Here is a 57,226-nt window from a genome sequence, read left to right as displayed (position 1 = left end):
CCGGGCTGGACAGGAGCATCATCTGGTCGCGGTAGGGCATCCCCCCGAGAATGGCGCCGCAGCGCACCCGCATGAACTTGCCGTAGGTCCTGACGGCGTCAACTACCTGCATGGCCAGTTCGCGGGTCGGCGTCAGCACCAGGATGCGCGGCCCCTTGCTGCGCACCGGGGACGGCACCAGCAGGCGCTCCAGCGCGGGGAGCACGAACGACGCGGTCTTGCCGGTGCCGGTCTGGGCGCTGCCGATCAGGTCGCGACCGGAAAGGGCCAGCGGGATCGACTCGGCCTGGATCGGGGTCGGCTCGGTGTAGCCGCAGGCGTTGATTGCTTTCATGATGGGGGCGGAGAGGTTCAGGGTTTCAAAAGACATGTGTTTCCTTTTCTCCCTTGGGCAAAATAAGGCCACGCTCGCGTCCCGGACATCCCCAGGGGACGGACGCGGCTCTTTGCTTAAGGGTGCTAAAATGTGGGGCGTGCCAAACCCGCCGCGACAACGATTGTCGCAGGCTTAGCTGAAATAAAACTCGGCAACACGCCATATGACCGGCAAACCATACATCGTCGCCAACCAATTAGCTGCTGCCGCATTTCTCGTGGGGATAAACCTGAATGCGAGGGGTTGGATCGATGGGAGGGGCGTTGGCCCCGGTGCAACTGATGTCAGTCAGGGGAACAGCTTTACTACATGCGCCCCACAAAGGCAAGTTTTTCTTTTTTTGTATACGTTTACAAGAAAAAACCCCGCTTTGGGGGCGGGGTTCTCTTGCGTGCCGGAGACGTAGCAACAGTCGTGGAGGGGCACGTCGCTGGCTGGTCCAAGACTACTTCTTCTTGGTTGCGATGGCGTCCTTCAGGGCCTTACCCGGGCGGAACTTGGGCACCTTGGCTTCGGCGATCTTGATCTCCTTGCCGGTCTGCGGGTTCCTGCCGGTACGAGCCTGACGGCTGGCAACTTCGAAGCTACCGAAGCCCACCAGGGTTACCCTGTCGCCCTTCTTCAGCGCACCGCTCACGGTGGAGATGAATGCACCGACGGCCTTCTCGGCTGCGGCCTTGGGGATGTTTGCGGACTTCGCCACTGCTTCGACCAGTTCTGCTTTAGTCATGTGAGACCCTCCTTGGCTGGATTAAATTAACGCCACTATAATCATATATTCGTAATTTGCAAGGGTTTTTTTGTGACCCGTCCCTTTTTATCCGCGACAGGAGCGGATCTAGCCCGGTTTTGACGCGTCGATCCGCTCCTGGCAAGGCTTTACGGCGCATCGTTTCAGCGGCCGAAACAAGCAGAGCCGCAGCAAAAAACATTTGTGATAACGGATAATTACGGCGCGGAAACCGCCTCGGCCGCAGGCTCCGGGCTGTAGCTTGTGGGCTCCGTCCCCGATACGAAGCACTCCTGGACTGCTCCAGGGGTTCCTTCCTTGGCCAGTCGCCCGTTGCGCGGGTCGATCAGGGCGAAGGTGATGTTACCCGGGGTCGGGAACGACTTCACCGGCATCCCTGCCACCGCGCGTTGCATGAACTCGGTCCAGATCGGGGCCGCAGCCTGCCCACCCGAACCGCCGGCACCGAGACTTCGTTCCTGGTCGTAGCCGACCCAGACCCCCGCCACCAGTTGCGGCACGTATCCCACGAACCAGGCGTCCTTCATGTCGTTGGTGGTGCCGGTCTTGCCTGCTACGGGGCGCCCCAGGGCGCGCGCCCGGCCGCCGGTACCGCTGGTCACGACGCTTTCCATCAGGTTGGTCATGATGAAGGCGGTCTCGGGGGGGATGACCGGGATCACGCCACCGGTCGCCTCGGTGAGTACCGGCTGCCCCGGTTGGGGCACGGCTGGCGGGACCTTGGCGTCCTCGCTCTCCCCTTCCGCCGCAGTATCCGCCTGCACGCTGGACATATGGCGGAATACCGGCACCTTCGGCTCCTGCACCTCTTCCAGCACGTTGCCGTCGCGGTCGAGGACCTTGGTGACGAAGTAGGGGGTGGTGCGGTAACCGCCGGAGGCGAACACGGAGTAGGCACTGGTGAGCTCCATCGGCGTGACGCTGGACGAACCAAGAGCCAGGGTGAGGTTGCTGGCCAGGGGCGAGGTGATGCCGAGTTTCTTAGCGTAGTCGATGGCGGTGCCCACTCCGATCTGCTCCAGGATCTTGACGCTGACCACGTTGATGGAGTTGGTGAGGGCCTCGCGCATCGTCACCGGGCCGCGGTAAACGTTGTCGTAGTTCTTGGGTTTCCAGGCCTTGTCGCCCCCGCTTTCGTACTCAACCTGGGAGTCGTCGATGATGCTGGCCGGGGTCATGCCGTGCTCGAGGGCTGCGGCGTAGATAATGGGCTTGAAGGCGGAACCGGGGTTCCTCTTGGCCTGCATGGCGCGGTTGAACTGGCTCTTCTTGTAGTCGTAGCCTCCGACCATGGCGCGCACCCCCCCGGTCATGGGGTCGATGGCAATCAGCGCCGCCTGCGCCTCGGGGCTCTGGTCGAGGGCGAACACGGCGCCGACGCGGTTCTTGTCCGGTTCCTTGACCTGCAGGTCGAGGACCGCGCCGAGGCCAATGGCCCGCTTCGCCTGGGGCTTACCGTAGCTGTTGACCAGTTCCACCTTGCCGGCCCAGTCCATGTTCTTCTTGGAGAGGGTGCCGGTGCGGTCGCCGACGCGGACGGTAAGCTCGCGCTTCGCCGGGTCGACCCCGGTCACGACGCCCTGGTAGACCGCCCCCTGCTTCAGGGATAGTTCGTCGATGTCATCCTCGACCTTCTTGCAGAAGGGCTCCACCTCCGCCTCGGTGAGGTACCTGGCAGCGCCGCGGAAGCCCTGGCGTTTGTCCACCGCTTTCAGGCCGTTGACCACCGAGTCATAGGCCGCCCGCTGCATCTCAGCGTTCATGGTGGTGTAGATCTTGAGGCCGTCTTTGTAGAGGCGCTCCTCGCCGTACTTCTCCACCAGTTGCTGTCTGACCTGCTCCAGGAAGTAGGCCGACTGCTCGGCGTTCACCTTCTTGAGGGGCTGGATAACGATGGGGGTCGCCTTGGCATAATCCGCCTCGGCCTGGGTGATATACCCTTCCTTCACCATCCGCTCCAGGACGTACCCCTGGCGCTCCTTGGCCCGCTCCAGATGCTTGATCGGGGAGTAGCTGTTGGGGGCCTTGGGGAGCCCGGCCAGCATCGCCATCTCGGCCAGGTTCAACTTGTCGACTTCCTTGCCGAAGTAGGTCTCGGACGCCAGCTGCACGCCATAGGCGCCGGCACCCAGGTAGATCTGGTTCAGGTAGATGTAGAGGATCTCGTCCTTGGTGAGCCGCTCCTCCATACGCTTGGCGAGGATGGCCTCCTTGAGCTTCCTGGAGAACTTCTTCTCCGGGGTGAGCAGCATGGACTTGGCCACCTGCTGGGTGATGGTGGAAGCCCCTTCCTTTTTGCGCATGGAAATGAGATTCTTCACCGCGGCCCGCACGACACCTACGTAGTCGATCCCCTTGTGCTGGTAGAAGTTGGAGTCCTCGGCGGCGACGAAAGCCTGGATCAGCCGTTTGGGCATCTTGTCCACCGGCACCACGGTGCGCCGCTCCAGGTAGAACTCGCCCACCAGCGTGCCGTCCTGGCCGTAGACCTGGGACAGGATGGGGGGACGGTAGTCGGCCAGGCGGTCGACCTTGGGGAGCGCCCCCAGGAGGTAGAAGAAATAACCGAGAAAGGCCAGCAGCATGATGGTGGAGCCGACGGCGGCACCCCAGAGCAGGTACTTGAGGGTCGGTGCGGGTGCTTTTTTCAACCTGCGCTGCGGCTGTCGCGGCTGCGCCTTGTAAATTTCCATTGCGAGAGGGTCTCCAATCAGGTCGATGCGTGCGCTGGATCATGGCCTGGCGTCACCCGGTAGGCCATGGTCGGGGAGGCGGGAAGCTCCTTGGGCCCCTGCGGCAAGGGTAGAGCTGGACGGGAATCTGCGGGTGCATCGTGGTTTCGCCGCGCCCGGAAGCCGGGCGCCAGAACGAAGAGTATCCCAGAATGCAATAGTAATTCAAGGTTATTATGCTTATCTCCGCACGGTGCCTGCCCGCCGCGGGACTGCTCCCGGCCGCTCCCGGGGCGTTGTGCACGTCCGGCGCCAAAGTCTGACCGAACGCCTTATCCCTTTATAATGTATACACATTCTCATCCACGGCAAAATAATGTTATGATGCTTGCACGTTACTCTGACCGGACCACGGAGCCAGCCCCCAAGACATGACCAGCTATCTCCCCAGACTCGCCAAAGATCTCGTGCGCGGCGCCTTCATGGAGCTCTACCTGACCCCGAAACCGGGGCTCGTCGACCTCTGCGACTGCGGTGCCCACCCCGATCTCTCCGTGCCCCGCATGGAAGAGTCGCTTAAGATCGTGTCCCTGTACCTCATGGACATGTGCGACGCGGTCCTCTCCGGAGAGGACCTGGCAGCCCGGGTGCGCCTGGGGGTCGCAGCAGAGTGTGCGGTGCAGCGGACGGTCGGAAGCAGCTGCCACAAGGGGTACATCTTCCTGGGGGGCCTGGTCCTTTGCGCCAGCGCATGCGCCCCCGGTCGCGACGAGGGGAGCCTGCGATCCTCCATCGCCGGCCTGGCGGAAGGCTTCTTTGAGCACGGTGAACCGGGGTCGGCACACCGGGTACGCAACCGCTTCCAGGGCGGGGGCATCCGGGAGGAGGCCCTGGCCGGCCTCCCCAGCCTTTTCGACGAGGCCCTCCCCGTGTACCGGCGCGAAATATTCAACGGCGGCAACCGCGGCAGCGCCGTCTTCGCCATGATGGGGAGGCTGATGCAGACGGTTGAGGATAGCACCACCCTGCGCAGCGGCGGCCGCAGCGGCTTGAAGACGGTGCGCGAGGACGGCCGGCTCTTGGAACGGATGGTTGGGCAACGTGACGATTTCATAGACTTTCTTGCCCAGCGTAACGCCCACTACGTAAGTCGCAGCCTCACGATGGGAGGCGTCGCCGGCCTGCTCGCCCTCGCCCTCGCCTGGCTCAGCCACACCGGCGAACTCGAGGCCGCCTAGCCCCCGCCGCGCTTTCTGCCTTTTCTCCAGCAATTCCGGTTTACTTACCCCCAACCGCATGCTAGAATCTCCCCCGCTTGACCCGCTCCACTTCACCCACCACAGGCAGACAAGGGTACCGGCATGTCCTTTGAAGGCGATTTAGAGCACCTCCCCTTAGTGGATGTCATCCAACTGCTGCACCAAACCGGCAAGACCGGCACCCTCACGCTGAAAGGCGCCAAGGGGGAGAGCCAGCTCGTCTTTCGGGACGGCTTCATCGTCAGCGCAAACCACGTCAACAATTCGATCCGTATCGGCCAGGTCATGCTGGACATGGGACTCTTGACCCGTGAGGCACTGGAAAAGGCCCTGATCGAACAGCGTGACGCCGGCGAGGCCCGCAAGCCGATCATCCAGATGCTGATCGAGGACGGCACCGTCCCCACCCAAGCGGCCTACCAGGGGCTGGAAGCCCTCATAGAGATGACCATCGTCGAGGTGCTCACCTGGACCCGGGGCACCTTCTGCCTCGAGGTGGACAAGGTCGTGGTCTCCGACGAGTACCGCTACTTCCCCGAGCAGATCAACATGAACACGCAGAGCATCCTCATGGACGCCCTGCGCATCTACGACGAACGCAAGCGCGACGGCACCCTCACGCCGGAATCTATCTTCGGCAACATCGCCGCTCCCGAGGCGCAGCGCGCCTCCGCTCAATCCTCCGCCGCCGAGCTCTCCGCCGCTGACCTTGGGCTGGAGGAGCTCGAGGTACTGGAACGGCACATCCCGACGTTTTTCTCCGCGCTCCAGGAAGAGGTCCCCGACACCCCCGCGACCCGTTTGCAGGGTGAACTGACCGGGATTCCGGCCAGCGAGCAACAGGAACTGTTCCACTACCTGGAGCAGCTTCCCGGCCGCGCTTCGCAATTGGACAGCGATCTGGGCGTGATCGTTTTGACCAGCGCCAAGCTGATGCGGGAATGCTGCGCCGCGGTCTGCGGCCCCCGCTTCATCTGCGCCACCGACGACCCCGACCAACTCGATCCTGTCATCGACCAGGCCCTTTCCCGCGAGAAACTGCCGCTCCTTTTGCTGGACGCGGGGGACCCGGGCTCCAGGAACGGCCGCGACCTTGCCGCCCTGGTCAGACACAAGCGGGAGCGTTTTCCGGACCTCACTATCGCGCTTATGGCCACACCGGGGGACTACGCGCTCTGCGCCGCCGCCCAGGAAAGCGGCGTCACCGCGCTGCTGCCCCGCCCCTGCCGCGAACAGCGTCCCGACACCTTCATCTCCGACACCATCGACAGCTGCCGCACGCTGGCCGCCTACTTGGACCGCGACCACGGCAAACCTGCACAGGACCAGTCCGCGCAATTCCGCAACCAGCTCCTCGCCCTCGCCGAACAGCGCGACCCCCCCGAGGTGACCTTTGCGCTACTGCAGGCGGCCTGTGCCGTCTTCCGCCGCGGCGTCACCCTGGTGGTGGTACGTTCGGAACTGATCGCCGAGCGGGCCATCGGCGTGGACGCGGCCGGCGCCGTGACCTCGGTGAAGCTGCGCATCACCGCGCCGGCCGGGTCGCTGTACCAGCGCGCCCTCGACGGCGAGATCTGCTACGGTGACGTGGACCAGCCGCTGCGGGACACCATGTATGCCGCTATCGGCACGCCCATGACCGGCAAGGCCCTGCTCCTCCCCGTGAAGAGTTTCGGGCGGGTCATCGCGGTCATCTACGCCGACTTCGGGCCGGGGACCGGGACCAACCCGCAGCTGCCGCTCCTTGAGATCCTGTCTCAGCACGCCGGCCTGGTGATCGACAACATCCTTTACCGCAAGCGCTGCGCCCAGAAGTAGCTGGCGGCTCAAGCCTGCCGCTCGGCGCGCCGAAAAGAAGATCCGTCTGTCATTCATTTCAATCTGCTGAGCAAGAGAGGGACACCATGGATGCCAAGATTTTCGTCCAGATTCTGGAGATAGCCTTCAGCAAGAAGGTTTCCGACGTGCATTTCGAGGTGGATAACCCTCCCTTCTTCCGTGGCAAAGGCCAGATCATCCGTTCCAAACTCCCGGCCCTCACCGCCGAGGACACCGAGTTCATCGCCGCGCAGATCCTGACCCACCACGGCCGGCGCTGGGAACCGGAACAGAAGGAGTTCGACACCTCCTTCTCCCTCCCCAGCGGAGCGCGCTTCCGCGTCAGCATCTTCAAGCAGCGCGGCCACTTCGGTATCATCATGAGGGTGATCCCTGCCCACATCGGCACCTTCGACGAACTGCGCCTGCCGCCGGTACTGGGCGAGATCGTGAAGGCCCCCAACGGCCTGATCCTGGTCACCGGCCCGACCGGCAACGGTAAGTCGACCACGCTCGCCTCAATGCTGCGCTACATCAATGAAACCTTCAGCTATAACTGCATCACCATCGAAGATCCCATCGAGTTCCTGTTCCAGTCCGAGAAAAGCTGCATCATCCAGCGCGAGGTCGGCATCGACACCGACAGTTTCAGCTCGGCGCTCAAGGCCGCGCTGCGCATGGACCCGGACCTGATCATGGTAGGCGAGATGCGCGACACCGACACCATCGAATCCTGCCTGATGGCAGCGGAGACCGGGCACCTGGTCATGTCGACCCTGCACACCCAAGGGGCGGTCTCCACCATCAACAGGATCGTCGGCCACTTCCCCCCCGACGCGCAGGAGATCGTCAGGCAGAGGCTGGCCGACATCCTGGTGGCCACCATCTCGATCCGACTGGTGATGAACAAGACCGGGGAGGCCATAATCCCCGTGCTGGAGATCATGCGCGCCACCACGACCATCCAGAGTTGCATCCGCGAGGGACGCCTGGACGAGATCGAGGCGCACATGGAGAACGGCCGCAGTCAGTACCAGATGCAGACCCTCGACCAGCACCTGATCCAACTGCATGAGCAGGAGCAGATCACCATGGAGGAAGCCAAGCGCCTGTCCCACTCCATGGACCTGGAGCGCAAGCTCATGTTCACCAACTAGCCCCCCCTGTACCGCACAAGAGGGAAGGGACCACGGCCCGTTCCGTGGTCTCTTTAATTTGCCCGCCTGCACCCTGCCTATTGTGTACTCAACAAGATTAAACAGAGTACAAAAAGTAGTTTCCCACCCCGCCGCTGACTAATTTATCAGCAGCAAACGCCCATCCCCTGCAGTCGTTTTCGCCAACGAATCCAGCACCATTCCATGTTTTGCACAATTTATACACAGACATGCCTAAAAATGGTTCACGACATGCATATAGTTGCCCCATATTTCAGCACGCCGACACCCCAACCCCGGCGCGACTGATGAAAGAGTGGGCAAACCGCTCCTACAATGCTCAAAGGAGGACGTATGTCGCCGCAGATTGACGAGAAAGTAGAGCCGATTTTCCAGGAAGTACTGAAGAGAAACCCGGGCGAGGTTGAATTTCACCAGGCGGTCCGCGAGGTGCTGGAATCGCTGGGACCGGTGCTGGTAAAGCACCCGGAATTCGCCGAGCGCAAGATCATCGAGAGGATCTGCGAGCCGGAGCGCCAGATCATTTTCCGCGTGCCCTGGCAGGACGATGCCGGCAATGTGCACATCAACCGCGGTTTCCGCGTCGAATTCAACAGCTCCCTCGGCCCCTACAAGGGTGGCCTGCGCTTCCATCCCTCGGTCTACCTCGGCATCATCAAGTTCCTGGGCTTTGAGCAGATCTTCAAAAACTCCCTCACTGGCCTCCCCATCGGCGGCGGCAAGGGCGGTTCCGACTTCGATCCCAAAGGGAAGTCCGATAACGAGATCATGCGTTTCTGCCAGAGCTTCATGACCGAACTGTACCGCCACCTGGGCGAGCACACCGACGTCCCCGCAGGCGACATCGGCGTGGGCGGCCGCGAGATCGGCTACATGTTCGGCCAGTACAAGCGCATCACCAACCGCTACGAGCCCGGCGTTCTGACCGGCAAGGGCCTTGATTGGGGCGGTTCTCTGGTACGCACCGAGGCTACCGGCTACGGCGCCACCTTCTTCGTCGACGCGATGCTCAAGGTCCGCAAGGACTCCTTCGACGGGAAAGTCTGCTCTGTTTCCGGCTCCGGCAACGTGGCGATCTACACCATCGAGAAGATCCATCAGCTGGGCGGCAAGTGCATCACCTGCTCCGACTCCAACGGGGTCATCTTCCACGAGAAGGGGATCGACCTCGACCTCGTCAAGCAGCTGAAAGAAGTGGAACGTCGCCGCATCGAGGACTACGCCAAGTACCACAAGGACGCCAAGTACATCGCCAACGGCAACATCTGGGATATCCCGTGCCAGGTGGCCATGCCTTCCGCGACCCAGAACGAGATCAACGGCAAGGATGCCGCCACCTTGGTCAAGAACGGCTGCATCGCCGTCGGCGAAGGTGCCAACATGCCGACCACTCCGGAAGGGGTCAAGGTGTTCCTTGAGGCGGGCATCGCCTACGGCCCGGGCAAAGCGGCCAATGCCGGGGGTGTCGCCACCTCCGCGCTGGAGATGCAGCAGAACGCCTGCCGCGACGCCTGGACCTTCGAGTACACCGAGCAGCGCCTGGCGCAGATCATGAAGAACATCCATGACACCTGCTACGAGACCGCCGCCGAGTACGGCACCCCTGGCAACTACGTGAACGGCGCCAACATCGCCGGCTTCATCAAAGTCGCCAAGGCGATGGTCGCCCATGGCCTGATCTAGTAAGACTCGCCACAGGATCTGCAAAAACGAAGAAGGCTCGACCAGATGGTCGAGCCTTCTTTTTTGTTTGTGAGGTGTGCAGGGATGCAGGGCTACGGACTTCAATGTTGCCGCCAAGCGCTACACGAGCCCTAGCGCCCCCCCCCAGGGGGACAGGGGGATTTGCCTTTGTCTGACGCGCCTCCCGTTCAGGAGAAGGCCGCCAGCAGTTCCTCCACCTCCCGGCGCAGGTCCGCGACGTCCTGGCGCAAGCCCCCCACCTCCTGTTCCAGTTGCTCCAGCCGCTCGTTGCCCGCCCGTGCTCTCGGTGCCGAAGGCGCCAACTCCCGCTCCGGCTCCTCCTCCGGTAACTCCGGCATCCCAGCGAAAACCTGGGCGTAGCGCGGCTCCTTGCGGCCTGCCTGCCGCGGTAGCCGCACCACCAGAGGAGGGCCGTGTTGCTGCAGCTTGAGCAAAATATCCTCCACCGCCGCCAGGTCGCCCACCTGGGCCATGCGTTCGCTGCGGCTGCGCAACTCCGCCGCGGTCTGCGGCCCGCGCAGCATCAACTCCGCGAGCACTGCGCGCGCCGGGACATCCAAGCCGAGCTTGTCCCCCATGGAGTGCACGTACTTATCGACGCGCCCGCCGGTCGTGGTGAGACGTGCCAGCCCGCGCGCACCCAGCGCCTCAAGCCCCCGCTGCAAATCGGACTCGGCCAGCGACAGCACCGGATCCCGGTTCGACTTCTGGTTGCAGGCTGCCGCGAGCGCGTTCAGCGTGAGGGGATAATACTCCGGCGTGGTCAGTTCCTTCTCCATCAGGCACCCAAGGATCCTGATCTCCAGCTCGGTCAGATTCATTCTCATCGGCTACTCCTTTGCGGCGGAAATGGCTACAGGCGCAACGGCGGTCATAGGCACCCGGGACGGCAACGGTACTTTAGCAGATGACATGCCCATTCGGAAAATGTATTATATACCGGAATTACGCTCCGGCCGGCAGTCGTACCCGCCGGCATCCGCCCATGCCAACCTCACCCCGGCGGCGGATGACCTCACACCCCCGATGAGGAACCCGTGATGGGTAAAGTCAAACTGCTCTACGCGGCCGCGGGACTAATGCTCGCAGCGGTAACCAACGCTTCCGCGTTTTGCTTCGAAGAAGCCGGCGAAGAATACGGAATCAACCCGCAAATTCTGCGGGCCATCGCCAAAGTAGAATCCAACTTCAATCCCGCCGCCGTCAATCACAACAGCAACGGCACCTACGATTTCGGGCTGATGCAGATCAATTCGAGCTGGGCTCCCACCATCGGCAAGCAGCGCTGGAGTTCACTTGGCGATCCTTGCAACAGCGTAAAAACCGGGGCTTGGATACTTTCCATGTGCATGGAGAAGTACGGCTACACCTGGAAGGCGATCGGCTGCTACAACAGCCAGACCCCGGACAAGCGTGACCGCTACTCCAAGAAGGTCTTCGACCAGCTGCAGCGCGTTAAGCCGCTGCGTCAGGAAGCGGAGTACCGTCCTCTCAAGGACAATCTGGAGGCCTTGGTGCGTCAGAGGGTGGACGGCTGGGTGGACGAGGCGGCGAAAGGGAAGGCTGACGAGTTCAAAGAGAAGGTGAAGGGAGGCGTGCCTGCCCCCAAGGAAGTGCTGCAACAGAAAGCCGCCCCTGCCGAAACCACAGCAAAGAGCGCACTCCCGCAGGCAGCTACCCCGCAGAGCAACGCCATATCCCAGGAAAATATCGGCTACTACACCGAGGATGGAGAGCACTCGGCGATCCCCATCCCCTAGACATCCCTACCTGGCGCCGCATCCCGCCGGCATGACCCACTTGTGCCCTGCGGGAGGCGCCGTATCCGTGATCAACACCCGCCTCCCGGCCGCGTCGTCCTGCTGGACCAGAAACCCGGTCGCATGTTTCCCCTCCTGCAACGCGTGCGGCCCGAAATCCGGCGCGACCCCGACCAGCTTAAACAACCGCTCCGTTACCGCTTTGAACTCTTCCTTCCCGGTCAACATCAACACCCGGTACCCCGCAGTCTCCAGGATCCTGATCAGCGTGTAGTTGTACGGGTCGTTCTCGCCAATGCTCACGATGTAACGGTTCCCCTTGTACTCGAAGTAGCGGTCGACCCTGATGCTGAAGGGTGTGGCCGCGCCAGCGGCGGACTGGATGATCTTGTTGCGGCTCCAGGTGACGGAGATGGCGTTCAACACAGAATCGACCACGCTGGCGGCGTCGTGTCGACCGACCGAGCAGACCCAGGTCGGGGCCTGGGGGATGGCAGGCGCAGCGGGCGGCGCGGCAACCGGTGCCGCAACCTTGGGCGGTGCGGCAGCCGGAGCCGGTGCCGGTTTAGGTGCCGGTTTAGGTGCCGGTTTAGGTGCCGGTTTAGGTGCCGGTTTAGGGGCCGGCGCAGGTGCGGGTATAGGCGCAGCTTTTTGGGCCGGCACCGGTGTGGGTACCGGAGCTGGCTTTTCGGCCGGAGCGGGCACGGGTTTGGGCACCGGAACCGGCTCCACTTTGGGGGTCGGGGCCGGCGGCTGGACTGGGGCTGGCTTGGCGCCCGGAGCCGGAACAGGTTGTGGTACTGCCGGGGCCGGAGCTTTTTGCACCGGGGTCGGGGCTGGCGCAGTTTTGGGCGCGAGGACCGGTGCCGGCGTGGGTGCGGCGGGTTCGGGTGCCCTCGGTGCCTTGGGAGCCGTTTCGGGTGCCCGGGGAGTCTCCTGGGCGGGCTCGGGGGCCCTGGGCGCCGGCACCGGTACCGGTTTGGGCTCTTTGGGCGTCTCGCCTCCCTTTGCCTTCTGGGACGGCGCTTCCGGCCGTGCGTGCCCCTTTTCCTTCCTGGCCGGCTTCGCCTCTGCTCCATGGAGGGCCGCGGCCGGAAGCAGCAGGGTCCGTCCCACCTCGAGGGTCTTGATGTTCTTGATGTCGTTCAGTTCGATGATCTCCGGGGCCAGGCGTTCTGCCGCCTCGTTGGACATACCGAAATGCCCGACCAGGATCTTGAAGATGTGGTCCCCGGGCTTGACGGTGTAGCGGACGTACTCCCCGCTGGGAGCCGGGTGCTCCTTTTTCGTCTCATGCTGCGCCTTCGCCTCCGACTCCTTCTTCTTGGGAGCCTGCTTGTGCTGCTTGGGCGCCGGCTTTTGGACGGACTTGGGCGCCGCCGGCTTTTGCCGGTCTAACTCCTTGATGTCGATCTGGAATTCCGGGGGAGCGGCGTAGAGCCGGGCGGGGATCAACAGGAGAGCCAGGAGCAGTTTCGCCTTGTCGGCAGGAGTCATCGGGTCGCCTCTCTCAGGGGTAGTAGACCACCAGGGCCTTCACTTTTTTGTTGGTCTTGTTGCGGTAGATGGTGACCGCCGCGGCGCCCGAGGTCGCGCACTGCTCGACGAGGTACTCGCCTTTGGCTGCCGTCGACTCCACGCGGTAGCTGTCCGCGCCGCCGAACTGGCGCAGCACCCGTTGCAACAGGTCGTCGGAAATGGTGCCGCCGGGGACGGGAATGACCTGGATGGCCCGGTAGACATTGTTCTCCTGGAACAGCTTGTATTCGGCACGGATGCCCAGGTACCTGACCCAGCCCGGATGCTTCTTGCCGTACTCGGGATCCGGCTTGGTCCCTTCCAGCATGGCGGGGAGACGTTCCACGCCGCGTGGCACGACCGTCTTGGCCTGGCCGGGCTTGGCGCCGGCAGGCGTCTGCGGCTTCGCCGACGGGGTCGGTGCGGCAGCGGGGGCCTTGGGCGCGGGCACGGCGGCGGACGGCACGCCCTGGGACGGGGCCGGGGTTGCGCCCGGCGCACGCTGCGGGGTCGGCGCGGACGACTGCGAGACGGCGGGCACGGACCCAGCGGGAACTGCCGGAGATGCCGGAGCTACCTGCGCGGGCGCAGCCGAAGGGGCCTGCTTCACCGCCTGCTTTGCCGTCGGCTTGGCGACCGGTATGGCGCCCTGCTCAGGAGCGGAACTCTTGCCGGCGAGATAGGCCACCAGCGGAATAGCTACCACGATCAGGACCGGCACGATGTACAGTAACAGCCGCCGCGGTTTCTTCTGCTCGGCGCGGCGCAAGGCTTCGGCCACCGTCTCACCGGTGTAATAACCGCCGCCTCCCTTGGCCGCTTCGTCAAGGGCGGGCGGAGCCGGCAAGGTCTCCTCTACCAGTTCCCTCCTCGGCGTTCCCGTTCTCACCTCCACGCGGTCTTCTACCTCCGGGAGTGCCTCCTCCACTGGTACTGTCCGCGCCTCGGCCTGCTGCATCACGTCTTCGAAAGCAGAGATGGCGCTCTTGGCGCCCTGCTTAGGGGGAGGGTACCCACCTGCCGCCGGCGCTTCCTGCGGCAGTGGCTGAAAGGGGACGGAAGCTACCGGCGCGGGCTCGGCAGTCGGTCGTTCAGGTTGTGCGGATTGCTCAAACTGTGCGGAGTGTTCGAGTTGCGCCGGCGGGGCGGCTGCGCCTTTTCTCGCTTTGGGCGGCGCGGCCTTGGCAGGTTGCTCCTCCTCGGCAATCGGTGCAGCAGGCAGCGGTTCCCCCGCCAGCAGCGCCGCCACGGACTGCCCCAGGAGCGCATCGTCCATGGTGAGGTCGAGCGAGATCCTGCCGTGCCTTCTGGCCTGGGCGGCGTCCTCGCTGTCCCCGGCCAAGAGTACCAGTCGCCCTTGAGCGGGGAGCAGCTTGTCCAGATGACGCAGCAGGATATCGCCGGAAAACCCGGAGATGCGGCTTTGCACGAAGGTAACATCGGGGGAAAAGGAGGAAAGTTCAAATTCGCCCAGGGCGAGTGTTGACGCTGTCTGCAGGTGCAGCAGTCCCTGCTCTGACATCTGGTGGAAGATACGTTGCACCCGCTGGGTGTCTGCTATGAGGAGGACGCGCGTCATGGGTTCCCTTGGTTTTTAGTGGCACATTTTAGGTTAGGGAAAAGGAATAATCAATATTATTCGGCTCATGTGAGCTCATTAGAGGTAAAACAATATATGCATGTGGTTGCGTTACGCTCTTTAATTATGTTAGATTGTGGGCCGGGCCGGCATCGGCTGACCCACCGCGAGGAGTGGTAATGCAAGGTTTGCCTAGGAAACTATTTTTTGTACTTGTGGCGCTCATGCTCAGTGGCTGTGCCACTACCTACATTCCTATCAGTTGGGGCCAGGGCGACGCGTAACGCTTGAGAAGCGCGGAAAGGAAAAGGTCTTCTCTGGAGAGCTTTTTGACTCAAGATCATCACCCCGGAGGAACGGGACAAGATCATGAAGGAGAAGTACCCGGGCAGTCAGCAACATCCCAAGGGGCTGCCACTGATCGACACGACCGAAGCTTCCCGTCCCGTCGATGACGACGACGTTGATACCCCCCTGGCCACTTCGCCGAGGAACACTCAGGAAAAGAAGGACCGGTGCAAGCAGTATGAAATTTATTGACCGCCTGGATAGAAAGATCGGCCGCTACGCGATCCCAAACCTGACGATCTACCTGATCGCAGGGCAGTCGTTCTTCTACCTGATGTACATGACGGGGAAGCTGGACCGGATGGCGACCTACTTCTCCGCCGGGCTGTTCCTGTCGGGTGAGTGGTGGCGCATCTTCACAATCCCCTTCGATCCCCCCCAGTCCAGCCTCATCTTCACCCTTATTGCCTGGTACTTCTTCTACATGCTCGGCTCCACCCTGGAGGAGCATTGGGGCGCCTTTCGCTACAACGCGTACCTAGTGCTCGGCTGCCTGATCACCTTTGCGGCCTCGTTCCTGGTTCCGGCCTACCCGGTCAGCAACGCGTTCCTCGCCGGCTCGGTATTTCTCGCCTTCGCCACCCTGTTCCCGGAATTCCAGATCCTGCTCTTCTTTGTGATCCCGGTGCGCATCAAGTGGCTGGCCCTCCTGACCTGGCTCGGCTACGCCTACCAGATCGTCGTCGGCGGCTGGCCCTCCCGCATCATGGTGCTGGCCGCCATCGCGAACTATCTGATCTTCTTTGCCAACGACATCTATATCAACCTGCGCCACGGTAAAAGGCAGATTTCCAAAAAGGTTGGCGGGCTCCAGTTCCGTGAGAAGGAACTGGTGCACAAGTGCACCACCTGCGGCATCACCGAGAAAACCCATCCCGACATGGACTTCCGCTACTGCCCGAAATGCAACGGCCAGTACGGCTACTGCAGGGACCACATCTTCAGCCATGAACACAAGAAGTGAATCACGCCGCACGCGGGGCGCGCTCCGTTGCGCTACAGGAGAAGCAGATGCTGAACAAACTGGCCGGCATACAGGGGAAATTGAACAACCTCGGCGATGAGGTCTACCAGACCTGGAGTTACGAGCAGCGCCACGATGAGATCGCCAAGCTGGTGCAGGGATTCAGAAACGGCCTGCCGGTCCAAATCCTCTGCCAGCTCTCCACCTCGATAGCGGGGGGAACCGCGGAGGCCGCCGAGCACCTAGCCATCCTCATTTCGCGCCGAGAAAGAAAAAGCATCGTGAACCGGGAATCCGGCTCCGACAAGGCACTGCGCGACCTCTTGCAGGCCACCCTGCTCCCCGTCAGGAACTAACCGCCCCCTACTCCTTGTCCAGCACCGGCGCCGGTCCGTTGATGATCCTCCCCGGCGCCGCGTCGACCGGCGCCAGTTCAAAGTCGATGCCGGATACCATATCCCCACCCGGTGGCACTGTCACGCCGCGCGGGGGCAACTCGCTCGCCTTCAACCGCCGCACCTCGTCGGCCGGTATGCGGACCTGGTACCTCCCCGGCCGGACCGTCTTGAACAGGTAGTAGCCGCTCTCCTCCGACAGCGTCATCGCCTGCGGTTTGTCCTGCCGCTCTTCCGCCCCGATCAGTTCGACCCGTACCCCCTTGATAGGGACTGCTCCCCCGCGCGCCAAGCGCACCGTCACGGTGCCGTCGACCTCGCCACCGGTGGTCAGGGTGAACGCGCACCTTGCGACCACCCCGGCTCTTGGCACGATGCGACACCCCTCCTCCGCCGGGACCATGAAGGGATCCTCGATCGACGTCATGTCCACTGTCACATCGACCGGTATGTCCGGTTGCAGGAAGGCGATGACCTGGTCGCCGGCGCCGTCTGGTATGGCCCGGGCCCGGCTGCCGTTCAACAGGAAATCTACCCGCGGCAGCGCCGTCCTTCTCCCGTCCGGTTCGGCCACCATGGCGGAAACGGCGATCATCCCGTACGGGGCCAACGGTTCGGCGGAAGCCAGCAGCCTGCCGGCGGGGACGTCCGCGACCGAAGAGCGCACGCCCACATCGAACCCGTAGTCCCCGTCGGTGCTACCGTGCGCAGCGACCGAGTACCCCACCCGTCCCAAACGCTTCGACACCCCAAGCCGCAACCCGATGAACCGGTCCGCCGGTGCATGGGATAGCACCGAGTTCAGTTGCAGCCCCGGCGCTATCTCGATGTCCGCGCTCAAGTTGACGCTGCCAGGCTTGGCGACCGGCAGGAAGGAGTACCCCGCCTCTCCCCTCACACTGATCTCGCTCAGCCTGGTACTCACCTGCACCTGTCCGGTCGCGTAGTTCTGTCCCTGCAGCCGGGACAGGTCCGCCTGCAGCGTCGTGTTCCAACCTTTCCAGCCGCCGGAAACGCGCCACTGCGACGTCGTTTCTGTCTCCCCTGAATTCCTGGTGCCGAAGCCGATCTCGACCGAGTACGGCACGCGGATGTCCTCCAACAGGGTAAAGGACGAGTTCCCCTTCACGGTGGTCAGGGTGCGCAGGGGATCGTCCCGATAGTAGAACTGCGGCGAGTAGTAGTTGTGGAAAAAGCGCTGTCCCAGTTCCAGGTTCAACCCGTACAGGTTGCGGCTGCTTGACTTAATGCTCATCAGCTGCCCCTCCAGCCCCCTTCCCGGCGCCAGCATCTGGATCACCTCCAGGGACAGCAGGGTCGAACGCAGTGCTGTGCGCACGCCGGCACCTACATACTCCACGGCCGGGTCGCGACGCTCCTCATGCCTTACCACCAGCAGCGACCCAGTCAGGTTCCTAGTCAGGCCGAAATCCGCGGTGAAGGTGAGGTTGGACTCGGCACCCCCGTCCTGCGGTCCTTCATGCTGCGTCAGCCCCGTCTGCCACCCCGCCGAAAGCGTGTACAGCAGCTCCCCGGTCGGCGTGGTCGCGTCTGAGACGAATACCTCTTCCGACTCCTGCCTCTCTCCGAACGGGCCGTGCAGTACCACCTTGAAGCTGTTGACGCCATAAAAGACTCGCAGGTTGACGAAATGGTACATCCCTTCGGCGGTGGGGGGCTGGTAGCGGATCTGGGTTCCGTTGTGGAACAGTTCAGCGTCCCAGCCGGGGGGGAGTTGGCCCTGAATGTCATGGGTGAGGAAATGCCCGCCGCCTAGCAGGGGGCGGTTGGAGAGATAGACGCCGTACATCGGCCGGGCCGATGTTCCAATCCCGTCCACGTACGGCGCCTGGTTCGAGCCTAGGGCCACCTGGTTGAACCACAAAGGACCCACGCGCCAACCGGCGGCGCTGCGCCGGGACAGGGTGAGGTCGAGACGCTTGAGATCCTCGTTCTCGGTGAGGAGATGAGCCTCCCCCGTCATGTGGAAGAGGTCGCCGGAGAGGTTTATTGAGTTCAGCATCCTGCTGCGGCTACCCTTGTTGCCGTCGGACGACTGCGAGAACTCCGCTGCGAGGTCCGCTGTCGGGACAGCCACCGCACGCCTGGGGGGGGTCGTATCCGGGTATTGCCGGGCTTGGTCGGCGACTTTCGGCGTCACGAAAGATCCGCGTTTTTTTGCCGCCTGCAGCGGCAGCAACTCGCGCGCCCGTACCTCCAGCGCCGAGCTTTCGCGGCGCAGGTGGAAATCCACCGGCAGCCACCGCGATAGCGCGCCCGAGTTGACTAGGATCTCCTCCTTTTGCACGAATGCCTCGCCATTGATTGAAAAGGATTCCCTGCCATGGACGGTGTAGCCTGCCTCGAGGTCAATGACGAAAGGTTGCGCTTGGTTCAGGGCAAAACCGAAGGCCCTGTCCTTGTCACAACTGATCGCCAGCGCGAGGGCATCGGCGAGGGCGCAGACCGGGATGTAGATCTCGCCCTTTCGTTCGACCAGTAGAAAGCTGTCGGTCAACGTTTCCTTGTCGAGTTCCAGCGCGACCACCAGCTCCTGGTCGGGGGCTGGCGGTCCCGGAGCGGCGGGCGCGGCAAGACTGTGTGCGCACGGTGAAAGGAGATGGACGAGCAGCAGAAGGCCCACACAGGCACACACACGTGGGGTATGGGCGCCTGCGCGGGGCACCATGGGCTAGGGAAGAACGACGGCAGATTCAGCCAGGGGCTTTTTTTCGTCACGCTCGGTGAAGACCAGGCGTACGGCTTCGCCGCTACTGAGCCGCGAGTGCTCCGGTACGACGAGGGAAACTTTGCGCACCGTGTTCGGGGTGTAGATCGCGAAGCCTTTGCCCTCCGCCACCTTTTCTTGTCCCCGGTAGACGGCCACGTCGCCGTAGACTGACTTGGTGCCGGACCTGTGCATGGTGAAGGAGAGCACCTGCTGTTTTTCGCCGGACAGAGCAACGGACCCGGCATCGATCGATGCGCCGGCCTGCAGGTCGCCGTGCCGGGCGATGACGGGTATCGATATCCCCACGTTCGCCACGATGTTCATCTTGATAACCCCGGGCTCGTCGTCACCTTTCTCAGGCAGCCTGGCGATGGCGGGGGCGGACCTGGTGAACAGCAGGTGAGACCGGTACTCGCCGGTCTCGAGGTCCGGGGGGACTTTGAACAGGATCCGTATCGTCTGCCCCCCTCCCGGCAGCAGGGTCACCTGGCGGGGGGAGTATTTCGCCACCTCGTCCGCGAACTTTTCTCCCGGTTCCGGAGTGCCGACGTCCTGGAACTCTCCCGTCTCCGTCATCCGTTTGCGCACCATGGTGACCCTGTAGGTCGCCTGCGACTCGCCGGCGTTGATGATGTCGACCTGCGCGGCACGTTGCCTGTCCGTCATGACCACCCGCGTCGGGTACACCATGAGGTCTGCAGCGACCACCGTCACGGTCGGGGTACCGATGATTACGTTGGCGGCGGTTATCACCATTGCCGCCCACTTGGCGAAGAGTAGCTTCACGACTCCCCCTTATTTAACCGAAATGTTCATGCTGCCGCTGTACGGTGCGTTCCGCTGTGCTGCCCCGACGTTAAGCGTCCCCCCCACCGAAAAGCTGACCGCGCCGCCGGCTGGGATGATCCCAGTCAGGGGTATCGAAGAGGTGATCGCGGTGACCGTCATCTGGTCGGCACCGGCATTCATGTTGACGTTTGCCGGCAGGGTCAAGGTATAGGCTTTCCCCACGTTCCCGGTGATGGTGAAGCGGGCTGCGGTGAAGGTGGTGCCCAAGGGGAGAACGTTGCCTGAATAGGTTCTGCTTCCGGCCGGGGTGACGGTAATCGTGCCGGAGCGCCCCGCACCTCCCACCACCCTGCCGAAATCGAAGTCCTGGTTCTTGGTCACGGAGGTTGGCGCGGCAAAAGCTGTAGCTGCGGTCATGCATCCAAGTGCCAGGATTGCCGAGCCGAGCGTGGCACGTAAGCCGTGTGCTCGCATCATCTCTCCCATCCCATTCGGGGCCTGCAATAGACAAGGGGGGCGAGTTCCGCCCCCCTTGGTGAAGGTTCACGTGGACGGCTAGTTGTAATTGACCGCCACGTCCACGGTCCCGCTGTAGGCGCCGGAGGCCTGGCTCGCGCCGACGGTGAGGGTGGCGCCGACGGAGAGGGTCTCGGGCGCCGCGCCGAAGGTGTTCAGCGTGCCGCTACTGTCCATGGTGAAGGTGCCGATGATCATCGAGGTGCCGGGGCCAGTCAGGGGCGTCTGGGCCGGAAAGGTGACGGCGTAGGTGCTGGTCGGCTCACCCGATATCGTGAACGTCGCGGCAGTGGCGGTGCCACCCAAGGCCGCAGTGGTGGTCACGCCACCGGTCACAGACTGCGCCCCGGCCGTGTCGACCACTACGGACCCGCCTGTGCCGCCGGACATGAAACGGCCAAAGTTAAGATCCGTGACCTTGGTGATGGTGACCGGCAACACGACGGTCGCGTAGGTGCCGGCCGTGGTCGTGGCCGCCTGGCTGATGCCAGTGCCTGCGGCCCACGCTAGGGCGGTGCATCCTGCCATTACTACAACCTTTGATAACGTTTTCATGGGGGTATCTCCTTTAACGCATGACGCATTTTTGGGATAGCGCGGTTGGCATCTGCAGTCGATTTCCCGGCGGTGGCCTGCCGCGCCCATGATGCAGTTGAACGCTGCCCCAACAGACCTTTCGACTGTCGTTATTACTACTACGGTCCCATAGTTGCCTTTCCATGTGGTCCTCACAGCGGATCGGCCGGCGGTTCTGTGCCGGCGTCTGCTCGCCAAACGAGGTGCCCTTCTGGCAGGTATAGGTGCCTGTTGCGTTGCGTCAGCGCCTCGCCTAAGCGTCGCAAGCACGCGGGATTTTTTACGACGATTAAATATATCTAACCTAAAAAAGTTTTCTACATATTTAATGGTGTCATGTTCCACGACGCGCTCGAACTGGTAAGATGTTGTAGTCGCATTGGACACGGGCACCGCGAAGGGAAGCAAAATGAACAGGTTGACACTGATAGGGATGCCCGGTTCGGGCAAGAGTGCCATAGGAAGGGTCATCGCCACCCGCCTGGGGTGGCGCTTTATCGACACTGACCATTACATCGAAAAGCGCTTCGGCAAGAAACTTCAGGCGGTGGTGGATCAGGTGGGGGTCGAGGAATTCGCCCGGATCGAGGAGGAAACCGTGCTGGCCCTGCCGGCGGAAGGTTCCCTGGTCATTTCCACCGGCGGCAGCGTGGTCTACTCCGACACCGCCATGCGCCGCCTCGCTGCCATCTCTACCGTCGTCTTTCTTGACGTGCCCATACAGAGGCTACACGGGCGTATCGCCCGGGCGGCACCGCGCGGCATCGTCGGCATGGGTGAAGGTGGGTTGGAAGAACTGTACCAGAGACGCTTCGAGTTGTATCATAAGTACGCCCACAGCATAGTGCTACTCCACGGTGAGAACCTGCAGGAAGCAGCCACTAGGGTCATGTTTCAATGCGGCGTGTCATGATGTAGCAGCGCCAACCGCGTTGACTTTAACGACACACTCCCCTAATATCTACCTCATGCCTGAAGCCATCGAGACAAAAAAGTCTTCGAGAGTAAGCCTGTCGGGTCTCTCCCTGATACAGAAGATAAGTGCGGGTTACGCGGCTATGGCCTTATTCACTGCGGCTGCGCTCGTCTTCTCGTCCTACAATATCTACCGCAGCACCAACATCACCCGTAACATCGCCAACAACGAACTCCCGGTAATCAGCGCCCTAATCGAGTTGCGGACCTCGCTTTTGAGCCAGGAGAGCTTTGCCGGCAAGTACGCTATCCTCAGGGACCCCGCCTTCATCGACCTGTTTCACCAGCGCCAGGCGGAGGCCCTGGCCAGCCTGGACCTGCTCGGCAAGGGAAAGGCGACCGCCGACCTGAAGCAGCTGAACGGGCTATACCTCGCCTATCAGAAGGCCGCAGAGGACCTCTTCGCCGGCAAAACAGGTAGCACCGGCCCGATGCGCTCCTCGGCGCTCAAGCTGCTCAACGCGGTTGACGCCTCCTACCTCAAGCGCAAGGACATGCTGAAGCGGGTGCTCTCCCGTGCGGACGAGCAGCAAAAACAGACCATCTGGTGGACCGTCGCTATCTCCTGCACCGGCTTCCTGCTCGCCATCGGCGTCGCACCCTTCGTCACCTACCGCACTTTCGGTGCTATCCGCGAGTTGCAAAGCGCCACCCATCGCATTGCCGCCGGTGACTTCGACTACAACCCCAACGTTCCCTCCGGGGATGAGATCAGCGAGCTGGCCCGGGATTTCACCAAGATGGCGGCGCGGCTCAAGGTGCTCGAGCAGATGAGCCTGGACGCGAGCCCGCTGACCCGGCTCCCCGGCAACTTCGCCATCGAGCGGGTACTCGAGGAACGGCTACAAAGCGGCGACACCTTCGCCTTCTGCTACGCCGACCTGGACAACTTCAAGCCCTACGGCGACCATTACGGCTACGCCAAGGGGAGCGAGCTGCTCCGTCTGACCGGCGACCTGATCCAGCGTGCGGTGAAGGCGCATGCCGGCAAGGACGGCTTTGTCGGGCACGTAGGGGGCGACGACTTCGTCATGGTCATTCCGGCCGAGCGCGTCTCCGCGGTCTGCGAGGCGGTCATCGACAGCTTCAGCGCCGAGGTGGTCAAACACTACTCGCCGGAGGATCTTAAAGTTGGGGGTATCGAGGGGTGCGACCGTTACGGGGTGCAGCGCTTCTTCCCACTGATCACCATTTCCATCGCGGTCATCATTTGCGGCAGGGACCAGTACTCCTCCGCCGTCGAGATCGCTCGGGCCGCGGCCAAGGTGAAGGACAGCGCCAAGGAGAAACCGGGGAGCAAGTACCTGATCGGTGCCCCCGGAAGGGTGACTGTATGAAGATGACAATGCTCATTATCTGCTTGGCGGCGCTCGTTAGCGCCGGGTGCGCCACCACCGGCTCACGAGAGGGAAACTTCCTGGAGCGCTACAACAGTTCGAGGCAGCTGTCCCAGGCGGAAACGATGCTGAAAGAGGGGGATACCCACGGCGCCATCAACGCGCTGGACGCCATCTGCAATGGCCCCGCCGTCACAGGGGTGACCGACGAGGCGCTCTTCCGGCTGGCGCTGCTGACCTTGAAAGTGAAACCGGGCTCGGCGCAGGCGCTTCACCTTTTGAAGCGGTTGAAAAAGGAGTATCCGGCGAGCCAATGGACCGCGCTGGCCGCTCCGGTAAGCGAACAGGTCAATGCCCTTGAAGAGCAGCGGCGCCAGAACAAGGTGCTTAAGGGGAGCAACCAGGCCCTGAGCCGGGAGATCACCGAGCTAAACCAGCGCCTGGAGCAGTTGAAAAACCTGGACCAGGAGTTGGAAAAGAAGGCGCGCTAGCATTCCAACAGACATTGCCATAGCGAAATGAAAAGAGGCGGCCGGATATCCGGCCGCCTCTTTTCATTTTCGTCGTGGCTCGCTACAGCAATACCAGTGGCGGCTCTTCGAGCGCCGCGAGCTGCTCGCGCAATTGCAGGATGTGCTCACCCCAGTAGCGGACGGTGTTGAACCAGGGAAATGCGGTGGGAAAGGCGGGATCGTCCCAGCGGCGTGCGAGCCACGCGCTGTAATGCAGCATGCGCAGCGAGCGCAACGCCTCCACCAGGCGCAGCTCCGCGGGGTCAAAGTCGCAGAACTCCTCGTACCCCTTGATCAACTGGGCGAGTTGGGCCAGCTGGCGCGGGCGGTCGCCCGAAAGCATCATCCAGAGGTCCTGCACCGCAGGGGCCATGCGCGCGTCGTCGAAGTCGACGAAGTGGGGGGCGTCGTCGCGCCAGAGGATGTTCCCAGCATGGCAGTCGCCGTGCGCGCGGATGTAGCGCACCTGCGGCACCGAGGCGAAGGCCTCGTCCACCACCTGTAGGAGCTGACCAGTGACCGCCTGGTAACTCTCCCGGTACTCCTGCGGGATGAAGCGCTCGCGGATCAGGGCGACACTGTCGTGACCGAACTCGCGGCTGTCCAGGGCGGGGCGGTGCTCGAAGGGGCGTACCGCACCGATGTTGTGGATGCGCCCCAGCATGCGCCCCAGGATAAGGAGGTTCTCGTCGTTGTCGAATTCGGGGGCGTGTCCCCCCTGGCGCGGGTAGAGTGCGAAGCGGAAACCGTGGTAGTGGAAAAGCGACACCCCGGAAGGGTTGACGATTGGCGGCACCACGGAGAGCTCGTGCTCGGCCAGTTCCAGGCAAAAGCGGTGCTCCTCCACGATCTGTTCATCGCTCCAGCGTCCGGGACGGTAGAACTTGGCGATGAGCGGCTTCTCTTCCTCTATGCCCACCTGGTAGACGCGGTTCTCGTAGCTGTTCAAGGCCGAGGTGCGGCAGTCACAGCGGTACCCCTGGCTCTCCACGGCGTCCATGATGAAGTTGGGGGTCAGGGTATGGAACGGATGCTGAGCATCGTGCATAAGGTGGATCCTCTCCGGCGTTATGTTTGCTCCTGCACAATAGCATCAATTGTCCCTGGAACCAAGGGGCGTGACAGGCCAACGCCCCTTTCCTTTGCGACAAAAAAAGGCCTGCTGCGCAACAGCGCAACAGGCCAAGGGAACCGCCCTGGCTCACTATCTAGAAGAGAACCTTGGTAAACATATCTGCCGGCGCCTGGAACGGTCCCAGCGGGTTGACTTGGTCGTTCATCTGGTCGATCTTGGGCTCGCCACTGGAGAGCTTGTAGGCGACGTGATGGTTCACAAAAACCACCAGGGCCTTGAAGCGCCACCCCGTCTCGTGGGTTTTGCGTTTGAAATTGAAGATATCGAGCCAGAAGTTGCCGACCCGCTTGGTGTAACTTCTTTTGGGCTCGAAGACGTAGGCGCGGCAGTCGGAGCGCGCCCGCAGGCAGGCCTGCAGCCCCGGGTCGAGATCCTTGGAGGGCATCCCCTGCAGCATGGCGGCGATGTCGAGGTAGTTGAGGATCTTGATGTTCGGGGAGGACTTGATGTCAAAGCCGAGTTTCTGCAGGTCCTCTACCGTCGTCTTCCCGATGATGATGTTGTCATAGGATGCCTTGGCCGCCTCATACTCCTCCCACGGGGATTCCGTGATCGCCTTGCCGCGCGGCAGCAGGTTGGCGCAGCCGAATTGCGTCACCAGAAGCAGCAACAGGATTATTTTATGGATTGAATTCGAGCACATGGGACATTCCTTTTTCTACGCCCCCCGGACCACAACGAGCAGATTATAGCGCAGTTCGGCAGCAAGTCCCGTCCTTCAATCTTTCTTTTTCTGCGCCTTCAACCCGCAGTAGGGACAGCGCTTCTCAGGGACCGACCGCTGGCATACCTCGCACCAGTAGCGGAAGATAGCCTCCCGGCGGCAGGCCACGCACCCCGTCTGCCCGCCATCGTCGTGACAGCACTTTCCCTTACCCGACATGGCCCTTGTCTCCCGTGCGCTACAACAGCATCTTGTTCAGATACTGTCCCGTGTAGGAGCGCGCCACCCGCGCCACCTGCTCCGGCGTCCCGACTGCGATGATTTCTCCGCCGCGGTCGCCCCCCTCCGGCCCAAGATCGATGATCCAGTCCGCCGTTTTGATGACGTCCAGGTTGTGCTCGATCACCACGATGGTGTTGCCGGCGTCCACCAGCTTGTGCAGCACCTCCAAAAGCTTGGCGATGTCAGCGAAATGAAGTCCCGTGGTCGGCTCGTCTAGGATGTAGATGGTGCGTCCGGTGGCCCGCTTGGAGAGTTCCTTGGCCAGCTTCACGCGCTGCGCCTCTCCGCCTGAAAGTGTCGTCGCGGACTGCCCCAGCTTGATGTAGCCAAGGCCCACCTCCTCCAGGGTCTGCAGCTTCGCCCTCGTGCGCGGGATGTGCTCCAAAAAGACCAGGGCCTGGGACACGGTCATGTCCAGCACCTCGGCAATAGAGCGCCCCTTGAACTTCACCTCCAGGGTCTCGCGGTTGTAGCGCGCCCCCTTGCAGACCTCGCACTGCACGTAGACGTCGGGAAGAAAATGCATCTCGATCTTGATGATGCCGTCCCCGGAGCAGGCCTCGCAGCGCCCCCCCTTGACGTTGAAGGAGTAGCGTCCCGGCTTGTAGCCGCGCATCTTGGACTCGGGGAGCTGCGCAAAGATCTCGCGGATCTCGGTGAAGAGCCCGGTGTAGGTTGCGGGGTTGGAGCGCGGCGTGCGCCCGATGGGGGACTGGTCGATGTTGATCACCTTGTCCAGCACCTCCATGCCGTGGATGGCCCGCACCGCCCCCGCCTTCTCGCGGCTCTTGTAGAGGCGCTGGTTCAGCGTCTTGTAGAGGGTGTCGATAATGAGCGAGGACTTGCCCGAGCCAGATACGCCGGTGATACAAGTCATCACCCCAAGCGGCACATCGACGCTGACGTTCTTCAGGTTGTTCTCGCTGGCCCCCTCGATTTTGAGGAAGCGGTGCCCCTTACGGCGCTTCTTGGGCACGGCAATGGTGAGCGCGCCGGAGAGGTAGCGCCCCGTCAGCGAGTGCGGGTTGGCCATGATCTCTGCGGGCGTCCCCTCGGCCACCACCTCGCCGCCGTGCACGCCGGCCCCGGGGCCCATGTCGATGACCCAGTCCGCCTCCGTGATGGTCTCCTCGTCATGCTCGACCACCAGCACCGTGTTACCGATGTCGCGCAGGTGCCTAAGCGTGGACAGAAGCCGGCCGTTGTCGCGCTGGTGCAGGCCGATGGAGGGTTCGTCCAGGATGTAGAGCACGCCGACCAGGGAGGAACCGATCTGGGTCGCCAGCCTGATGCGCTGCCCTTCGCCGCCAGATAACGTCCCCGAGGAGCGGTCCAGCGAGAGGTAGTCGAGCCCCACGTTGACCAGGAAGTTGAGGCGTTCCCGGATCTCCTTGAGGATCCTGCGCGCGATATCCTCTTCCTTCTCGGTTAGGGTGAGCGACTCGAAGAAGGTCAGGCTGTCCTTGATGGAGAGGGCGGTCACCTGCTGGATATTCTGGTTCCCCACCAGGACATAGAGCGCCTCTTTCTTGAGCCGTGCGCCGTTGCAAGAGGGGCAGGGCATGACGTCCATGTACTTTTCCAGCTCCTCGCGTACCGTCTCCGACTCGCTCTCACGGTGGCGCCGCTCCAGGTTGTTGAGCACCCCCTCGAAAGGTTTGCGGTAGGTATGCCGCTTGCCGGCGTCATCGACCCACCAGAAATCGACCGCCTCCCCACCTGAGCCGTGCAGGATCACCTCTTTCGCCTTCTTGGACAGGCTCTTGAACGGGGTGTTCATGCTGAAGCCGTAGGCCTTGGCGAGCGCCTCCAGGGTCAACTGGTACCACCCCGAGAAGCGGGTCTGCCACGGCGCGATGGCCCCCTCTGCCAGGGAGAGCTCGGGTTCGGGCACCACCAGTTCCGGGTCGAGGTACATCCTGGTGCCCAGGCCCGTGCAGTCCGGGCAGGCGCCGTAGGGGTTGTTGAAGGAGAACATGCGCGGGGTCATTTCAGGGTAGGAGATGCCGCAGTCGATGCAGGCCGCGGATTCCGAGAAGAGCAGCGTCTCGGCCTTGATCTCCCGGGTCTCGTCCTCGGAAAGGGCCACCTTGACGATCCCTTCGGCGTGAGAGAGCGCCGTTTCCAGCGAGTCGGCGAGCCTCTTCTCGAAGCCCGGCTTCACCACCAGGCGGTCCACCACGATATCGATGTCGTGCTTTTTCTTCTTGTCGAGCGTGATTTCCTCGCCCAGGTCATGGGTCTCGCCGTCGATCACCACGCGCACGAAGCCGTCCTTTCTCAACTGTGCCAGCTCCTTTTTGTACTCTCCCTTTCTGCCCCGCACGATGGGCGACAGGAGGGTGAGCTTCGCACCCTGGGGGAGTGCGGCGATCTGGTCCACCATCTGGGACACGGTCTGCGACGTAATCAGGCGGCCGCAGTTGTAGCAATGCGGCTTGCCCACCCGGGCGAAGAGCAGGCGCAGGTAATCGTAGATTTCGGTGACGGTCCCCACCGTGGAGCGGGGGTTCTTGCTGGTAGTCTTTTGTTCGATTGAGATGGCGGGAGAAAGCCCCTCTATCGACTCCACGTCCGGCTTCTCCATCTGCTCCAGGAACTGGCGCGCGTAAGCCGAGAGCGACTCGACGTAACGCCTTTGCCCCTCGGCGTAGATGGTGTCGAAGGCCAGCGTTGATTTCCCCGACCCGGAGATGCCGGTGATTACAACCAGTTGGTCCCTCGGGATCTCGACGTCGATGCATTTCAGGTTGTGCTCGCAGGCACCTTTTACGATGATCTTATCCGTTGCCATGATGCTCCCGTTTCGTGTCTTTCAAGCGCCAGTCTGGCGCGCAGCAGTAAAATATAGCACATGCCCCGTTCATTGTGCAGCCGACAGCCTCAGTATAATGAGAATGACGCCGGTACCGCAAGCCGAACCCCCTTCAGGTTTTACGAAAGCTGCCGATAAGGACATTAGCTTCGCTCCGGCCCGGCCGGAAAGTAAATTTCACGGAGGCGACCATGAACCGCCATCTTGCAGCCCATATCGCACCCTTTACCCTGGCCGCCTGGCTTTTTGCCGGCGACGCAGCCCTCCACGCCCAGCCCACGGCGCCCGCTCCCGCGCCTTCCGCCAAGGACGACGCGGCCGAAGCCAAGACGCTCAAGGCCGCCGAGGCCAAGCTCGCCGCGCTCGCCAAGGAGGTCGAGTCGGGCAAGCCGGCGGCGCAGGTCTCCAAGAAGGTAACGGGTAAAAAGAGCGGCACTGCGAAACTGAAGAAGAAAGCGAAGCGAGGCAAGGTTGCTGGGAAAGGGAACGGCAAGGGGAAGGGCGCCGTGGCGGTCAAGGCGAAGGTGCTGGAGCGCCGCATGACCCAGGCCGAGGTCCAGGGGGTGCTGGCGGGGAGCCGCGATTTTGCCGGTGCCGACCTCAGCGGGCTCAACCTGACTGGCTACGATCTGACCGGCGCAAAGTTCAACCGCGCCAACATGAAATCGGTCAACCTGGAGCGCGCCGACCTCTCCGAGACCGATCTGGAGCTGGCCGACCTCACCGGCGCCAACCTTCGCGGTGCATCGCTGAACCAGGCCCGCCTCAGGGGAACCCGGCTCGCCGGCGCCAAGTTGGACGGCGCCCTGTGGACCGACAAGACCATCTGCCGGGCGGGTTCGGTGGGCAACTGCATCGAATAATCATTCACACGCCCCCCAGCGACCACAAAAAAAGCCCCCGAGGTTTCCCCCGGGGGCTTTCTGTCGTTTAAAGGATGACTTTAAACCCTGGTCACGTTGGCGGCCTGGAGACCTTTCGGACCCTGCTGCACGTCAAACGTTACGGAATCGCCCTCTGCCAGGGATTTGAAGCCCTCGGACTGGATCGCGGAAAAGTGTACGAATACATCCTCGCCGTTCTCCTGCTCGATGAAACCAAAACCCTTGCTGTCATTGAACCACTTCACCACACCTTTTGCCATTACGACTTCTCCTGTTACTACTCTTTTACGTGATTGCGGGACCATCCCCGGCACAGGTAAAGATTTTATGCACGGGTCTGGTCCCTGTCAAGCGCTTTGTTAGATTTTTTTATTTGCCGAAGTCCATTTCAGCCATCCGCTTGTACAGGTCGAAGCGGCGGGCAGTGAGTTCGGCGGAGCGGGCCATGAGAGTCGCGGCCGCTTCCGGGTTGTTCTTCTTCAGTACGCGGTAGCGGTTCTCGCCGTAGGCGTACTCCTCGAGAGAGATGCTCGGGTCCTTGCTGTCCAGGATGAGCGGGTTTTTGCCCTGCTCGGCCAGTTCGGGGTTGTAACGGACCAGCGGCCAATGGCCGGAGGCAACGGCACGCTTCTGGGTCTCGACGGCGGTTGCCATGTCGATGCCATGGGCGATGCAGTGGCTGTAGGCGAGGATCAGGGACGGGCCGTCAAACGCCTCGGCCTCCATGAACGCCTTGACCACCTGGGCCGGGTTGGAGAGGGAGACCTTGGCGACGTAGACGTTGCCGTAGGCCATGGCGATCATGGCCAGGTCCTTCTTGGCCTGCGGCTTGCCGCCGGCGGCGAACTGTGCTACCGCGCCCATCGGGGTGGACTTGGAGGCCTGGCCGCCGGTGTTGGAGTAGACCTCGGTGTCGAGCACCAGGAGGTTTACGTTCTTGCCGGAGGCGATGACGTGGTCCAGGCCGCCGTAGCCGATGTCATAGGCCCAGCCGTCGCCGCCCACGATCCAGACCGACTTCTTGACCAGGTAGTCGGCAATGGAGAGGAGCTTCTTCGCTGCGGCGTCGCCGGAGGCTGCGAGGATTTCCTTCAGCTTGGCCACGCGGGCACGCTGTGCCTCGACGCCCGCCTGGGTTTTCTGATCGGCGCCCTTGATCTCGGCGACCAGGTCGGCCGGGAGAGAGAGGGTGTCGATCAGCTCGAGGGCAGCCTGGTTGAACTTGTCAACCGCCAGCCTCATGCCGAAGCCGAACTCGGCGTTGTCCTCGAAGAGGGAGTTGGACCAGGCAGGGCCGCGTCCGTCGGCGTTTTTCGCCCACGGGGTGGTCGGCAGGTTGCCGCCGTAGATCGAGGTGCAGCCGGTGGCATTTGCGATCAGGGCACGGTCACCGAAGAGCTGGGACATGAGCTTCAGGTACGGGGTCTCGCCGCAGCCGGCGCAGGCGCCGGAATACTCGAAGAGTGGGCGTACCAGCTGGCTTCCCTTGAGGGTGTCGAGCTTGAGGAGGCTCGGGTCGGTCTCCGGAATGCTCAGGAAGAAGTCGTAGTTGGCGGCCTCGGATGCCCTGAGCGGCGCCTGGAACTTCATGTTGATCGCCTTGTGCTTGGGGTCTTCCTTGGACTTGGCCGGGCAGTTGGCGACGCAGGCAGCGCAGCCGGTGCAGTCCTCGGGGGCAACCTGGATGGTGCACTTCATCCCCTTGAACTCGTTGCCGCGGGCGTCGGTGGACTTGAAGGTCTCCGGCGCGCCGGCCAGCTTGTCGGCGTCGTACACCTTCATCCTGATAGTGGCGTGCGGGCAGACGAAGGAGCAAATGCCGCACTGGATGCAGAGCTGCTCGTCCCATACCGGGATATCAACGGCGATGTTGCGCTTCTCGTACTGCGAGGTGGCGGTCGGGAAGGTGCCGTCGGCCGGGAGCATGGAGACCGGGACGTCGTCGCCGCGGCCGGCGATCAGCTGCGCGGTGACTTCCTGCACGAACTGCGGTGCGTGGGCCCCCACGACAGCCGGCTTCTTGATCTTGCTGGTCGCGGTGGCCGGGACGGTGATCTCGAAGATGTTTTCGAGAGCGGCGTCCACCGCCTTGTTGTTCATCTCGACCACCTTCTCACCGGACTTGCCGTAGGACTTCTTGATGGCGTCCTTGATGGAGGCGATGGCGGCGTCGAGCGGCATGATGTTGGAAATCTTGAAGAAGGCGGTCTGCATGATCACGTTGATCCTGGCGCCCAGGCCGAGCTTCTCACCGAGGGCGATGGCGTTGATCACGTAGAACTTGAGCTTCTTGTCGATGATCTGCTGCTGCACCTCGACCGGCATGGCGTTCCAGACGGCGTCTTTGTCGTCGGTCAGCGAGCAGAGCAGGAAGGTGCCGCCCACCTTGGCACGGGAGAGCATGTCGTACTTCTCGAGGAAAGAGAAGTTGTGGCAGGCCACGAAGTCGGCCTGGTCGATCAGGTACGGGGAGCGGATCTCACCCTTGCCGAAGCGCAGGTGCGAAACGGTGACGGTGCCGGCCTTCTTGGAGTCGTACACGAAGTAGGCCTGGACGTTGTTGTCGGTGTTCTCGCCAATGATCTTGATGGAGTTCTTGTTGGCGCCGACGGTGCCGTCGGAGCCCAGGCCGAAGAACATGGCGGAGTAGGTCCCAGCGGAGGGGTTCACGAAAGCGGGATCGAAGTCCAGCGAGCAGTTGGTGACGTCTTCCTTGATGCCCACCACGAAGTGGTTCTTCGGCTTGTCGGCTTTCAGATTGTCGAACACGCCCTTGGCCATGCCCGGGGTGAATTCCTTGGAGCCCAGGCCGAAGCGGCCGCCCACGATGATCGGGTAGGACTTGAAGGAGGTCTTGCCGTCAGCCATTGCCTCGCCGATGGCGGTCCTGACGTCGAGGTAGAGCGGCTCGCCCAGGGAGCCCGGCTCCTTGGTGCGGTCGAGCACGGCGATCTTTTTGACGGAAGCCGGCAGGCATGCGGCGACGGCGTCGACCGGGAACGGCCTGAACAGGCGCACCTTGACCAGGCCCACCTTTTCGCCGGCGGCATTCAGGGTCTCGAGGGTCTCCTGGACGGTGTCGGCGGCGCTACCCATGACGATGACGACGCGCTCGGCGTCCGGTGCGCCCACGTATTCGGCGACGGAGTACTTGCGGCCGGTGAGGCCGGCAAATTTGTCCATCTCCTCCTGCACGATCTGCAGCGCTTTCGGGTAGTAGGCGTTGACGGTCTCGCGCCCCTGGAAGTAGACGTCCGGGTTCTGGGCGGTACCGCGCAGCACCGGGCGGTCCGGGGTCAGTGCGCGCGTCCGGTGCGCCTGCACCAGTTCGTCGCTGATCATGAAGCGCATGTCGTCGAAGGTGAGCTCCTCAACCTTCTGCACCTCGTGGGAGGTCCTGAAACCATCGAAGTAGTGCATGAAGGGGACGCGCGCCCTGAGGGTCGCGGCCTGGGAGATCAGCGCGAAGTCCATGACTTCCTGCACGTTGTTGGAACAGATCATGCCCCAGCCGGTAGAACGGGCCGCCATGACGTCGGAGTGGTCGCCGAAGATATTCAGCGCCGCAGCAGAGATGGCGCGGGCCGAGATGTGGAACACGGTCGAGGTGAGCTCGCCCGCGATCTTGAACATGTTCGGGATCATCAGAAGCAGGCCCTGGCTGGCGGTGAAGGTAGTGGTCAGGGCGCCGGCCTGGAGTGCACCGTGAACGGCGCCGGAGGCGCCACCTTCGGACTGCAGCTCGGAGACGGAGGGGACGGTGCCCCAGATGTTCTTCTCGCCGCGGGCGCTCTTCTCGTCCGAAATCTCACCCATGACCGAGGACGGGGTGATCGGGTAGATGGCGATCACCTCGTTGGTGGCATGGGCCACGTGTGCGGCAGCAGTGTTACCGTCGATTGTTACCATTCTGCGGGACATTGATTTCCTCCTGTGTTTGAAAATCTAATTGAGCTTTACGGTAAAAGATCGTTCTAGTTCTCACTCGCGGAAAAGGCTTAAAGCTCTGAACGCCCCTCCACCGCCCGCTGCACGGTCGCCGCATCCACGTATTCCAGGTCGCTGCCGATGGGGATACCGTGCGCCAGACGCGTCACCTTGATCCCGAGCGGTTTGATCATCCTGGTCAGGTAGAGTGCCGTTGCCTCCCCTTCCACCGTGAAGTTGGTGGCGATCAGCACCTCGCGCACCTCGCCCCCCTCCAACCGCTGCATCAGCTCGGCGATCCTCAGGTCGCGGGGTGTAACGCCGTTTAACGGTGACAGCGCCCCCTGCAGCACGTGGTAGCGGCCGCGGAAAGCGCGGCTTCTCTCAAGGGCGAGCAGGTCTTGCGGCTCCTCCACCACGCAAAGGGTGGCCCCGTCCCGCTCTCCCGAGCAGATCCAGCAGGGATCGTCCTCGGTGATGGCAAAACAGTGGGAGCAAAAACGGACCTTTTCCTTCACCTGCATGAGGCTCTCTGCTAAGGCCTCAATATTACCGGGATATTTAAGCAGATGAAAGGCAAGACGCAAGGCACTTTTTTCACCGACACCAGGCAGTTTCTTCAATTCTCCCACCAGCCTGGTCAGCGAGCCCGAAAAATGTAGCATATTCCCACCATGGATAAAACAAGTTTTTACTGGTTATTTTTACCAAAAAAATTTTGATCGTAGAATTGAATAATTAAAGGGCGCACACCAAACGATATGCACCCTCTTTTTATCCATGTCCTGCGAAAGGCGGCGCCCCTCTAGAAAAGGCCGGGGATGCTCAACCCACCGGTGATCTTACTCATCTCCTCGCTCATCTCCTGGTGCACCTTCTTGAGGGCCTCGTTGATAGCGGTTATGACCAGATCCTGCAACATTTCCACGTCTTCCGGATCGACGGCTTCCTTCTTTATGACCAGCGAGAGCACCTGGTTCTTGCCATTGACAACCGCCGTTACCGCGCCGCCACCGCTGGTCACCTCGGCGGTCCTTTCCGCCGCCTGCTCCTGCAGCTTGCCCATCTTCTGCTGCATCATCTGCGCTTGCTTCATGATCTGCGCCAAACCTTTAGACATCGTATCCTCCAATTTTCCTTTATTGTCGCAGCGTACCGCGGAACATTGTTATGATTTTGCCACTTCTTTCTGCGGAAGTTCCTGTACCTCGGCGATTTCGCCGTCGAACATCTCCACCGCCGCAGCCACCAGCGGGTGCTCCTCCGCTTCGCGCCTCAGGTGGGCTTTTCGCTCGGCGTCCTCAAGGCTTTTTTTTTCCGACAGGGTCGGGGCGGCGTCGGTGGGAGGCGCGCTCAGCGCGACCACCTTGACCTGAGTGGGGACGCCGAAATGCCCCTGGGCCAGGCCCTTCAGTTCATTGATCTGCTCGGGGTCCTGCAGCCGGGTCAGCTGGAAAGAGCCCTGCAGGCAGCCAATCTCCAGCACGCCTTGGGCCACCCGGACCGGGTAGACCTCTTCCAGCGCGCCACCGAGCATCGGCTTCTTCGCTTTGACCGCCTGCACGAAGCCTCCCCAGAGGTCGCCACCGGAGGCGAAGGCGGACGGTGCCGCCTGCGGCGCCGCTGCGGGGGGCGGCGGAGCAGCCGCGACCGGCGCGGACGCAACGGGAGCCGCTGCGGGACGGGCGGGTGCGGCGTGCGGCTGGGGTGGCGCCTGCGGCTGTGCCGGACGCGGCGCGGGGGCGGACTGGCGCGGGACCTCGCCGCGCGGCGGCAGCGGCCCGCCCTTTTCCATGGCGTCCAGGCGCGCCAGCAGTTCCTGCACCGGGATGGCGGGAGCGAGGCTCGCCATCCTGATCAGCGCCATCTCCAGGATCAGGCGCGGGAAACCAGCGTGCGCCATCTCGGCCTCGGCCTTGAGCAGGATGGCCAGGTGGCGCTGCAGGTCCTGCACCGAGGCCTGGGCGCCCAGCGCGGTCAGGTCGGCGAGTTCAGCGTCGGAGAGCTCCAACAGGTCGCCCGGCTCCCCCACCGCCTTGAGGATGGCGATGCTGCGGAACTGGTTGATCAGCTCCTGGCAGAACTGGCGCATGCTGTAACCGAAGGAATCCACCTGGGCCACGATCTCCAGCGCCCCCTTGACGTTCGCCTGTAGCACGGCTTTGCAGCCGTCCATGATCAGGCGCCGATCCACCACGCCCAAGAGGGCGGCGACGTCGGTGTCGGAGACGTTGTTGCCGCAGAAGGCGAGCACCTGGTCAAGCGTGGAAAGAGAGTCGCGCATACTGCCGTCGCCCTTGCGAGCCACGACCGAGAGAGCCTCGTCCGAGACCTGCACCCCTTCCTGGTCCACGATGTAGCGCAGCCTGGAGACGATGCGCGGCAGTGCGATCCTCTTGAAGTCGAAGCGCTGGCACCGCGACAGGATGGTGATGGGGACCTTGTGCGGTTCGGTGGTGGCGAAGATGAACTTGACGTGCGGCGGCGGCTCCTCCAGCGTCTTCAACAGCGCGTTGAAGGCGTTGGTGGTGAGCATGTGCACTTCGTCGATGATGAAGATCTTGTAGCGCGAGCGCGAGGGGAGGTACTTGATGTTGTCCCGCAGTTCGCGGATGTCGTCGACACCGGTATTGGAGGCACCGTCGATCTCGAAGACGTCCACCGAGTTGCCGTCGGTGATCTCCAGACAGGTAGAACAGGTATTGCAGGGCTCGACGGTCAGGCCGCTCTCGCAGTTTAGGGCCTTGGCGAGGATGCGCGCGGAACTGGTCTTGCCTACGCCGCGGGCGCCGGTGAAGAGAAAGGCGTGCGCTACCCTGCCGCCGTCAATGGCGTTTTTGAGGGTCTGGCTGACGTGCTCCTGGCCGACCAAGTCGCTGAAGGTCTGGGGGCGCCATTTTCTAGCAAGAACAAGATAGGACAAGGCGGCGTACCTCTATGGCTTCACGTGGTTCATTGTTCGTGCGGGGCGTGGGGCGGGCGGGGGGTTGCGGAAAGAGCTGATAGCTGGGCTACCCCGCGGCACACGGGGGCGGTTACTGCCGCTGCTTCCTTCCGGACCTGACGGGGTTCATAACCTTCCGTTGCGCGGGACCCAGCTATCAGGTCTATCCGCAAAGGGTAAATATAAGTATGGCGGAGAGAGAGGGATTCGAACCCTCGGTACGCTATTAACGTACACACGCTTTCCAGGCGTGCTCCTTCAACCACTCGGACATCTCTCCACAACAAGGAGCAGATATATAATACACGCCGGATTAATTGTAAAGCGAATTCTTCAGGGGGACGTAAAATGCCGGCCACCTAAGCAGCAACGGTGGGCCGGACCCGGCACCAGTGCGCTGCGGTCAACCGGCCAGCTCATCGGGCCGGCGCCCTTTTTTACGCATGAGGATGGCCTGCAGGAGGGACTGCTTGTCTTTTTGCAGGAGCTGCTTGGCGATGATGGAGCGCACCGAGAGGAGCTCTTTCCTGAGCGCCTCGGCGTTCTTCACCAGGTGCCTGGCGCGGGGGTCGCTGCGAACGTAGGGGGAGAGCAGGTGCACGGCCTCGGAGATCTTGCGGCTAACCAGCACGCGTTCGCGGTAGTCTTCCAGCCGGCCCGATTTGAGGCGTTCCTCTAGTGCAGCAAACTCCGTGGTGAAGTAATTGATCACGTCGGAGTGGAGGACATCTTCTTGTTTCATAAGCTCACCTTTAATTAAGCTGCTCACAGCTGGTTCTCCTTTGGCTTCAAAAACCTCTTCGGCGGCTCCCGTTTTTTCTTTACTTTTATTTGGGGTCGAAAGAAAAAGCTTGTCTGCCAAGTGTCTGGATAATCGGCCCCGTTTTTGCTATGCTCAACCGGTGCTAAAGAGTTCCACCCACCAAAGCGAAAGGCCCCGCCCCTACACGATGACCATGCCCCAAGCGCAGTACCTGAAACGGCTCAACGAGAAACTGACTGCCCCCACCTGCCAGGTGAGTGTTACCGGGCTGGAGGGATCGGCGCCGGCCTACCTGCTGTCGCGACTTGCCGATAACGGTGCCCCCCCGCTGGTGGTGCTCACTGCCGACCAGGAGAGCGCCGACGAGATCGCACGCGAGCTGCGCTTCTTCACCGCCCGCCCGGAAGCAGTGCTCCCGTTTCCTGCCTGGGACGTAACCCCTTTCGAGGCCGCTTCGCCACACCCGGACCTGGTCGGGGAGCGCCTGAACGCCTTGGTGCGCCTCTTGGACGTGAATGCCCGGGCGGTGGTGCTCCCGGTGGCGAGCGCCCTGCAGCGCGTGATACCACGCGGGACCTTGGGCGGGGTGTGCCAGTACCTGGTGGCCGGCGAGGAGCTGGAGCGCGACGGGCTGGTCGAGAAGCTGGTCAAGCTGGGCTATTCCCACGTCCCCCTGGTCGAGGACCGGGGCACCTTCTCGGTGCGCGGCGGCATCCTGGACATCTTCCCCCCCGACCGGGAGCAGCCGGTGCGTATCGAGTTCTTCGGCGATACCGTCGAGACCATGCGCCTCTTCGACCCGGTCTCCCAGCGCTCGCTGGAACCGATCGACGAGCTGGTGCTGCTCCCCTCCCGCGAGGTGATCCTCTCCGAGCAGGTGGTGAAGGACCTGGCCCCGCGGCTCAAGCGCCGCTGCGACCATCTGGGCATCGGTGCCGACCGGCGCCGCGAACTCCTGGAGCAGCTGCAACACGCCATCTACCCCCCCGGGGTTGAGTTCCTGCAGCCCCTGTTCCACCCGCAGCTGGAGACCATCCTCGACTACGTCGGCGCGGACGCGGTCCGCGTCCTGGTCGATCCCGACGCCATCGCCGACGCGCTGCAACGCTTCGGGGAGGACCTGGACAGCGCCGCCAAACGGGCCGAATTGCGTGACGCCATCGTCTGCGACCCCGCCGAGCTCTACCTCTCGGCGCGGGACCTGGAAACCGCCCTCGCCGGCGGGCGCCGCCTCGAGTTCCCCCGCCTGGAAATCGAGGGGGAAGGGGGCGAGAAACTCCGGGTCGCCTGCTCGGGCAACCAGGACCTGAAGCTGGACACCAACCCGGAAGGGGAGCGCGTGCTGGCCCCCCTGACCGAAAAGATGGTGACCTGGATCGCGGCGGGGAACCGCGTGCTGATCCCCTGCCACCAGGCCGGGCAGGCGCGCAGGCTCTACGAGCTCCTCTCGCACTACCGCCTCCCCCTAGAGCACTCCCAGGACTCGTTCCTTACCGCTTCCGCCCGCCCCGCAGGTCGGGTCGAGATCCTGATTGGGGAGATTTCCCGCGGCTTCCGCCTGGAAGAAGAGCGCCTGGTGGTGATCGCCGAGGAGGAGATCTTCGGCAAGAGGGTAAAGCGGCGCGGCCTGTCCGAGGCGCGCAAAAAGCAGCTCCTCACTTCGCTCGCCGAGTTGAAGCCGGGCGACCACATGGTGCACATCGACTTCGGCGTCGCCCTGTACCGGGGGCTGCAGCACTTAAGCCTCACCGGCATGGAGGGGGATTTCCTACTCCTCGAGTACGCCGGTGGCGACAAACTCTACCTCCCGGTGGACCGCATCAACCTGGTGCAACGCTACGTGGGCGCCGAGGGGATCGAGCCGCGGCTGGACCGCCTGGGGGGCGCCGGTTGGGAAAAGGCCAAGGCCAAGGCCCGCGCCGAGATCCAGGAGATGGCGGCGGAACTGTTGAAGATCCACGCCGCCCGCGAGGTCCAGGAGGGGTACCGCTTCGCCCCGGCCGACGACATGTACCGCGCCTTCGAGGCATCCTTCGCCTTCGAGGAAACCCCCGACCAGGCCGCCGCCATCGATCAGGTCATCGCCGATATGGAGAGCCCGCGCCCCATGGACCGCCTGGTCTGCGGCGACGTCGGCTACGGAAAAACCGAGGTGGCCATGCGCGCCGCCTTCAAGGCAACCCTGGACGGCAAGCAGGTGGCGATCCTGGTCCCCACCACGGTGCTCGCCCAGCAGCATGCCGAGAGCTTCGCGGCCCGCCTCAAGGATTACCCGGTACGGGTCGAGATGCTGTCCCGCTTCCGCACCCCACAGCAACAAAAACAGATCCTCGAGGGGGTGAAGAAGGGAGAGGTCGACATCGTGATCGGCACCCATCGCCTGCTGCAAAAGGACGTGGTCTTCAAGGACCTGGGGCTGTTGATCGTGGACGAGGAGCAGCGCTTCGGCGTGGCCCACAAAGAAAGGCTCAAGCAGTTCCGGGCCGTGGTGGACATCCTCACCCTGACCGCGACCCCGATCCCGCGCACCCTGTACATGTCGCTCATGGGGATCCGGGACCTCTCCATCATCGACACGCCGCCGGTGGACCGGCTCGCCATCAAGACCTTCGTCTCCCGCTCGTCCGACGAACTGATCCGCGAGGCGGTGCTCAGGGAGCTCAGGCGCGGCGGCCAGGTCTTCTTCGTGCACAACCGGGTGCAGTCCATCGGCGCCATGGCTGACGAGCTCAGGCGCATCGTCCCGGAGGCGAAGATCGCCGTGGGGCACGGACAGATGGCGGAGAAGGAACTGGAGCAGGTCATGCTCTCCTTCATGCACGGCGAAGCGAACCTCCTTTTGTGCACCACCATCATCGAGAGCGGCCTGGACATACCCACCGCCAACACGCTCATCGTAAACCGTGCCGACACCTTCGGTTTGTCCCAGCTCTACCAGCTGCGCGGCAGGGTCGGCCGCTCCAAGACCCGCGCCTACGCCTACCTGCTGATCCCAGGGGAAGGATCCATCTCCTCCGATGCCCGCGAGCGGCTGAAGATCATCCAGGAGCTGACCGAACTCGGGGCGGGCTTCCGTATCGCCACCCACGACCTCGAGATCCGCGGTGCCGGGGACCTGTTGGGGGCACGCCAAAGCGGCGACATCGCGGCGGTCGGCTTCGAACTCTACACCGAGCTCCTCGACGAGGCGGTGCGCACACTCAAGGGAGAGGCGCTTCCCGAGCGGGTGGAGCCGGAGATCAAGCTCAAGGTGCCGGCTTTCATCCCGGAGGATTACGTCCGGGACCCGAACCAGCGCCTGCTCATCTACAAGAAGCTCACCCAGCCCGCCGACGAGGCGGAGGTGGACGACATCCGCGAAGAGTTGGCCGATCGCTTCGGGCCACTACCGGTCGCGGCGCTCTATCTCCTGGAGGTTATGCGCCTGCGCGTCGCCCTGAAACGGCTCCTGGTGAAGGAGATCGAGTTCTCCGGCAACGAGCTCTCGCTCGCCTTCCACGAGAGGACGCCGGTGTCACCGGACGCCATCACCGGTCTGCTGCGGAAAGAGAAGGGAAAATACAGGTTTACACCGGACTTCCGGTTGTACGTACGGGTCGCCGACGGCTCGTTCGACGGGGTGCTGGCGGAAGCCAGAAATGTCTTGAAATGCCTAGTCTGATATGCTAGCGTCTCCCGGATTGGAATAAATTTACGCTAATAACAAAAGGAGCCAATCGTGCACTTCAGCAAAACCGCCGCAATACTTTTCATCGCACTCAGCGTCGCCGTCACCGGCTGCAAAAAGCAGGAGGGTGCCACCGAGGCGAAACAGGAAGGCCCGGGTAAGGGAATCGTCATCGCCGAGGTGAACGGCGCCAGCATCACCGACAAGGACTTCTACAAGGAGCAGGCTGCCCTGCCGCCCCAGCTCAAGCCGATGACCGAGACCCCGGAAGGAAAGAAGGAAATGGTCGACACCATGGTGGTGCGCGAACTGATCCTGCAGCAGGCCGCCAAGGACGGCATCGACAAGAGCCCGGAAGTGGCTGCCAAGCTCGAGGACCTGAAAAGGCGCGTCATCGTCGAGGCTTTCCTCAAGAAGAAGATCGAGGAGTCCGCCAAGGTCAGTGACACCGATATGCAGGACTACTACAACAAGAACAAGGACAAGTTCAAAAGCGACGCACAGATCAGGGCCAGCCACATCCTGGTCAAGTCCGAGGTACAGGCCAAGGAGATTGAGAAGCAGCTGAAAGGCGGTGCGAGCTTCGAGGATCTCGCCAAGAAGAACTCCATTGACGGCGCGGCCGCCAAAGGTGGCGATCTCGGCTGGTTCAGCAAAGGCTCCATGATCCCCGACTTCGAGAAAGTTGCTTTCGGTCTTAAAGACGGCGAGACCTCCGGGATCGTGAAGACCCAGTTCGGCTACCACATCATCAAGAAGACCGGTTCCCGTCCGGCCGGCGTCCGCTCCCTGGACGAGGTGAAGGACGAGATCAAGGCGGCCCTGGCACCTGCCAAGCAGCAGGAGATCTTCAAGGCGCTCAAGGACGACCTGAAGAAGCAGGCTAAGATTACCGTCAAGGAAGACGCCCTGAAGGAACTCGGCAACGACGGCCCGAAGGGGGGCGCAGCCCAGCCGGGCGAGGCAGCCCAGCCGGCAAAGGCCAAGTAGGCACAATCATTCAGGCAGTAACAGAAACAGAAAGACGGCCGGGCTAGTCCCGGCCGTTTTTGCACAAGCGCCGCCCTGGCGGCCCACAGAGAGAGCAACATGGTCAAGATCATCACGGCCTGCAGCATGCTGGCCCTCCTCGCAGTCACTCCGAGCTTTGCCACCACCAAACCGATCAGCAGCATTGCCGCCATCGTCAACGACGAGGTGATCACCACCGCCGACGTCGACAAGGAGTACACACAGTTGCAGAAGGAAGCCGAAAAGCTCCCCGTGCCTGAAAGGACCGCGACGAGGAGCACGGCCCTGAATCGTCTGGTGGACCGCAAGCTGGTTGAACAGAAGATCCGCGAACTCGACATCAAAGTCAGCGACGAGGACGTGCGCTTGGCCATCGAAGATGTCAAGAAGCAGAACAACCTGACCCAGGAAGCGCTGGAGCAGGCGCTGGCCGGCCAGGGGCTCACCGTCTTGCAGTACAAGGTGCAGCTCAAGGAGCAGTTGGAACGCATGCGGCTCATGAGCCAGGAGGTGCGGTCCAAGATCCAGGTAGGCGAGCGCGAGATAAGTGAGTACTACGAAGCGCACCGCGCCGATTACGGCGGCAGCGAGACCTTCCACGCCCGCCATATTTTCTTCAAGTTGGACCCGAACGGAAGCGCAGAGCAGACCGCCAAGACCCGCAAGCTCGCCGAAGAAGTGCTGGCCAAAGCGCGCAGTGGAGAGAATTTCGTCGATCTTGCCAAGAAGTACTCGCAGGACCCTGCAGCGGCCAAGAATGGCGGCGACCTGGGCACCTTCAAGAAAAGCGACATGCTCGCCGAGATCGGCAACACCGTTGCCGCAATGAAACCCGGCGAGGTAAGCTCGCTGGTGGCAAGCCCGGCCGGGCTGCACATCATCAAGCTGGAAGAAAAAAGCCAGGAGAAAGGGCGTCCCTTCACGGAAGTGAAGGAGTCCATCGAGGAGCAGCTGTACCGGAAAAAATCCGAGGACCGCTTCAACCAGTGGGTCAAGGACTTGCGCAACGCCGCCAGCATCGACATAAAGCAGCCCTAGGCGCCCTACTTCCGAAAAAAAATCCCCCTCACCGTCACCGGCGAGGGGGATTTTTTTTATCTACGGCCCGCTGTCGTTGTTAAAGAAGTTAGAGCCCTTCGGCCGCCAACTGCTCCACCAGTTCGCGCTGACGCGTCGTCAGTTTTTCCGGCACGTGCACCGCGATCCTCACGTACATGTCGCCGCGTGTCTGCGCCCCGAGCACCGGGAACCCCAGCCCCTTCAGGCGCACCTTGGTGCCGGACTGGATACCGGCGGGGATCTTGAGCCTCTTGGTCCCCTCCATGGTCGGCACCTCGATGTTGCCACCGAGCACCGCCTGGGAGAAGCGCACCTCGTGGTTGAGCACGATGTCGGCGCCCTCGCGCTGGAACAGGGCGTCGGTCCCCACCGTCACCGAGAGGTAGAGGTCGCCGGCCGGTCCGCCCATACGCCCCGGTGCGCCACGCCCTGCCACCCGAAGCCGCGCGCCGCTCTCGATCCCTGCGGGGATCTTGACCGACAGCTCTTCGCGGGCGCCGTCGCGCATGAAGGCCACCCTTTTTTCGGCCCCATCGTAGGCATCCCGGAAGGTGACCTGGATCTCCATAGAGAAGTCCTCTCCCTTGGCGGCCATGGGACGGCCGCGACCGCCGCCGCGCTGGCGCCGCATGGCGTCGCCGAAGATGCGGGAGAAGATGTCATCGGTCCCGAACCCCTGGTCGCGGAACATGTCGTCGACGTTGAAGTTCCTGAAGATATCCTCCTGCGAGAAGCGCTGGTGGAAATCGGTGGAGCCGAACTGGTCGAACTGCTCTTTCTTTTTCGGGTCGGACAGGACCGCGTACGCCTCGTTGATCTCCTTGAAGCGCTCTTCGGCCTGCTTGTCGCCCGGGTTCTTGTCCGGGTGATACTTGACCGCGAGTTTGCGGTAGGCCCGCTTGATTTCGTCGGCCGAGGCGCCTTTCTTGAGTCCCAGTACTTCGTAATAATCTCTCTGCGCCATGTCTAAATTTCCTTTCACATTTGCTTCGTTTCAGCTCCACAGAATGTAATGGCTGACCCTGTCGTTGTCAACATGTTGTAAACCTTGACAACCCGCTGCAGGCGCGCTTATATAGGCTGCAATTAACGACTCTTAAAAACAGGAGCTGCCAGATGAAGCAATTCGACGCCATCGTCATAGGTGCAGGGATCAGCGGTCTCAGTTTCGCAAGTCATGCAGCTGCCAAGGGGCTGAACACGCTGGTCCTCGAGAAAAGCGAGCGGCCGGGCGGCTGTTTCCATTCGCACCGCTTCGAGGGGAGTGCCGCCGGGTTCTGGCTCGAGCTGGGCGCCCACACCTGCTACAACTCCTACGGTGGGTTGCTGGAGCTGATGGAGAGACACGGCCTGATGGGAAGCATCCTCCCCAGGGAAAAGGTCTCGTTCAAGATGCTGGTCAACAACGAGGTGAAGAGCATCCCGTCGCAGCTTTCCTTCCCCGAGTTGGCCTGCTCCGCCTGGAAGCTGTTCACCCTGAAAAAGGACGGTGCCAGCGTCGCTTCGTATTACGGCAGCATCGTCGGCCGTGGCAACTACGACCGGGTCTTCGGGCCCGCTTTCAACGCAGTCATCTCACAGCGCGCAGACGATTTCCCCGCCGACATGCTGTTCAACAAGCGCCCCAGGAGAAAGGACGTCATCAAGAGTTTCACCCTGCAAGGGGGGCTTAACAGCGTCATCGACAAACTTGCCATCGCGGACCGGGTGACCCTGCAAACCGGCGTTGAGGTAACGCACATCGCCAAGGGCGCCGAAGGCTACACCGTGGAACTCGCCGACGGCACCACGTATCAGGCGCCGCGGCTCGCCTTGGCCGCCCCCCCTCCCGTGAGTTCCAAGCTCGCCGCCGAAATAGCGCCGGAACTCTCCAAGGTGCTCAACCAGGTTAAGCTGGAGACCATCGAGAGTATCGGGGTGGCAGTCAAGAAGAGCAAGCTGAAGCTCCCGCTGCTGGCCGGCCTGATCCCGATCGGGGAAGAGTTCTACTCTGCGGTCTCCCGCGACACCGTGCTCCATGACAGCTACCGCGGCTTCAGTTTTCACTACAAAGCCGGGAAGGTTCCCTTGGATGCCAAGCTGAAGCGGATCGCCTCCGTGTTGCAGGTGACGACCGACGACCTGGAGCAGGTGGTGCAGCGCGAAAGCCAGCTTCCCTCTCCGGTGGTCGGCCACAAAGCGCTTACTGACCAAATCGACCGCCTGATTGCCGGTAACAACCTCTACGTCACCGGCAACTACTTCGCCGGAATGGCCGTCGAGGACTGCATCGTGCGCTCCAAGAAAGAGTACGAAAGGCTAGCGGCATCGCTGTAACGCCAGCCCCAGTTTCTGTAACAAAAGCCCGTCCACAACAGTGGGCGGGCTTTTTTGCGGATGGCTGCTATTGGCAAACGTGCTGCCACGGGACCCCTACCCTACCCACCGCCACCAACATACCCCCACCGCCCCGCCATAGAGCAACACTCCTGCAGGGCTGGAAACGGCGACCTTCAGGTCCTGCCCCGAAGGTATCGAGCTGTAGCTGAAAACATATATGGCGACATACATCAGCAGGGTATGCGGCAGATCCGTCGGGAACCACGTACTCCACCCGAGATACAGGTAATAGGCAACGACATTCAACAACAGCGGCGCCAGGGCCGAGGGGAGCGCAGAAACCGGACCAGGATTGCTGATGGTGACCGAGCCCAGCACCCACCGGCGGGGACCGTCCCGCCGGGGTATGATGGTGAAACCCACGGGCCGCCCGCCGGTTACCGCGGCCACTAGCAGGTGGGACAGCTCGTGCAAAAGCGTCCCCGGCAGCGCCCAACAGATCTGCCAAAAAGCGCCCGATCTCCCCACCCGCCCCTGCAATACCGCCAGCGCGATCACCAGCAGCACCCCGGCAAAGTGATGCCACCGCACCGGATCGACTGCCACCTGCATCATGCCGCCCATATCCACCCCTCCCCGTAAAGCTGCGGCAGCATAACCCGAATCCGCACCGGTTACAACAGCGTCATTCCTCTTGCCAACTAGCGCCACTCTGCTATGGTTTATCCGCTAATGAGAAGCACACTCAAGGAGGCCATCATGTTTTTGGAAGGACAGAAAGCACCCGATTTCAAACTGCAGGGGAGCGACGGAAAGGAGCACACGCTGGCAGACTACCGGGGCAGGATCCTGGTACTCTTCTTCTACCCCAGGGACAACACCCCGGGGTGCACCGCCGAGGCGGTGGGCTTCGCCAAGCTGCACTCGCTCTTCGAACAGCTCGGTGCGGTGCTCGTGGGGGTTTCCAAGGATTCCATGAAGTCCCACGACAAGTTCATCGCCGATTTCAAGCTCCCCTTCACCCTCCTCTCCGACCCGGACGCCTCTGTCATGAAAACCTACGGCGCCTTCGGCGAAAAGGTGCAATATGGTAAAACCACCATGGGCACCATCCGCTCTACCGTCGTCATCTCGCCGGAAGGAACCATCATCAAGCATTGGCCCAAGGTGGCCAAGGCATCGGAACACCCGGACAAGGTGCTTGATTTCTTCAAGATGCTGGCGAAGGGACGCTAGCAAAAAAAAAGGGGCGAATCGCTTCGCCCCTCTCTTTTTTACCCCGACCACCGGCGGCCTTGTGGCCCGGTCAGTCGACGTAGTTGTAGTTGGTTTCTGAATCCAGGATCTTCACCATTGACTCTGGCGTGTACGGATACTCGGTCTGCCCTTCCTCCACCTTTGTGTTCGGCGGCGGCGTCCAGTGCAGCACCCAATCACCATCTCTTTTCTCTCTGGACACCCGGCCCTGACACCGGGCCTCCAAAGTACGCCACATCTCATCTTCGTTGATCAACTCGAAGCCGTCGATCTTCTCACTCTCTTTCAGATTCTGCAGAAACCTGTCAAGCAGGTCAAAGTCAATGAAGTCCTCCTCATTACGCCACCACTTGATGAATACCCGGTCGGGGTGAGCGCCCTTCGCTTCTCTGATCTCCTTTACCAGTTGGTATCCCTTCATGGCCACCTCCTTTGGGCTTGTTACAAGCCTGCCTCTTTCTGCCTGATGACGCCAATTAAATAGTACATCCGGCGATATTTTTCCGCAAGGGACAGTGTACGGCCACGGCCGGTGGCTGTCGCAGGGAAACACCGTCCCGAGTACTGGGTTTGGTAGCGGCTGCTTGAATTTACCAAAATACCAGCTTAAATGATATGTCGTTAACCAACCCTAATCCGGAGAGCGCCATGAGAACGATCCTCCATCTGGTTTTGATCGCATTCGCTCTGTCTCTGGGGGCAGCAGGCTCCGCGTCGGCCAACCGCTGGGGCCCCATCGGGGTGCGAGGAGGTTTCTCAGCCGATGACAAGGACCACGGCGCCCAGATATTCGAGGCCTTCGCCGGCTACCAACTCCCCTGGAGTCTGCGCAGCGAGGGCGGATGGGGCGTATCTCCCCTGGTTGCCCTTACGGCCGGCGCACTTTCCAGTGGAGAAGACCTCGGGTTTATCGGCTCCCTTGGTCCCGCCTTGGAGGTCGGCAATCCCAAATCTGTTGAACTAGACCTCGGCGTCAGCGTCGCCGTTTTGAGCCGCGAGAGATTCGGCGGGAGAGATTACAACGGCATCGAGCAGTTCATTTCCCACGCCGGCATTGTCTATCACTTCACCCCGGCCTTTGCTCTTTCCTACCGGTTCCAACACATGTCCAATGCAGGATTTAACGGCAAAATCAATCCCGGCATGAACATGCATCTCTTCGGGGTCAACTGGTACCCGGGAATGTGACCATCTTCCTTTTGACAGATTCCCTGCCGCGTTATAGTATCGGTTCCCATCAACGTCCGGCGCTCGTCCTGGTACGGCGCCGGCTGCACATTTCAGCTCAGGAAGGTTCCCCATCGTTACCACCAGAAAGAGCCGTTTGCACCGGCTTATCATCGAAAGACTGACGCACGACCTGTCGGTTTTGTCCCATGCCGCAAAAGCCGCCCACGAAGCAGCTATCCATGAAGAAAATATCCCCGACAACAAGTACGATACGCTCAGCCTCGAGGCGTCATACGTGGCGCAGGGGCAGGCGAACCGGGCTCAGGAGCTGAAGCATGCCCTTCAGACGTACCGGCACCTCGCGCTACATTCATTCGGAGAGGCCGACACTATTCGACTGACGGCCTTGGTGACGCTCCAGGACGAGGAGGGAACCAGTAAGACCTTCTTCATAGGCCCCCAGGAAGGTGGCCTTAAATTGCACGTCGACGGCGAGGAAATACTGGTGATCACCGCGGCCTCTCCGCTGGGTAGCCAACTCATCGGGAAATCAGTGGGAGACGAGGTGGAAGTAGGAGACACTCGCTATGAGATTGTCGACCTTTGCTAAGCCTTGCAACTCGGCGTTTGCTATTGACATTGTCCTGCTCCGGCTCTAAATTAGCGCCTGATTAACAAGGCTGTTTTTCTGTCGGTCCGGCAGGTTTGCAAAGTCAGCTGCGACCGATGCCGGCCCCTTGTCATGCCAGCCCTGGCTCCATGAGTTGCACGTGTAATTTAATGCATTGGCGGAGGGTAGCTTGAAGAAAATGCGCTTAGGGGAAATGCTGGTCCAAGCAGGGAAGATCACTGCGGCCCAGTTGGATGAAACTCTAAAAGGACAGGCCATCTTCGGAGGACGATTCGGTACCAACCTGGTGGAAATGGGGTACCTGGACGAGTTGGACCTGGCGGAGTTCCTGAGTAAGAAAATTGGTGTCGCTTACGCCGCTCCCGCTGAACTGCTCGATATTCCCCCGCACGTCATAAAGCTCATCCCGTTCGACTACGTCAAGAAGTACAAAGCCATTCCCATTGCGATCAACAACCGCAAGGTAACCCTTGCCATGGTCGATCCCACTGACCTGCACGCCATCGACGAGATCGCCTTCGCCACGGGCTACATCATCGTGCCGGTGGTCGCGGCGGAGCTGCGCATCGTCACGGCTATGGAAAAGTACTACGGGATCAAGCGCGAGGTGCGCTACATCAGCGTCGAGGGTGGCAGCAGGGGGAGGGCCAAGCACCACGCCTCTCATTCCGCTGCCCCGCAACCCGCCGCGCCCGCGGCCCGGGTGGTGACGGCCACCCCTGTGCCGGCGGCCTCTAAGGCAACGCTCGAGGAATGGCCCGCGCACCTCGAAGAAGAGGTCATCGATCTCCCCATGCTCGAGGAACTGAGCCTTGATGTGCTGGATCAAGCCGAGACGGCACCTGCTGCATCTGCCGCTCCAGCCGCTCCAGCCGCTCCGGCAACCGAGGCAACTGAGGCAGCTCCTGCGCCCCCTGTGCCCCAGCCCCCCCCAGCTTCGCTCGCACCCGCTGCAGCGCCCGTACCTCCGGCAGCCCCCACGGCCCCTGCTCCGTCACCCCAGGCAACCGAGCCTCCGGCGAGCCAGCAGCCGGCCACTCCCGCACCCGAACCCACTGTATTGGCCGAACTGTACCAGGAACAGTTCGAGGAGCCGGAGCAGGACTATTCGCTGGAGAGCGTCCTGGTCGGGCTAGCCGAGGCGGATGACCGCGACTGGATCGCCGAATTGATCACCGGTCACCTGGGGCCCCAGTTCAAGCGGGTCGCCTTCTTCCTGCTGCGCGGTGGCACCGCCACCGGGTGGATGGCACGGGTGGACAACAAGCCGGTCCCCGAGTTCGAGGGGCTGGAACTTGCCCTGAACGAACCGTCGGTGCTGAACGTGGTGCACCAGAGCAAGAGCTTCTTCCTCGGGCCGATGCCACCGACACCTGGCAACCAGGCCATCATGGAAGCCTTGAAGGGGGGCACCCCCTTCAACAACCTGCTGGTGCCGCTGCTGATGATGGGGCGCGTGGTCGCGGTCCTCTATGTCGGCGGTGGAAGCGCCCCACTTGATGAAAAACTTCCCGAAGTACAGAAACTGATCGCCAAAGCCGCCATGGCTTTCGAAATATTGATCCTGAAGAGCAAGATTATGATGACGTGATTTAATGATCTCATCCCCCAACGCGGACTAATTGACTTTCGGCAGCGCTACGCTAGATTATACGGGTACTAAAATCCCCTGTGATTCTCATTGAAAGGCCGGTATGCCAGTCACCGCACAGCAGGTCGAGTTCATCCCCCTTGCCATCTACACCGCCATCGCGGTGGGGCTGATTGGCGTCCTGCTGGCGGCAGCCTACTTCCTCGGCTCGGGCCGCGATACCCCCGACAAGCACATACCGTATGAATCCGGGGTGGTCCCTACCGGCGCCGCCCGTCACGCCTCACAAGTTCCCTTCTACCTCATCGCCATTTTCTTCATCGTCTTCGACGTGGAAGGCTCCTTCATCCTGACCTGGGCCACCGCATGGGACCTGCTCGGAATCCAGGGGCTGGTGCACATCACCGTCTTTGTCATCATCCTGATGTTGGGGCTGATCTGGCTCTGGATGAAGGGGGGACTGGAATGGGGTCCTTCCGCAATCCGCATGCGAGGTAAACATTGACTGAGAGGGACGACGAAAACATACCGCAAAACGTCCTCCTCACCTCTTTGGACGACCTGATCAACTGGGGGAGGGCGAACTCACTCTGGCCGATGTTCTTCGGTCTTTCCTGCTGCTTCGTGGAAATGATGGCGTCCTTCACCTCGCGCTACGATGTCTCGCGCTTCGGCGCCGAGGTATTGCGCGGCACCCCGCGTGAGGCCGACCTCATGGTGATCGCCGGGACCGTCTTCAAGAAGATGGCCCCCAGCATCCTGCGGCTCTACGACCAGATGGCCGAACCCAAGTGGGTCATCTCCATGGGGAGCTGCGCCAACTCCGGCGGCATGTACGACGTGTATTCCGTGGTGCAGGGCGTCAACCAGATTCTGCCGGTCGACCTGTACATCCCCGGCTGCCCGCCGCGCCCGGAGTCCTTCCTGGAAGGGCTCATGCTGCTGCAGCAAAAGATCAGGAGCGAGGAGCGTCCCACCCGTCCCGTGCTGCGCATGCAAGGGGGCACCCAGGGGACCGTCGCCCCCATCCTCGTCGACGGCGTCACCAAGTCCCGCGATACCCGTGGCCCCGGCATGCAGGGGATCCCCATCCGTGGCACTTCGATGCAGCACCCCCACTTCGCCGCGCCGCGCTCGGACGAGCTCTGGCGCCCGAAACAGCCCCGCCTCCCCTACCCCGACTTCGGCCTGGAAGAGGAACTGCAGGCGGCGTTCAACGGCGAGGTCAAACGGGACGAAGCCGGGGCCGACATGCTCACCTACCGTACCCCCGCGCGGCTGGTGCCTGAACTCCTGAAGCACCTGAAGGAACGGAAGTCTTCGCCCTTCCGCCGCCTGGAGGACATCGCCTGCGTCGACGAGTCCTGCCGCCGCGACCGCGACCGCTTCCGCGACTTCACCGTGAACTACCATCTCACCTGCTTCGACACCCCCGGCAGGATCCGGATTAAGACAGAGCTGGACGGCGAGTATCCCGAAGCTCCCAGCGTCACCTCCGTCTTCCCTGTCGCCAACTGGTACGAGCGTGAGGCCTACGACATGTTCGGCATCCGTTTCGCCGGGCATCCAAACTTGGGCAGGATCCTGATGCCGGCGGACTGGCAGGGGCATCCGCTCCGGAAGGAGCATCCTTCGCGCGCCACCGAGATGGCTCCTTACACCGCCGAGGAGGCGCGCGGCCGCAAGACGCTGCCGGCCAGCGACTTCTTCGACCGGGTGGACGACGAGACGCTGATCCTGAACCTCGGCCCCCAGCACCCCGGCACCCACGGCGTGGTGCGCTTCGTCCTCAAACTTTCCGGCGAAGAGATCGTCGACATGGACACCGAGATCGGCTACCACCACCGCGGTGCCGAGAAGATCGGGGAGCGCCAGAACTGGCACCAGTACATTCCCTACACCGACCGGGTGGACTACTTGGCCGGCGTGCAGAACAACCTGGCCTACGTGAACTCTGTTGAGAAGCTGTGCGGCATCGAGGTGCCGGAGCGAGCCCAATACATCCGGGTCATGCTCTGCGAGCTGTTCCGGATTGCCAACCATCTGGTCTGGCTCGGGACCTTCGCCGCCGACATCGGCGCCATGACCCCGGTTTTCTACACCTTCACCGACCGCGAAAAGATCTTCGACATCGTGGAATCGGTCACCGGCGGCCGCATGCACCCCGCCTGGTTCAGGATCGGCGGCGTGGCGGACGATCTCCCCAAGGGATGGCTGACCAAGGTGCAGGCGTTTTTGGACTGGTTCCCGCCGCGACTCGCGGAATACGAGAAACTGCTGACCGGCAACCCCATCTTCACCGCGCGCCTCAAGGGCGTCTCCGCCATAACTAGGGACGAGGCGCTTGAGTGGGGTCTGACCGGACCGATGCTCAGGGCCTGCGGCTTCGCGTGGGACCTGCGCAAGACCATGCCTTACTGCGGCTACGACCGCTTCGATTTCCAGGTCGCCACCGCCGAGGGCGGCGACTGCTACGCGCGCTACCTGGTGCGCATGGAGGAGATGCGGCAGTCGTTCTCTATCGTGAAACAGGCGGCCGAGGGGATGCCGGGTGGACGCTGGATCTCCGCGGATTACCGCTACACGCTGCCTCAGAAACGCGACGCACTGGAAGACATCGAGTCGCTGATCCACCACTTCGTCAACGCCACGCGCGGCATGTCGCCCCCAAAAGGGGAATGCTATGCACCTATCGAGGCCCCCAAGGGGGAATACGGCTACTTTGCCGTTTCCGACGGACTGCACACCGCCTACCGGATGCGCATCAGGACGCCGACCTTCCCGCATATCCAGTCGCTGCCGCTGTTGAGCCGGGGCTGGCTGGTGTCGGACTTCCTGGCCATCCTCGGCTCGATCGACTTCGTGCTGGCGGACCTGGACCGGTAATTAGTAAGGAGAGCACCGGGGATGATACCCGAGACACTGAAAACATCGCTCCAGGCGCGCGTCGCCTCCGCCATCACCGCCCGGGAGGCGGCTGTGGACGTGATGAAGGAGCTACAGGCACACTACGGCTGGCTGACCGACGAGGCAGTGGAGGAGGCCGCGGCGCTGCTGGGCCTTTCGCCGTTGCAGGTTGAGGAGCTCGCCACCTTCTATGAGATGATCTATCGCCGCCCGGTAGGGAAGAAGGTGATCCACGTCTGCGACTCGATCTCCTGCTGGTGCGCCGACTGCGACAAGCTCATCCAGTACCTGAAGGATAAGCTCGGCGTCGGGCTGGGCGGTACTACGGCCGACGGCATGTTCACCCTGGTTCCCTGCTGCTGCATGGGGATGTGCGGCGACAGCCCCGCCATGTCAGTCGGAGGGACTCCCTACGGTAGGCTGACGCCGGAACTGGTAGACGAGATACTGGAAATGGAGCGGCACAAAGGGTAATACCTCCTCCCCCCGGAGGGGGGAGGTCGGGAGGGGGGGCAAGGCAGCCTTATTCCCCCTCCCCGCCCCTCCCCCTCCGGGGGAGGGAGACAATGGAATGACAGGATCACATGGACCTCCCTCTTTTCCGACATAACCGCCCAAACCGCGTGGTCACCTTCGACGAGTACCGCGAGGAAGGGGGCTTCGAGGGGCTGAAAAAGGCCTTCTCCGTGATGACTCCCAACGACGTGCAGCAGGCGGTGCTCGACTCGGGGCTTAGGGGCCGCGGCGGCGCCGGCTTCGCCACCGGCAGGAAATGGTCCTTCGTCCCCCGCGACCTCCCCGGCCCGCGCTGGCTCATCTGCAACTGCGATGAAATGGAGCCTGGGACCTACAAGGACCGGGTGCTGCTGGAGCACAACCCGTATAGCCTTATTGAGGGGATGACGCTTGCCTGCTATGCACTGGGGGTGCGCCACGCCTTCATCTTCATCAGGAAGGGGTATGAGAAAGCGGCGGCCAACCTGGCGCGCGGCATCGAGGAGGCCAAGAAGGCGGGGCTGCTCGGCGAGCACATCCTGGGAAGCGAGCACTCCATCGAACTGGACCTGCACCTCTCCGCCGGCCGCTACATCTGCGGCGAGGAAACCGCCCTGATCAACGCGCTGGAAGGAAAGCGCCCCAACCCGCGCTCGAAACCGCCGTTCCCGGCGGTGAAGGGTCTCTGGCAGGGGCCGACGGTGGTCAACAACGTGGAGACCCTGGCCAACGTTCCCGCCATTGTCGCCAACGGCGCCGCGTGGTTCAAGGGGCTGGCGCTCAACCCGGAAGGGGCCGGCAGCAAGCTCTTCTGCGTGAGCGGCTCGGTCAAGAACCGGGCCTGCGTCGAACTCCCCATCGGCACCACGCTCGGCGACATTATCGACGGGGCCTGCGGCGGCATGCGCGACGGCAAAAAGTTTAAGGCTTGCATTCCGGGCGGCGCATCGACCCAGTTCCTGAAGCCTGAGCACTGGAACCTCCCCATGGACTACGACACCGTGGCCAAGGCGGGCTCCCGGCTTGGCTCGGGCGGGGTGATCGTCTTCGACGAGGGGCACTGCCTGGTGGAAGCGACCCTGAACTTAATCAATTTCTTCGCCCGCGAATCCTGCGGCTGGTGCACCCCGTGCCGCGAAGGGCTCCCGTACGTGAAGGAGATCCTGACCCGGATCGAGAACGGGCATGGCGAAGAAGACGACATCACCATCCTGCGCGAGCACGTGAAGTACCTGAATTACACCTTCTGCGCCCTCGCCCCCGGCGCCATGGCCCCACTGGACGGCCTGCTGCGGGATTTCGAGGACGAGGTGCGGGAGCATATCGTGAAGAAGAAGTGCCCGTTGAAATAAGGTGCGCTGCGCCCTCACCCCTGCCCTTCTCCCGGAGGGCGAGGGGGAAATTGGGCAGAAGGTAAAAGGACGAAAGAGGACGATGCCCAAGCTGATCATCGATGACATACCGGTGGAAGTCGCACCGGGGACCAGCGTGCTGGAGGCTGCCCGCAGCGTCGGGATCACCATCCCGCACTTTTGCTACCACCCGGCCCTGGCCATCGCCGCTGCCTGCAGGCTCTGCGCGGTGAAGCTCCTGGACGGCCCGGTGAAAGGGATCCAGATGTCCTGTGCCCTCCCCGCCCAGGACGGCATGGTGGTCTCCACCACCGATCCCGAAGCGCTCAAGATGCGCTCCCTGGTCATCGAGTGGCTCATGCTGAACCACCCCCACGACTGCCCGGTCTGCGACGAGGGTGGCGAGTGCCTGCTCCAGGACTTCACCATCGCCGGGGGGCACAGCCGTCGCCGTTACCAGGGAAAGAAGCGTACCTTCCAGAACCAGTACCTGGGCGAGGGGATCCACCACGAGATGAACCGCTGCATCGAGTGCTACCGCTGCGTCCGCTTCTACCAGGACTACGCCGGCGGCACCGACTTCGGGGTGATGGGAAGCGCGGGGCGGGTCTACTTCGGCCGATTCCAGGAGGGACCGCTGGAGTCACCGTTCTCCGGCAACCTGGTGGACATCTGCCCTACCGGCGTCTTCACCGACAAGACCGGGCGTTTCCGGGCCCGCTACTGGGACTACCAGTTCGCCCCCTCGATCTGCCAGCACTGCTCGGTGGGGTGCAACACCTCGCCGCAAAACTTCCAGCGCGAAACCATCAAGATCGTCGGGCGCCGCAACGACCAGGTGAACGGCTGGTTCATCTGTGACCGGGCCCGCTTTGACAAGGGCTATTTGAACGACCCGCAGCGGCCGCGGGAGCCCCGCCTGGACGGCGCCACCTGTGGCTACGATGTCGCGATCGATGCGGCAGCCAAATCGATCGCGGAGTTCGTGCGCAAAAACGGCGCCGACAAGCTCGCCTTCGTCGGTTCCACCAGGCTCTCGCTGGAAGGGATGATCCTGCTAGCCGAAGTGGCCAAGGCCGCTGGCGGAGCAAGGATCTGCTACTTTGAGGATGCCACCCAACAGCAGGGGAGCATCGCAGCGATCAAGCTGCTCCACGAGGAAAATGCGGCCTACGTGAAAGACATCGAGCAGGCGCAGTGGGTCTCCTTGCACGCCATCGACCTGATGGAGGAGGGCCCCATGCTGGCCCTGGCGGTGCGCAAAGCTTTCCTGGCCGGGGCGCAGATCTTCCTGGTCGGCGGCGATACGCTACCGCCGCACCAGGCGCTCCCCTTCAAGTACACCGCGGTGGAGACCCTGGACCAGGTTCCCTTCGAGGGGGGCGGCAAAGGGGTGATCATCTGCGGTGCCGGCGGCAAGGATCCCGTTCTGTTAGCGGAAATGGCCTCCAGCGGCGCGAAGCTGGTAATGCTGCAGCCGGGCCCGAACGGATTCGCCGCCGCGCTCCTCGCCCAAGAGCACGCCGCAATCCCGCTGGCGGAAGTAGTGTCGAGCCGGCAGGTACGGGGTGTGGTGTGCTTCGAAGCCGATGTGCCGGAGGTGTTGCTCTCAGACGTGGAGGTCCTGGCAACTGCCGACTGGCGCCGGGGGCCGGTGGCGGAGAAGAGCCCCATCTTCCTCCCTACCACCACCTGGGTGGAGTCCGACGGCACCGCCATCAACTACGAGGGCAGGGCCCAGTGCTTTCAGCGCAGCAGGGTCGCCGGACTGCCGCTCAAGGGGCTCGACCCGAAGTACTACGGCAACGCCACAGAAGCCGTCGCCTTGCATCCGCCCCGGGTGCACCGCAAGGACGTCCCCGGTGGGACCGAGCGCGATGCCTGGCAGGTGATGGCACAGGTGATCGAGAGGCTGGGAGGAGAGGTGCCGGAGCCGTTGTCCGGCAAATGGCACGTGCTGAAAAACCTCGACCCCGAGGGCGAAGGGGTACGTATTTTCAGCATTGTTGCAGAAGAATAATCTTGGTACCCCGTTGGTATAGCTCCTCCCCCCGGAGGGGTGAGGTTGGGAGGGGAGGCGTCAGTGCAGCAGCAATTCCCCCTCCCTGTCCTTCCCCCTCCGGGGGCGGGGACGCGACTGGCGAGGAAACAGTAACATTGCCGGGCAAAGAAGAATTCACCCGTTCCCGCCGCTAGCGGGAGGAACCCTTATGACCTGGACTGCCACTGACATAGCGCTGATGCTGGGCAAGATCGTGCTGCTTTACGCCATCATTCTGACCGGTGCGGCCTACCTGGTGCTGGCGGAGCGGCGTATCCTGGGCTTCCTCCAGGACCGCATCGGTCCCAATCGCGTAGGTCCGTTCGGTCTGTTGCAGCCCCTGGCCGACGTGATCAAGATGATCACCAAGGAGGATATGATCCCGAAGGCCGCCGACCGCCTGCTCTTCTCGATGGCCCCGGCCATGGCCGCCATCCCGGCGATTCTGACCTTCGCCATCATCCCGGTGGGGGCGCCGCTGCAGCTCTTCGGGCGCCAGGTGAACCTGCAGGTCGCCGACCTGAACGTGGGGGTGCTCTTCTTCATGGCCCTCT

Annotated in this window: 49 protein-coding genes, 1 tRNA gene and 1 other RNA gene (2 of these 51 cut by a window edge); 26 read left to right on the top strand and 25 right to left on the bottom strand. The window is 62.5% G+C overall.

Features of this window, described 5'->3' with window-relative positions:
• The 3 genes from K7R21_RS15550 to K7R21_RS15540 form a co-directional block, all read right to left on the bottom strand.
• On the bottom strand, window positions 1–370 hold the start of the coding sequence (locus K7R21_RS15550) for a DEAD/DEAH box helicase (RefSeq protein ID WP_224984193.1). It extends 971 nt beyond the left edge of the window; only the first 370 of its 1,341 coding nucleotides appear in the window; it begins with the start codon at window positions 368–370; its stop codon lies off the left edge, out of view.
• 451 nt (window positions 371–821) lie between these two features.
• Window positions 822–1,106, bottom strand: coding sequence for an HU family DNA-binding protein (locus tag K7R21_RS15545; protein WP_216509111.1), 285 nt, complete (start codon window positions 1,104–1,106; stop codon window positions 822–824).
• Between the two features lie 218 nt (window positions 1,107–1,324).
• Window positions 1,325–3,820: a penicillin-binding protein 1A gene (locus tag K7R21_RS15540; protein WP_224984192.1), complete on the bottom strand. Its 2,496-nt coding sequence runs from the start codon at window positions 3,818–3,820 to the stop codon at window positions 1,325–1,327.
• A gap of 410 nt (window positions 3,821–4,230) precedes the next feature.
• On the opposite strand from K7R21_RS15540, the gene K7R21_RS15535 reads away from it, so the two are divergent.
• From K7R21_RS15535 to gdhA, 4 genes are all read left to right on the top strand, one after another.
• Window positions 4,231–5,037, top strand: a complete 807-nt coding sequence (locus tag K7R21_RS15535) for a triphosphoribosyl-dephospho-CoA synthase (protein ID WP_224984191.1) — start codon at window positions 4,231–4,233, stop codon at window positions 5,035–5,037.
• A gap of 123 nt (window positions 5,038–5,160) precedes the next feature.
• A complete protein-coding gene (locus K7R21_RS15530) occupies window positions 5,161–6,876 on the top strand; it encodes a DUF4388 domain-containing protein (protein WP_224984190.1) in 1,716 nt (571 codons plus the stop codon).
• An 86-nt stretch (window positions 6,877–6,962) separates the two neighbouring features.
• A complete protein-coding gene (locus tag K7R21_RS15525; RefSeq protein ID WP_224984189.1) occupies window positions 6,963–8,033 on the top strand; it encodes a type IV pilus twitching motility protein PilT in 1,071 nt (356 codons plus the stop codon).
• Between the two features lie 354 nt (window positions 8,034–8,387).
• Window positions 8,388–9,737, top strand: a complete 1,350-nt coding sequence (gene gdhA / locus K7R21_RS15520) for an NADP-specific glutamate dehydrogenase (RefSeq protein ID WP_224984188.1) — start codon at window positions 8,388–8,390, stop codon at window positions 9,735–9,737.
• Between the two features lie 188 nt (window positions 9,738–9,925).
• On the opposite strand, the gene K7R21_RS15515 is transcribed toward gdhA, so the two are convergent.
• Window positions 9,926–10,585: a YceH family protein gene (locus K7R21_RS15515; protein WP_224984187.1), complete on the bottom strand. Its 660-nt coding sequence runs from the start codon at window positions 10,583–10,585 to the stop codon at window positions 9,926–9,928.
• Window positions 10,586–10,798: 213 nt separating this feature from the next.
• Between K7R21_RS15515 and K7R21_RS15510 the strand changes: the two genes are divergently transcribed.
• Entirely contained in the window at window positions 10,799–11,518 is a 720-nt protein-coding gene (locus tag K7R21_RS15510) for a lytic transglycosylase domain-containing protein (protein WP_224984186.1), read from the top strand.
• Between the two features lie 6 nt (window positions 11,519–11,524).
• On the opposite strand, the gene K7R21_RS15505 is transcribed toward K7R21_RS15510, so the two are convergent.
• Window positions 11,525–13,015: a LysM peptidoglycan-binding domain-containing protein gene (locus tag K7R21_RS15505; protein ID WP_224984928.1), complete on the bottom strand. Its 1,491-nt coding sequence runs from the start codon at window positions 13,013–13,015 to the stop codon at window positions 11,525–11,527.
• 13 nt (window positions 13,016–13,028) lie between these two features.
• Window positions 13,029–14,615 (bottom strand): hypothetical protein, encoded by a 1,587-nt coding sequence (locus tag K7R21_RS15500; protein ID WP_224984185.1) that lies wholly within the window; start codon window positions 14,613–14,615, stop codon window positions 13,029–13,031.
• A 369-nt stretch (window positions 14,616–14,984) separates the two neighbouring features.
• Here K7R21_RS15500 and K7R21_RS15495 point away from each other — a divergent pair, with 369 nt between their 5' ends.
• Genes K7R21_RS15495 through K7R21_RS15485 form a run of 3 tightly spaced genes read left to right on the top strand, consistent with a single transcriptional unit; the run spans window position 14,985 to window position 16,283 of the window.
• Entirely contained in the window at window positions 14,985–15,155 is a 171-nt protein-coding gene (locus K7R21_RS15495; protein WP_224984184.1) for a hypothetical protein, read from the top strand.
• On the top strand, window positions 15,142–15,927 hold the full coding sequence (locus K7R21_RS15490) for a rhomboid family intramembrane serine protease (protein ID WP_224984183.1): 786 nt from the start codon (window positions 15,142–15,144) through the stop codon (window positions 15,925–15,927). The genes K7R21_RS15495 and K7R21_RS15490 overlap by 14 nt, the downstream gene beginning before the upstream one ends.
• Before the next feature lie 47 nt (window positions 15,928–15,974).
• Window positions 15,975–16,283, top strand: coding sequence for a hypothetical protein (locus K7R21_RS15485; protein WP_224984182.1), 309 nt, complete (start codon window positions 15,975–15,977; stop codon window positions 16,281–16,283).
• A 7-nt stretch (window positions 16,284–16,290) separates the two neighbouring features.
• Here K7R21_RS15485 and K7R21_RS15480 read toward each other — a convergent pair whose 3' ends face one another.
• The 4 genes from K7R21_RS15480 to K7R21_RS15465 all read right to left on the bottom strand — a co-directional run bounded on the left by K7R21_RS15480 (window position 16,291) and on the right by K7R21_RS15465 (window position 20,913).
• Window positions 16,291–18,966: a carboxypeptidase-like regulatory domain-containing protein gene (locus tag K7R21_RS15480; protein WP_224984181.1), complete on the bottom strand. Its 2,676-nt coding sequence runs from the start codon at window positions 18,964–18,966 to the stop codon at window positions 16,291–16,293.
• 48 nt (window positions 18,967–19,014) lie between these two features.
• Window positions 19,015–19,839: a fimbrial biogenesis chaperone gene (locus K7R21_RS15475; protein WP_224984180.1), complete on the bottom strand. Its 825-nt coding sequence runs from the start codon at window positions 19,837–19,839 to the stop codon at window positions 19,015–19,017.
• A 9-nt stretch (window positions 19,840–19,848) separates the two neighbouring features.
• A complete protein-coding gene (locus tag K7R21_RS15470) occupies window positions 19,849–20,316 on the bottom strand; it encodes a DUF4402 domain-containing protein (protein WP_224984179.1) in 468 nt (155 codons plus the stop codon).
• 81 nt (window positions 20,317–20,397) lie between these two features.
• Window positions 20,398–20,913, bottom strand: a complete 516-nt coding sequence (locus K7R21_RS15465; protein WP_224984178.1) for a DUF4402 domain-containing protein — start codon at window positions 20,911–20,913, stop codon at window positions 20,398–20,400.
• Window positions 20,914–21,343: 430 nt separating this feature from the next.
• Between K7R21_RS15465 and K7R21_RS15460 the strand changes: the two genes are divergently transcribed.
• The 3 genes from K7R21_RS15460 (at window position 21,344) to K7R21_RS15450 (ending at window position 23,737) form a co-directional block, all read left to right on the top strand.
• Window positions 21,344–21,847 carry a shikimate kinase gene (locus K7R21_RS15460; RefSeq protein WP_224984177.1) on the top strand — a complete coding sequence of 168 codons (504 nt, stop codon included), beginning with the start codon at window positions 21,344–21,346 and terminating at the stop codon, window positions 21,845–21,847.
• 145 nt (window positions 21,848–21,992) lie between these two features.
• Window positions 21,993–23,246: a HAMP domain-containing protein gene (locus tag K7R21_RS15455; RefSeq protein ID WP_224984176.1), complete on the top strand. Its 1,254-nt coding sequence runs from the start codon at window positions 21,993–21,995 to the stop codon at window positions 23,244–23,246.
• Entirely contained in the window at window positions 23,243–23,737 is a 495-nt protein-coding gene (locus tag K7R21_RS15450; RefSeq protein WP_224984175.1) for a septum formation initiator family protein, read from the top strand. Before K7R21_RS15455 ends, K7R21_RS15450 begins: the two co-directional genes overlap by 4 nt.
• An 82-nt stretch (window positions 23,738–23,819) precedes the next feature.
• Here K7R21_RS15450 and K7R21_RS15445 read toward each other — a convergent pair whose 3' ends face one another.
• The 4 genes from K7R21_RS15445 to uvrA form a co-directional block, all read right to left on the bottom strand.
• The gene (locus tag K7R21_RS15445; RefSeq protein WP_224984174.1) at window positions 23,820–24,806 is read right to left on the bottom strand and encodes a serine/threonine protein kinase; all 987 of its coding nucleotides are present in this window, start codon (window positions 24,804–24,806) and stop codon (window positions 23,820–23,822) included.
• A gap of 160 nt (window positions 24,807–24,966) precedes the next feature.
• Window positions 24,967–25,536 (bottom strand): hypothetical protein, encoded by a 570-nt coding sequence (locus K7R21_RS15440; RefSeq protein ID WP_224984173.1) that lies wholly within the window; start codon window positions 25,534–25,536, stop codon window positions 24,967–24,969.
• Between the two features lie 75 nt (window positions 25,537–25,611).
• Window positions 25,612–25,776: a hypothetical protein gene (locus tag K7R21_RS15435; RefSeq protein ID WP_224984172.1), complete on the bottom strand. Its 165-nt coding sequence runs from the start codon at window positions 25,774–25,776 to the stop codon at window positions 25,612–25,614.
• A gap of 19 nt (window positions 25,777–25,795) precedes the next feature.
• The gene (gene uvrA, locus K7R21_RS15430; protein ID WP_224984171.1) at window positions 25,796–28,633 is read right to left on the bottom strand and encodes an excinuclease ABC subunit UvrA; all 2,838 of its coding nucleotides are present in this window, start codon (window positions 28,631–28,633) and stop codon (window positions 25,796–25,798) included.
• 212 nt (window positions 28,634–28,845) lie between these two features.
• Between uvrA and K7R21_RS15425 the strand changes: the two genes are divergently transcribed.
• Entirely contained in the window at window positions 28,846–29,517 is a 672-nt protein-coding gene (locus tag K7R21_RS15425; protein WP_224984170.1) for a pentapeptide repeat-containing protein, read from the top strand.
• Between the two features lie 80 nt (window positions 29,518–29,597).
• Here the strand turns inward: K7R21_RS15425 and K7R21_RS15420 are convergent, their stop codons facing one another.
• From K7R21_RS15420 to K7R21_RS15385, 8 genes are all read right to left on the bottom strand, one after another.
• Complete coding sequence (locus K7R21_RS15420) at window positions 29,598–29,798, bottom strand: cold-shock protein (RefSeq protein ID WP_224984169.1); 201 nt, start codon at window positions 29,796–29,798, stop codon at window positions 29,598–29,600.
• A 109-nt stretch (window positions 29,799–29,907) separates the two neighbouring features.
• The gene (gene nifJ / locus K7R21_RS15415) at window positions 29,908–33,459 is read right to left on the bottom strand and encodes a pyruvate:ferredoxin (flavodoxin) oxidoreductase (protein WP_224984168.1); all 3,552 of its coding nucleotides are present in this window, start codon (window positions 33,457–33,459) and stop codon (window positions 29,908–29,910) included.
• Between the two features lie 77 nt (window positions 33,460–33,536).
• A complete protein-coding gene (gene recR, locus K7R21_RS15410) occupies window positions 33,537–34,130 on the bottom strand; it encodes a recombination mediator RecR (RefSeq protein ID WP_224984167.1) in 594 nt (197 codons plus the stop codon).
• 140 nt (window positions 34,131–34,270) lie between these two features.
• Window positions 34,271–34,585: a YbaB/EbfC family nucleoid-associated protein gene (locus K7R21_RS15405; protein WP_199387401.1), complete on the bottom strand. Its 315-nt coding sequence runs from the start codon at window positions 34,583–34,585 to the stop codon at window positions 34,271–34,273.
• 48 nt (window positions 34,586–34,633) lie between these two features.
• Window positions 34,634–36,388: a DNA polymerase III subunit gamma/tau gene (gene dnaX, locus K7R21_RS15400; RefSeq protein ID WP_224984166.1), complete on the bottom strand. Its 1,755-nt coding sequence runs from the start codon at window positions 36,386–36,388 to the stop codon at window positions 34,634–34,636.
• 78 nt (window positions 36,389–36,466) lie between these two features.
• Window positions 36,467–36,565: signal recognition particle sRNA small type (ffs, locus tag K7R21_RS15395), an RNA gene on the bottom strand.
• A gap of 33 nt (window positions 36,566–36,598) precedes the next feature.
• A tRNA-Ser gene (locus tag K7R21_RS15390) sits at window positions 36,599–36,689 on the bottom strand.
• 123 nt (window positions 36,690–36,812) lie between these two features.
• Window positions 36,813–37,151 (bottom strand): hypothetical protein, encoded by a 339-nt coding sequence (locus K7R21_RS15385; RefSeq protein WP_224984165.1) that lies wholly within the window; start codon window positions 37,149–37,151, stop codon window positions 36,813–36,815.
• A 208-nt stretch (window positions 37,152–37,359) separates the two neighbouring features.
• On the opposite strand from K7R21_RS15385, the gene mfd reads away from it, so the two are divergent.
• From mfd to K7R21_RS15370, 3 genes are all read left to right on the top strand, one after another.
• The gene (mfd, locus tag K7R21_RS15380) at window positions 37,360–40,833 is read left to right on the top strand and encodes a transcription-repair coupling factor (RefSeq protein WP_224984164.1); all 3,474 of its coding nucleotides are present in this window, start codon (window positions 37,360–37,362) and stop codon (window positions 40,831–40,833) included.
• Window positions 40,834–40,890: 57 nt separating this feature from the next.
• Window positions 40,891–41,829 carry a peptidylprolyl isomerase gene (locus tag K7R21_RS15375; RefSeq protein ID WP_224984163.1) on the top strand — a complete coding sequence of 313 codons (939 nt, stop codon included), beginning with the start codon at window positions 40,891–40,893 and terminating at the stop codon, window positions 41,827–41,829.
• Window positions 41,830–41,904: 75 nt separating this feature from the next.
• Window positions 41,905–42,888: a peptidylprolyl isomerase gene (locus K7R21_RS15370; RefSeq protein ID WP_263630768.1), complete on the top strand. Its 984-nt coding sequence runs from the start codon at window positions 41,905–41,907 to the stop codon at window positions 42,886–42,888.
• Between the two features lie 88 nt (window positions 42,889–42,976).
• Here the strand turns inward: K7R21_RS15370 and K7R21_RS15365 are convergent, their stop codons facing one another.
• The gene (locus K7R21_RS15365) at window positions 42,977–43,873 is read right to left on the bottom strand and encodes a DnaJ C-terminal domain-containing protein (RefSeq protein ID WP_224984161.1); all 897 of its coding nucleotides are present in this window, start codon (window positions 43,871–43,873) and stop codon (window positions 42,977–42,979) included.
• 152 nt (window positions 43,874–44,025) lie between these two features.
• Here K7R21_RS15365 and K7R21_RS15360 point away from each other — a divergent pair, with 152 nt between their 5' ends.
• Window positions 44,026–45,225, top strand: a complete 1,200-nt coding sequence (locus tag K7R21_RS15360) for a protoporphyrinogen/coproporphyrinogen oxidase (RefSeq protein ID WP_224984160.1) — start codon at window positions 44,026–44,028, stop codon at window positions 45,223–45,225.
• Between the two features lie 96 nt (window positions 45,226–45,321).
• On the opposite strand, the gene K7R21_RS15355 is transcribed toward K7R21_RS15360, so the two are convergent.
• The gene (locus tag K7R21_RS15355) at window positions 45,322–45,843 is read right to left on the bottom strand and encodes a hypothetical protein (protein ID WP_224984159.1); all 522 of its coding nucleotides are present in this window, start codon (window positions 45,841–45,843) and stop codon (window positions 45,322–45,324) included.
• Window positions 45,844–45,987: 144 nt separating this feature from the next.
• On the opposite strand from K7R21_RS15355, the gene K7R21_RS15350 reads away from it, so the two are divergent.
• Entirely contained in the window at window positions 45,988–46,464 is a 477-nt protein-coding gene (locus K7R21_RS15350) for a peroxiredoxin (RefSeq protein ID WP_224984158.1), read from the top strand.
• A 70-nt stretch (window positions 46,465–46,534) separates the two neighbouring features.
• Here the strand turns inward: K7R21_RS15350 and K7R21_RS15345 are convergent, their stop codons facing one another.
• Window positions 46,535–46,906 (bottom strand): hypothetical protein, encoded by a 372-nt coding sequence (locus tag K7R21_RS15345; RefSeq protein ID WP_224984157.1) that lies wholly within the window; start codon window positions 46,904–46,906, stop codon window positions 46,535–46,537.
• Between the two features lie 227 nt (window positions 46,907–47,133).
• On the opposite strand from K7R21_RS15345, the gene K7R21_RS15340 reads away from it, so the two are divergent.
• The 9 genes from K7R21_RS15340 to nuoH form a co-directional block, all read left to right on the top strand.
• Window positions 47,134–47,673, top strand: a complete 540-nt coding sequence (locus tag K7R21_RS15340; protein WP_224984156.1) for an acyloxyacyl hydrolase — start codon at window positions 47,134–47,136, stop codon at window positions 47,671–47,673.
• Between the two features lie 136 nt (window positions 47,674–47,809).
• Window positions 47,810–48,265 carry a GreA/GreB family elongation factor gene (locus K7R21_RS15335; protein WP_224984155.1) on the top strand — a complete coding sequence of 152 codons (456 nt, stop codon included), beginning with the start codon at window positions 47,810–47,812 and terminating at the stop codon, window positions 48,263–48,265.
• A gap of 199 nt (window positions 48,266–48,464) precedes the next feature.
• Complete coding sequence (locus tag K7R21_RS15330; RefSeq protein WP_224984911.1) at window positions 48,465–49,877, top strand: GspE/PulE/PilB domain-containing protein; 1,413 nt, start codon at window positions 48,465–48,467, stop codon at window positions 49,875–49,877.
• 103 nt (window positions 49,878–49,980) lie between these two features.
• Window positions 49,981–50,382: an NADH-quinone oxidoreductase subunit A gene (locus K7R21_RS15325; protein ID WP_224984154.1), complete on the top strand. Its 402-nt coding sequence runs from the start codon at window positions 49,981–49,983 to the stop codon at window positions 50,380–50,382.
• Window positions 50,379–52,763 (top strand): NADH-quinone oxidoreductase subunit B/C/D, encoded by a 2,385-nt coding sequence (locus K7R21_RS15320; protein WP_224984153.1) that lies wholly within the window; start codon window positions 50,379–50,381, stop codon window positions 52,761–52,763. The genes K7R21_RS15325 and K7R21_RS15320 overlap by 4 nt, the downstream gene beginning before the upstream one ends.
• 21 nt (window positions 52,764–52,784) lie before the next feature.
• Complete coding sequence (nuoE, locus tag K7R21_RS15315) at window positions 52,785–53,258, top strand: NADH-quinone oxidoreductase subunit NuoE (RefSeq protein ID WP_224984152.1); 474 nt, start codon at window positions 52,785–52,787, stop codon at window positions 53,256–53,258.
• A gap of 110 nt (window positions 53,259–53,368) precedes the next feature.
• Entirely contained in the window at window positions 53,369–54,631 is a 1,263-nt protein-coding gene (locus K7R21_RS15310; RefSeq protein ID WP_224984151.1) for a complex I 51 kDa subunit family protein, read from the top strand.
• Between the two features lie 82 nt (window positions 54,632–54,713).
• Window positions 54,714–56,651 carry a 2Fe-2S iron-sulfur cluster-binding protein gene (locus K7R21_RS15305; protein WP_224984150.1) on the top strand — a complete coding sequence of 646 codons (1,938 nt, stop codon included), beginning with the start codon at window positions 54,714–54,716 and terminating at the stop codon, window positions 56,649–56,651.
• A 190-nt stretch (window positions 56,652–56,841) separates the two neighbouring features.
• A protein-coding gene (gene nuoH, locus K7R21_RS15300) for an NADH-quinone oxidoreductase subunit NuoH (RefSeq protein ID WP_224984149.1) crosses the window boundary here: on the top strand, window positions 56,842–57,226 show its beginning. Its footprint extends 605 nt past the window's final position; only the first 385 of its 990 coding nucleotides appear in the window; it begins with the start codon at window positions 56,842–56,844; its stop codon lies beyond the right edge, outside the window.

The organism is Geomonas agri (assembly GCF_020179605.1).
In the GTDB taxonomy this organism is placed as follows: Bacteria; Desulfobacterota; Desulfuromonadia; order Geobacterales; family Geobacteraceae; genus Geomonas; species Geomonas agri.
The sequence above is the reverse complement of the archived record's forward strand: the minus strand, read 5'-3'. Positions and strand labels throughout refer to the sequence as shown.

What these genes read in the sequence shown, in the direction of transcription:
- K7R21_RS15510 (WP_224984186.1), top strand. Translation starts at nt 10,799, where the DNA reads ATGGGTAAAGTCAAACTGCTCTACGCGGCCGCGGGACTAATGCTCGCA.
- K7R21_RS15505 (WP_224984928.1), bottom strand. Translation starts at nt 13,015, where the DNA reads ATGACTCCTGCCGACAAGGCGAAACTGCTCCTGGCTCTCCTGTTGATC.
- K7R21_RS15450 (WP_224984175.1), top strand. Translation starts at nt 23,243, where the DNA reads ATGAAGATGACAATGCTCATTATCTGCTTGGCGGCGCTCGTTAGCGCC.
- K7R21_RS15355 (WP_224984159.1), bottom strand. Translation starts at nt 45,843, where the DNA reads ATGATGCAGGTGGCAGTCGATCCGGTGCGGTGGCATCACTTTGCCGGG.
- K7R21_RS15485 (WP_224984182.1), top strand. Translation starts at nt 15,975, where the DNA reads ATGCTGAACAAACTGGCCGGCATACAGGGGAAATTGAACAACCTCGGC.
- recR (WP_224984167.1), bottom strand. Translation starts at nt 34,130, where the DNA reads ATGCTACATTTTTCGGGCTCGCTGACCAGGCTGGTGGGAGAATTGAAG.
- K7R21_RS15425 (WP_224984170.1), top strand. Translation starts at nt 28,846, where the DNA reads ATGAACCGCCATCTTGCAGCCCATATCGCACCCTTTACCCTGGCCGCC.
- K7R21_RS15440 (WP_224984173.1), bottom strand. Translation starts at nt 25,536, where the DNA reads ATGTGCTCGAATTCAATCCATAAAATAATCCTGTTGCTGCTTCTGGTG.
- gdhA (WP_224984188.1), top strand. Translation starts at nt 8,388, where the DNA reads ATGTCGCCGCAGATTGACGAGAAAGTAGAGCCGATTTTCCAGGAAGTA.
- mfd (WP_224984164.1), top strand. Translation starts at nt 37,360, where the DNA reads ATGACCATGCCCCAAGCGCAGTACCTGAAACGGCTCAACGAGAAACTG.
- K7R21_RS15470 (WP_224984179.1), bottom strand. Translation starts at nt 20,316, where the DNA reads ATGCGAGCACACGGCTTACGTGCCACGCTCGGCTCGGCAATCCTGGCA.
- K7R21_RS15360 (WP_224984160.1), top strand. Translation starts at nt 44,026, where the DNA reads ATGAAGCAATTCGACGCCATCGTCATAGGTGCAGGGATCAGCGGTCTC.
- K7R21_RS15535 (WP_224984191.1), top strand. Translation starts at nt 4,231, where the DNA reads ATGACCAGCTATCTCCCCAGACTCGCCAAAGATCTCGTGCGCGGCGCC.
- K7R21_RS15435 (WP_224984172.1), bottom strand. Translation starts at nt 25,776, where the DNA reads ATGTCGGGTAAGGGAAAGTGCTGTCACGACGATGGCGGGCAGACGGGG.
- nuoE (WP_224984152.1), top strand. Translation starts at nt 52,785, where the DNA reads ATGATACCCGAGACACTGAAAACATCGCTCCAGGCGCGCGTCGCCTCC.
- K7R21_RS15325 (WP_224984154.1), top strand. Translation starts at nt 49,981, where the DNA reads ATGCCAGTCACCGCACAGCAGGTCGAGTTCATCCCCCTTGCCATCTAC.
- K7R21_RS15515 (WP_224984187.1), bottom strand. Translation starts at nt 10,585, where the DNA reads ATGAGAATGAATCTGACCGAGCTGGAGATCAGGATCCTTGGGTGCCTG.
- K7R21_RS15405 (WP_199387401.1), bottom strand. Translation starts at nt 34,585, where the DNA reads ATGTCTAAAGGTTTGGCGCAGATCATGAAGCAAGCGCAGATGATGCAG.
- K7R21_RS15490 (WP_224984183.1), top strand. Translation starts at nt 15,142, where the DNA reads ATGAAATTTATTGACCGCCTGGATAGAAAGATCGGCCGCTACGCGATC.
- uvrA (WP_224984171.1), bottom strand. Translation starts at nt 28,633, where the DNA reads ATGGCAACGGATAAGATCATCGTAAAAGGTGCCTGCGAGCACAACCTG.
- K7R21_RS15365 (WP_224984161.1), bottom strand. Translation starts at nt 43,873, where the DNA reads ATGGCGCAGAGAGATTATTACGAAGTACTGGGACTCAAGAAAGGCGCC.
- K7R21_RS15540 (WP_224984192.1), bottom strand. Translation starts at nt 3,820, where the DNA reads ATGGAAATTTACAAGGCGCAGCCGCGACAGCCGCAGCGCAGGTTGAAA.
- K7R21_RS15460 (WP_224984177.1), top strand. Translation starts at nt 21,344, where the DNA reads ATGAACAGGTTGACACTGATAGGGATGCCCGGTTCGGGCAAGAGTGCC.
- K7R21_RS15385 (WP_224984165.1), bottom strand. Translation starts at nt 37,151, where the DNA reads ATGAAACAAGAAGATGTCCTCCACTCCGACGTGATCAATTACTTCACC.
- K7R21_RS15420 (WP_224984169.1), bottom strand. Translation starts at nt 29,798, where the DNA reads ATGGCAAAAGGTGTGGTGAAGTGGTTCAATGACAGCAAGGGTTTTGGT.
- K7R21_RS15345 (WP_224984157.1), bottom strand. Translation starts at nt 46,906, where the DNA reads ATGAAGGGATACCAACTGGTAAAGGAGATCAGAGAAGCGAAGGGCGCT.
- K7R21_RS15455 (WP_224984176.1), top strand. Translation starts at nt 21,993, where the DNA reads ATGGCCTTATTCACTGCGGCTGCGCTCGTCTTCTCGTCCTACAATATC.
- K7R21_RS15525 (WP_224984189.1), top strand. Translation starts at nt 6,963, where the DNA reads ATGGATGCCAAGATTTTCGTCCAGATTCTGGAGATAGCCTTCAGCAAG.
- K7R21_RS15350 (WP_224984158.1), top strand. Translation starts at nt 45,988, where the DNA reads ATGTTTTTGGAAGGACAGAAAGCACCCGATTTCAAACTGCAGGGGAGC.
- K7R21_RS15305 (WP_224984150.1), top strand. Translation starts at nt 54,714, where the DNA reads ATGCCCAAGCTGATCATCGATGACATACCGGTGGAAGTCGCACCGGGG.
- K7R21_RS15330 (WP_224984911.1), top strand. Translation starts at nt 48,465, where the DNA reads ATGCGCTTAGGGGAAATGCTGGTCCAAGCAGGGAAGATCACTGCGGCC.
- K7R21_RS15500 (WP_224984185.1), bottom strand. Translation starts at nt 14,615, where the DNA reads ATGACGCGCGTCCTCCTCATAGCAGACACCCAGCGGGTGCAACGTATC.
- K7R21_RS15545 (WP_216509111.1), bottom strand. Translation starts at nt 1,106, where the DNA reads ATGACTAAAGCAGAACTGGTCGAAGCAGTGGCGAAGTCCGCAAACATC.
- K7R21_RS15340 (WP_224984156.1), top strand. Translation starts at nt 47,134, where the DNA reads ATGAGAACGATCCTCCATCTGGTTTTGATCGCATTCGCTCTGTCTCTG.
- K7R21_RS15530 (WP_224984190.1), top strand. Translation starts at nt 5,161, where the DNA reads ATGTCCTTTGAAGGCGATTTAGAGCACCTCCCCTTAGTGGATGTCATC.
- K7R21_RS15465 (WP_224984178.1), bottom strand. Translation starts at nt 20,913, where the DNA reads ATGAAAACGTTATCAAAGGTTGTAGTAATGGCAGGATGCACCGCCCTA.
- K7R21_RS15495 (WP_224984184.1), top strand. Translation starts at nt 14,985, where the DNA reads ATGAAGGAGAAGTACCCGGGCAGTCAGCAACATCCCAAGGGGCTGCCA.
- nifJ (WP_224984168.1), bottom strand. Translation starts at nt 33,459, where the DNA reads ATGTCCCGCAGAATGGTAACAATCGACGGTAACACTGCTGCCGCACAC.
- K7R21_RS15310 (WP_224984151.1), top strand. Translation starts at nt 53,369, where the DNA reads ATGGACCTCCCTCTTTTCCGACATAACCGCCCAAACCGCGTGGTCACC.
- K7R21_RS15445 (WP_224984174.1), bottom strand. Translation starts at nt 24,806, where the DNA reads ATGCACGATGCTCAGCATCCGTTCCATACCCTGACCCCCAACTTCATC.